The 57,671-nt window shown below is 44.0% G+C and carries 38 protein-coding genes (2 of these 38 cut by a window edge); 18 read left to right on the top strand and 20 right to left on the bottom strand.

The features are described 5' to 3' along the window. Both AC59IL_RS30445 and AC59IL_RS30440 read right to left on the bottom strand, forming a co-directional pair. Window positions 1–4,498: the 5' portion of a Tc toxin subunit A-related protein gene (locus AC59IL_RS30445; RefSeq protein WP_496556020.1), read on the bottom strand. It extends 6,257 nt beyond the left edge of the window; 4,498 of the gene's 10,755 nt are visible here — the first part of the coding sequence; the start codon lies at window positions 4,496–4,498; the stop codon falls past the left edge of the window. A gap of 27 nt (window positions 4,499–4,525) precedes the next feature. Continuing rightward, the gene (locus tag AC59IL_RS30440) at window positions 4,526–12,208 is read right to left on the bottom strand and encodes a SpvB/TcaC N-terminal domain-containing protein (RefSeq protein ID WP_496556019.1); all 7,683 of its coding nucleotides are present in this window, start codon (window positions 12,206–12,208) and stop codon (window positions 4,526–4,528) included. A gap of 591 nt (window positions 12,209–12,799) precedes the next feature. On the opposite strand from AC59IL_RS30440, the gene AC59IL_RS30435 reads away from it, so the two are divergent. Further along, a complete protein-coding gene (locus AC59IL_RS30435; RefSeq protein ID WP_496556018.1) occupies window positions 12,800–12,970 on the top strand; it encodes a hypothetical protein in 171 nt (56 codons plus the stop codon). Window positions 12,971–13,145: 175 nt separating this feature from the next. Beyond that, window positions 13,146–14,084, top strand: coding sequence for a hypothetical protein (locus AC59IL_RS30430; RefSeq protein ID WP_496556017.1), 939 nt, complete (start codon window positions 13,146–13,148; stop codon window positions 14,082–14,084). 98 nt (window positions 14,085–14,182) lie between these two features. Here the strand turns inward: AC59IL_RS30430 and AC59IL_RS30425 are convergent, their stop codons facing one another. From AC59IL_RS30425 to AC59IL_RS30415, 3 genes are all read right to left on the bottom strand, one after another. Then, window positions 14,183–14,635 carry a hypothetical protein gene (locus AC59IL_RS30425; RefSeq protein ID WP_496556016.1) on the bottom strand — a complete coding sequence of 151 codons (453 nt, stop codon included), beginning with the start codon at window positions 14,633–14,635 and terminating at the stop codon, window positions 14,183–14,185. Between the two features lie 467 nt (window positions 14,636–15,102). After that, a complete protein-coding gene (locus AC59IL_RS30420; RefSeq protein WP_496556015.1) occupies window positions 15,103–15,324 on the bottom strand; it encodes a hypothetical protein in 222 nt (73 codons plus the stop codon). A gap of 72 nt (window positions 15,325–15,396) precedes the next feature. Beyond that, window positions 15,397–15,552, bottom strand: coding sequence for a lmo0937 family membrane protein (locus AC59IL_RS30415; protein ID WP_496556014.1), 156 nt, complete (start codon window positions 15,550–15,552; stop codon window positions 15,397–15,399). A 476-nt stretch (window positions 15,553–16,028) separates the two neighbouring features. Here AC59IL_RS30415 and AC59IL_RS30410 point away from each other — a divergent pair, with 476 nt between their 5' ends. Together AC59IL_RS30410 and AC59IL_RS30405 are read left to right on the top strand one after the other, a co-directional pair. After that, window positions 16,029–16,484: a hypothetical protein gene (locus AC59IL_RS30410; RefSeq protein ID WP_496556013.1), complete on the top strand. Its 456-nt coding sequence runs from the start codon at window positions 16,029–16,031 to the stop codon at window positions 16,482–16,484. A 673-nt stretch (window positions 16,485–17,157) separates the two neighbouring features. Continuing rightward, the gene (locus tag AC59IL_RS30405; RefSeq protein WP_496556012.1) at window positions 17,158–17,457 is read left to right on the top strand and encodes a hypothetical protein; all 300 of its coding nucleotides are present in this window, start codon (window positions 17,158–17,160) and stop codon (window positions 17,455–17,457) included. 184 nt (window positions 17,458–17,641) lie between these two features. Here the strand turns inward: AC59IL_RS30405 and AC59IL_RS30400 are convergent, their stop codons facing one another. From AC59IL_RS30400 to AC59IL_RS30385, 4 genes are all read right to left on the bottom strand, one after another. After that, entirely contained in the window at window positions 17,642–18,250 is a 609-nt protein-coding gene (locus tag AC59IL_RS30400) for a flavodoxin (RefSeq protein ID WP_496556011.1), read from the bottom strand. 16 nt (window positions 18,251–18,266) lie between these two features. Further along, window positions 18,267–19,427, bottom strand: coding sequence for an aldo/keto reductase (locus tag AC59IL_RS30395; RefSeq protein WP_496556010.1), 1,161 nt, complete (start codon window positions 19,425–19,427; stop codon window positions 18,267–18,269). Between the two features lie 17 nt (window positions 19,428–19,444). Next, the gene (locus AC59IL_RS30390) at window positions 19,445–19,939 is read right to left on the bottom strand and encodes a nuclear transport factor 2 family protein (RefSeq protein WP_496556009.1); all 495 of its coding nucleotides are present in this window, start codon (window positions 19,937–19,939) and stop codon (window positions 19,445–19,447) included. 88 nt (window positions 19,940–20,027) lie between these two features. After that, complete coding sequence (locus tag AC59IL_RS30385; protein ID WP_496556008.1) at window positions 20,028–20,270, bottom strand: hypothetical protein; 243 nt, start codon at window positions 20,268–20,270, stop codon at window positions 20,028–20,030. A 104-nt stretch (window positions 20,271–20,374) separates the two neighbouring features. Between AC59IL_RS30385 and AC59IL_RS30380 the strand changes: the two genes are divergently transcribed. Continuing rightward, window positions 20,375–21,271 (top strand): helix-turn-helix domain-containing protein, encoded by an 897-nt coding sequence (locus tag AC59IL_RS30380; RefSeq protein ID WP_496556007.1) that lies wholly within the window; start codon window positions 20,375–20,377, stop codon window positions 21,269–21,271. A gap of 284 nt (window positions 21,272–21,555) precedes the next feature. On the opposite strand, the gene AC59IL_RS30375 is transcribed toward AC59IL_RS30380, so the two are convergent. Both AC59IL_RS30375 and AC59IL_RS30370 read right to left on the bottom strand, forming a co-directional pair. Further along, window positions 21,556–23,250 carry a carboxypeptidase regulatory-like domain-containing protein gene (locus AC59IL_RS30375; RefSeq protein ID WP_496556006.1) on the bottom strand — a complete coding sequence of 565 codons (1,695 nt, stop codon included), beginning with the start codon at window positions 23,248–23,250 and terminating at the stop codon, window positions 21,556–21,558. 163 nt (window positions 23,251–23,413) lie between these two features. After that, on the bottom strand, window positions 23,414–24,997 hold the full coding sequence (locus AC59IL_RS30370; RefSeq protein ID WP_496556005.1) for an N-acetylmuramoyl-L-alanine amidase: 1,584 nt from the start codon (window positions 24,995–24,997) through the stop codon (window positions 23,414–23,416). Window positions 24,998–25,877: 880 nt separating this feature from the next. Between AC59IL_RS30370 and AC59IL_RS30365 the strand changes: the two genes are divergently transcribed. Next, on the top strand, window positions 25,878–28,031 hold the full coding sequence (locus tag AC59IL_RS30365; protein ID WP_496556004.1) for a glycoside hydrolase family 44 protein: 2,154 nt from the start codon (window positions 25,878–25,880) through the stop codon (window positions 28,029–28,031). Between the two features lie 525 nt (window positions 28,032–28,556). Beyond that, window positions 28,557–30,107 (top strand): T9SS type A sorting domain-containing protein, encoded by a 1,551-nt coding sequence (locus AC59IL_RS30360; RefSeq protein WP_496556003.1) that lies wholly within the window; start codon window positions 28,557–28,559, stop codon window positions 30,105–30,107. A 179-nt stretch (window positions 30,108–30,286) separates the two neighbouring features. On the opposite strand, the gene AC59IL_RS30355 is transcribed toward AC59IL_RS30360, so the two are convergent. The 7 genes from AC59IL_RS30355 to AC59IL_RS30325 form a co-directional block, all read right to left on the bottom strand. Continuing rightward, window positions 30,287–30,865 carry a carbohydrate binding domain-containing protein gene (locus AC59IL_RS30355; RefSeq protein WP_496556002.1) on the bottom strand — a complete coding sequence of 193 codons (579 nt, stop codon included), beginning with the start codon at window positions 30,863–30,865 and terminating at the stop codon, window positions 30,287–30,289. Between the two features lie 10 nt (window positions 30,866–30,875). Then, window positions 30,876–31,940 (bottom strand): endo-1,4-beta-xylanase, encoded by a 1,065-nt coding sequence (locus AC59IL_RS30350; RefSeq protein WP_496556001.1) that lies wholly within the window; start codon window positions 31,938–31,940, stop codon window positions 30,876–30,878. Between the two features lie 20 nt (window positions 31,941–31,960). After that, window positions 31,961–33,121, bottom strand: coding sequence for an IPT/TIG domain-containing protein (locus tag AC59IL_RS30345; RefSeq protein WP_496556000.1), 1,161 nt, complete (start codon window positions 33,119–33,121; stop codon window positions 31,961–31,963). A 17-nt stretch (window positions 33,122–33,138) separates the two neighbouring features. Continuing rightward, window positions 33,139–34,722 (bottom strand): RagB/SusD family nutrient uptake outer membrane protein, encoded by a 1,584-nt coding sequence (locus AC59IL_RS30340; protein ID WP_496555999.1) that lies wholly within the window; start codon window positions 34,720–34,722, stop codon window positions 33,139–33,141. Window positions 34,723–34,744: 22 nt separating this feature from the next. Continuing rightward, a complete protein-coding gene (locus tag AC59IL_RS30335) occupies window positions 34,745–38,224 on the bottom strand; it encodes a SusC/RagA family TonB-linked outer membrane protein (RefSeq protein ID WP_496555998.1) in 3,480 nt (1,159 codons plus the stop codon). A 171-nt stretch (window positions 38,225–38,395) separates the two neighbouring features. Further along, window positions 38,396–39,604, bottom strand: a complete 1,209-nt coding sequence (locus AC59IL_RS30330) for a FecR family protein (protein WP_496555997.1) — start codon at window positions 39,602–39,604, stop codon at window positions 38,396–38,398. Window positions 39,605–39,690: 86 nt separating this feature from the next. Further along, a complete protein-coding gene (locus AC59IL_RS30325; RefSeq protein WP_496555996.1) occupies window positions 39,691–40,284 on the bottom strand; it encodes an RNA polymerase sigma factor in 594 nt (197 codons plus the stop codon). Between the two features lie 473 nt (window positions 40,285–40,757). Here AC59IL_RS30325 and AC59IL_RS30320 point away from each other — a divergent pair, with 473 nt between their 5' ends. Beyond that, on the top strand, window positions 40,758–41,651 hold the full coding sequence (locus AC59IL_RS30320) for a lysophospholipid acyltransferase family protein (RefSeq protein ID WP_496555995.1): 894 nt from the start codon (window positions 40,758–40,760) through the stop codon (window positions 41,649–41,651). A 21-nt stretch (window positions 41,652–41,672) separates the two neighbouring features. Beyond that, window positions 41,673–42,647 carry a fatty acid desaturase family protein gene (locus AC59IL_RS30315; RefSeq protein ID WP_496555994.1) on the top strand — a complete coding sequence of 325 codons (975 nt, stop codon included), beginning with the start codon at window positions 41,673–41,675 and terminating at the stop codon, window positions 42,645–42,647. 110 nt (window positions 42,648–42,757) lie between these two features. On the opposite strand, the gene AC59IL_RS30310 is transcribed toward AC59IL_RS30315, so the two are convergent. Beyond that, a complete protein-coding gene (locus AC59IL_RS30310; RefSeq protein ID WP_496555993.1) occupies window positions 42,758–43,474 on the bottom strand; it encodes a response regulator transcription factor in 717 nt (238 codons plus the stop codon). 377 nt (window positions 43,475–43,851) lie between these two features. Between AC59IL_RS30310 and AC59IL_RS30305 the strand changes: the two genes are divergently transcribed. The 8 genes from AC59IL_RS30305 (at window position 43,852) to AC59IL_RS30270 (ending at window position 55,395) form a co-directional block, all read left to right on the top strand. Beyond that, entirely contained in the window at window positions 43,852–44,895 is a 1,044-nt protein-coding gene (locus AC59IL_RS30305; protein WP_496555992.1) for a hypothetical protein, read from the top strand. 68 nt (window positions 44,896–44,963) lie between these two features. Further along, a complete protein-coding gene (locus AC59IL_RS30300; RefSeq protein WP_496555991.1) occupies window positions 44,964–45,164 on the top strand; it encodes a fibronectin type III domain-containing protein in 201 nt (66 codons plus the stop codon). Window positions 45,165–45,452: 288 nt separating this feature from the next. Beyond that, the gene (locus tag AC59IL_RS30295; RefSeq protein ID WP_496555990.1) at window positions 45,453–46,214 is read left to right on the top strand and encodes a hypothetical protein; all 762 of its coding nucleotides are present in this window, start codon (window positions 45,453–45,455) and stop codon (window positions 46,212–46,214) included. A gap of 33 nt (window positions 46,215–46,247) precedes the next feature. Then, window positions 46,248–47,198: an MBL fold metallo-hydrolase gene (locus tag AC59IL_RS30290; protein WP_496555989.1), complete on the top strand. Its 951-nt coding sequence runs from the start codon at window positions 46,248–46,250 to the stop codon at window positions 47,196–47,198. A gap of 183 nt (window positions 47,199–47,381) precedes the next feature. Next, window positions 47,382–51,431, top strand: coding sequence for a hybrid sensor histidine kinase/response regulator transcription factor (locus tag AC59IL_RS30285; RefSeq protein ID WP_496555988.1), 4,050 nt, complete (start codon window positions 47,382–47,384; stop codon window positions 51,429–51,431). Window positions 51,432–51,756: 325 nt separating this feature from the next. Next, window positions 51,757–52,338 carry an RteC domain-containing protein gene (locus AC59IL_RS30280; RefSeq protein ID WP_496555987.1) on the top strand — a complete coding sequence of 194 codons (582 nt, stop codon included), beginning with the start codon at window positions 51,757–51,759 and terminating at the stop codon, window positions 52,336–52,338. A 192-nt stretch (window positions 52,339–52,530) separates the two neighbouring features. Next, window positions 52,531–52,848 carry a hypothetical protein gene (locus AC59IL_RS30275; protein ID WP_496555986.1) on the top strand — a complete coding sequence of 106 codons (318 nt, stop codon included), beginning with the start codon at window positions 52,531–52,533 and terminating at the stop codon, window positions 52,846–52,848. Between the two features lie 15 nt (window positions 52,849–52,863). After that, complete coding sequence (locus AC59IL_RS30270; RefSeq protein WP_496555985.1) at window positions 52,864–55,395, top strand: Hsp70 family protein; 2,532 nt, start codon at window positions 52,864–52,866, stop codon at window positions 55,393–55,395. Between the two features lie 287 nt (window positions 55,396–55,682). Here the strand turns inward: AC59IL_RS30270 and AC59IL_RS30265 are convergent, their stop codons facing one another. Continuing rightward, window positions 55,683–56,789 carry a hypothetical protein gene (locus AC59IL_RS30265; RefSeq protein ID WP_496555984.1) on the bottom strand — a complete coding sequence of 369 codons (1,107 nt, stop codon included), beginning with the start codon at window positions 56,787–56,789 and terminating at the stop codon, window positions 55,683–55,685. 136 nt (window positions 56,790–56,925) lie between these two features. On the opposite strand from AC59IL_RS30265, the gene AC59IL_RS30260 reads away from it, so the two are divergent. Continuing rightward, a protein-coding gene (locus AC59IL_RS30260) for a glycoside hydrolase family 28 protein (protein ID WP_496555983.1) crosses the window boundary here: on the top strand, window positions 56,926–57,671 show its 5' portion. Its footprint extends 565 nt past the window's final position; the window shows 746 of its 1,311 coding nt (coding positions 1–746); it begins with the start codon at window positions 56,926–56,928; its stop codon lies beyond the right edge, outside the window.

The raw sequence follows: 57,671 nt of genomic DNA, 5'->3' as shown, positions 1-57,671 counted from the left end.
CGCCGGAGAAGTTGGCTCTTATAAAATCCTGGGGCATTTTATAAATAGCGTCTACGGCTGCCTGGAAGTTTGCATTGACTCCTGGCAACGCTTTCAGTTCAGCATTTTCTGCATCAGACATTACACCAATGCAGGAAAGCCTTCCGCTGGCTTTGGTATAGGTGAATTTGGGTGATAATGAATCCGGGATATCTACAGCCAGGTTGGCATCAGTAATAGTGGTATAAGCAGGACTGCCGGTTGGCAATGTTCTGGTTTGTGTATACAATGCAGTAGCTGCATTACGGAAATTATCCGTAGCGCCGGCCAGTGCTTTCAATGTAGTTAAATCAGCATCCGGCATTATGCCTACGCTTGTTAATTGCCCCGTCAATGGCGTATAGCTATACTTTGCTGCCAGTGCTGCAGGGATAACAACAGGAAGACCCGTATCTGTTATTACACCGAATGTTTGCTGCATTTCTATTATCCCGATCAGTTGATTAACCACATCTGCTTTAAATGAAAGGGATAGATTGGCCGACAAAATATCCGTGGTCAACGGTACAGCCGGCATGGCCGGATAATTTTGTTCGATAGCAGTGAATGCATCGCGTATATCACGGATCGTTTGTTTTGTTTTATCCAGGTTTAACCCGATAGTAGATTCAGGTGGCAACTGGCCGGTGAAAATATATTGCAGGTCCAGTGCTTTAAATCCTGTTTTTTTGATGGCCGTAGCCAGTTGATAAAACCTGAAAGTTGTATCCGGTAAAATATTGATGAAAACAGGATCAACAGGCGGTACGGCCGGCGCCGGAATTGACAGGGTGCTAAAGGGGTTTATTGTAAATAATTGCGTTAATAAGCAGAAGTCGGGCACTTTTAATTTCAACGCTTTGGTAAGGATCGTGTACCGGTAAATGATACTGAGATTGTAAATAGTGAGTTTTTCGGTTGTTAAATCAAAGGCGCGATCAACGCCATTATCAGTAACCCGCACTAAGCCCGCAATGGCCTGCAGGTCATCTTCCGACATTCTGAAGGCTGCAAGCAGGGCAGGAATATGATCTTTCAACAGTTTTGTGGTATCGGTGAGGTAGTTGCCAAAATTATCAGGCTGAAATGCACTGTCTAATCGCTGCACTGCTTTATTGAGGAATAATTTTATATAGAGCGATTTGTCGCCATACCTATCGATGCTTCCCCACAAGGTGGCCAGCTTATTAACCGGCAGCTTTAATTTTTTGTTTAATAAACTAACATAAGAGAGTTTGGTAATCGTAGCAGGTGTTATATCCTGTTCGCCCAAAGCAGCCAGCATCAGGTCTGTTTCGTGTATGGTCCAGCCTAATTTTCTCCATAAGCGTATAAAGCGGTGGATCTTTGACCAGGTAGTATTCGTAATACCGGAAACAGGCGAAGCGGCATATACATTTTTAACCGTTTTTAAATACGTAGTATTCAAGTCGCACAATGAATGCGATTGATATAATGTAATAACCGCATTAAAATGATCAAAGTGCTGCTGCACCCAGCTGGTAAAATCAGCGGGGGCTATTTTTCCCGTGATCACTGCCATAATATCCGCATCGGTGGCCGGATCGAGCGTACCGGCATTGATCTGTTGCAATTTGCTATAGATAGTAGGCGCATCGAGTGTGCTGGTTGAAAAAAGATTTTCCAAAAATTCGAGAATGTTCTGGTAAGGATTGATGAATTGCGTTTTGATCAATTGTACCAGGTCGGTATATTGTACGCCGGTGCGCCGCAGAAATTCATGAATACCATCGGAAATGCCGGTGCCTGCCACTGTTTCCATATTGGCTATTACCACCGGGTCCAATTCAGGATCGGGAGCGGCAGAAAAAGGAAAACCATAGTATTGCTGTAGTTGGCGGGTGGGCGTTGGCACAATGGGGTTCAGATCGTCGGGATCGGGGTCGCCGGCAAAGTTTTTTAACGTTAGTACACGATATTCTTCTTCCGATATGCGCAATGCTTCCGATTCAATGGCTTTTATGGCCCTGGCGGAATTATCTATCTGCAGCCCTTTCATAATTTCATACCGCTCCGTTTGCAAATGATCGCTGTAGATGCGGATCACATCCAATGGCTGATGATAGGGCAGTGAAAAAGGATAAGCTGTGTTCTTTAGTATACGATACGCTTCGGGTTCAAAATTCTGCGAGTTAGCGCGCAGTTCATCGGCAGTTGTTTCACCGGTATCATAGGCTGCATTTTTATCCAGCATACCATGATAGGTGTAATACTCCATTAATTCATTTACCAGGTCAATATACGGAACGAGCGTGTTGGTATTTTCGCAGGTAAGCGGTATATATACCAGGTCGGGTCTGCGTTTAGTGAGCATATCCAACGGCGAGTTACCGTCGATATTGTGAACACCTCTCCACAGAAATCGCAACAGGTCTACATAATAGGCTGCTGCACTATACACACTGCGGCATTCGGTGCATTCGCATATATCGGGGCTGCCGAAAATTTCGGAGTAGTTGGGGTTATGTCTTTTCGAAACCTGGTCCTGCAATATGGCCACGGCCGCATCGCGGTCCTCTTTCGAGTAGGCAAAGGCAGGCGCGGCCAGGTGCGACAGGTCATACATTTTCATAGCTCGTTCTGTTGCCAGCGTACTAATGTGCTGCGCCCGCTGGTAAACCGCTTCTGCTGTGGCTTCACCACCCAGGTCATCACTGTGCAATTGAATAAAACTTTTTTGTGGAATGCTGGCAATGGCATAAGCCGAGTTTAAATTCTTTTCCATGAGCGTACCCATTACTGCAGGCTGCGGGCTTACCTGGAATACCCGTTGCATACGATTCAGCTCTAATTTTACATCTGTATAACGCTCCCGGGCAATTGCTTTAATTTCATCGGCATATTCATGAACCGGTGAAACGCTTATATCGAAACCGGTGTTCTGGCTTAAGAAGGTGAGTATTATTTTTGAAACCGCTTCATCTTTCACCGGCAGTTGTTGCTTCTGCATCATCACGGCTATCTTTTGCGTAGGGAAGCCGGCGCTCAAAAAATTCTGTACATGCGTAACGTACGCTGCCATCTTATCTTCGGCTGTATCACCGGTAACAAAATCCGGCACCCCTGTTTTGGCAATGATTGCCTGCCAGTCGTTGTCTTCCAAAGCAATCAAATCGGTAACGGAAGATATTTTACGTTCTGCCTGTACTTCCCGCATCAATGGCAGAAAACCGCCGCTGATCACATTCAATTGCTGGGAGAATAAAAGCCCCTGGATAAGGGCAGGATTGTCTTTGAATACGGCTACACCCGGCAGGTACTCATTCCAGAATTTTTTGTAATCGATCGTTTCATCAGCAGATAGCTGACTTTTAAAGCTGCGATACGCATCGATGAATGCTGTCTGCTGCTCCTGTTCAGGAAGCGCTACAGCTAATATTTCCTGTAAAGAAGTGCCTGCGTTCTGCGATTTATACCGAAGCGCATAGGTTACAGCCAGGCTATGCACCAATTTAAGGAAAGCGGCTATTACGCTTTCGTTATATGCCTGTATAATGTTCTGTTGAACAGATGTCGCAATAGCTGTTTGCAGGTCGCCTTCTGTTTTACTAAAAAGCGACAACCAGTTCAATGCAATGCCCTGCCGGCCGATACCATATAATAATTCATGCAAAAGACCTTCGGCAGGGGGTATCTGCCTATCAGTATGTGTTTGCCCTTCGGCGCGTAATGATTCAGCATCTGCTGCTATACGGATATGTGCTTCGCTTTCGTCTAATTCGCTGGCAGCAAAAGCTACCTGGTCGTTCGATTGGTATAGCTGCAGCAGGCTTACCCTGCTTTCGTTTAAAAAAGGCAGCAGCGCACCCATCAGGATGTCATATTCCGTTCTTGCATCATTTTGAATGACTACATCCAGCTTTTGCACCTCGCCCTCGCTGGAATAGTCTTCTGAATTTACCAGTCGCGATTGACCCAATATTTCACCCCGATCGTTGATGGCATATACCACCACATCGGCCTTCTTTCTTTCGGCAGCAGCATACTGGAAGTTAAAGAACTCCATATAATAACGACCATCTACACCAGAAACGGCTTCTCCCAGAAACTCAAACCCGCCATTAGCCTTTATCTCGCCCAGTTTTTTTACCGTGCGGTAAATGGCTGCCCCCCGGAGGTCTACATCCAGGGCCGTTAGCTTCTGATTTTTTTGTACTTCGCCTCTGCGGTTGTATACGGTGCCTTTTATGGCAAATGTTTGTGATTTGGCCAGGTTGCCTTTTCTTCTCAATTCTTCTTTTATGCCCTCGTAGGTAGGTTCATCTACTACATATTTATCGTTAAAGTGAATATGCAATTTTGCCTGTAAGGCCCGTACCTGCCTCTCAGTATCCGGGCCGGCTGTGTTTGATTGTACTTCTTTTTCAGCAACGGGGTAACCCAGGGTTGCAAGTGCTTTGTGAAGCTGGCTTACTCTCAGAGATGACTCATTGAGAGCAACGGCTGTAAATGATTTCATGGTATGAGTGATTAGTGATTGATAGAATTATTTTACTGTAACTGTTTTGGTGGTAGTAGTTCCATTTTTTACTTCTATAACAGTTCTTGTCATGGATGTATTGGCGGCAGACTCCTTACCAATAAAATCGCGTTTGAAGAAAATATGGAAGAATTTATCCTCGGAATTAACTAAAGTAATTGCACTGGCCTTCGACTGCTTATATTTAAAGAATAAATCATAATTCTCTTTATAGCCCTGCCATTGATTGATCCCTCCTTCCTGCGATCCACCTCCCGTTTCTACAGATGTGATTATGCCTGTTAGTATCGGCTTTGCCGCTGCCACTTTATTTAATTTCAAAACATCCGGGTTGGCCGTTGCATTATTTATACCGGCAATACTTAATTCATCTGCGATATTAACAACTTCGCCATCTCTCCTGGTGGAGGCATTACTATACATTCCCTCTTCCCCTCCATTGAACGACATATTTTGAATAGCAGCCGTGTAGTATTTACTTTCAACAGCTGTTCTTGCTCCTTCGTGATAAGCCCAGGCAGCCCGCTTTAACAACTGGTAATGGCCAATGCCTAACTGGTGATCTATGGTAAAACCTCCCTTGCCATCGTCTTTTACTATAAATACCTGGTTAAAGTTCTGCCTGGCGGGATCTAATCCTGTAACCTTTGAAGGATCTATTGCATCCCCTTCTTTTGTATAATAGCCATTTTTAAAGTCTTTAAATTTACGGGTAGGTATTTTTTCAGTTAACCCGGCCAGCACGCTGGTGGAAGTGGACTTCAATGCTTCGATATGCAGTTTGGCAATACTGGTGGAGTCGAGGCCCGGTAATACCTCTTTTTTGATCGCCGCTTCATCTTTGGAAGCAGAAAGCTTTGCGATAGCCGCATAGTCTTTACTTTTCTTTGCCTCCTTTAACTGTTCAGCATCTGTTTTGTCGGTACCTTTTTTATCTACCAGCTTTATGGGATTGCCACCAACAAATGCATATACATTCGGCCCATCTCCAATACCGATCGGATCGGCGCATAACCATCTTCCCAGCCATGGCAGATAATATCTTGCACTATGGTATTCCAAACCTGTTTCTTCATCGCGTTCCATACCGGTGTACCGGTATCGCTTAGCTGCTGCTTTTATGGTTGTATCACTGGCCTGGTAGGCAGTAGTACCAAAAGGATGATATTCTTCGTACGAAATAACTTTTGCAGCCGGCGAACCATCCACTTCAAGAGCACAGGAGCCCAAATGATTGTGTAACTGGTAACGCACCAGCCTGGCGCTCACCATTTCTGAAGGACCGGGTGCCGCGTTGGTGTTTTGTGTTACCGTTTCAATCATTACAAAACGATGTCCATTATCCAGCAGACTTAATGATTCCCTTTCGAAGTTGATGCTGTTAGCCTGGTACGTTCTGTAGGTTTCGTAACCTGCTATGTAAATACGCTCATCTTTTTTAGCTGGAATAGCGCCTGCCGCAGCCGTATTCTCCGTTATTTTACGAATGCGCTGTCCCTGTCCGTCGTATTGATAATAAGTAGTTTCCGGTGTGCCACCATCATTACGTTTTTGCCTGATCGATCTTATTACTTCTTCTTTAAAATTCCAGCCTATCTCTTCAAGATGTGGCAGCCCGGTAATAAAACCGTGTTGTGGATGATAGGTATAATTATAAATATCAGCGCCAACCTGTGTTGTGGTTAAGCGATTGGTTGTTTTCTCATAAGTATAATCCCTTGTCCAGGTATTGATGCCACCCGCAACATGTTTCATTTGTTTGATATTGCCCACCTCATCATGCAGGTAGCTTTGCGTATAATTGTGCATTGCCAGCGGATCGCCGGGATTATGCTGTGCAATAAAAGGAGCATCATTGTAGTTATCGCTTGCACCAAAAGCCAGTGCTGCATCGTTCTCTCTGCCGGTAGCTTCTGCAAGGCGGTAAAGCGCATCATATATATAAGTGGATACCCCGGTTATCTTTTGATTATTAAAAAATACTACAGGAATATTTTTATCTTCAATATGAGTGATGTTGCCAATGGCATCGAACGTGTAATTCCAGTCCTGCAGCGGGTCATTATTCTGCCGCCTGCTTTGTAGCCGTATTAAACGAAATGTTTCTTTATCGTAGTAGAATTGGGTGCTTACATCATTACCATAAATGATCTTATTGCGTTGCCCTTTTTCATTATAGTCGATGTCTTTAATGTACACAGTAGTGATGGCAGGGTTGGCATGCGCAACGGTTTCTGCGTTCAACAGCCCTGTTTCGTTATAAGAAGGTGTAAGAACGCTGAGATCGGGTGAGATTTGTTTTGTTAAACGGCCTAATGCATCTGTTTCAGTAATAAAAGTGAATGCGTCTGCCTCAAGATCGTTTATAAGATTAGCATCCGTCCAATCGGGAATGGCTTTATAATCTTTAAACAATTGCCGGGTGGTTGAAACAGGCTGACCTTTAAAATCATAAGCGGGAACTTCAAGCAGTCCGCCTGTATCGAAGTTTTTAATGGCTTTACCTAGAATGTTTATTGCCTGTAAAGCAGCCTCATTGGCTCTGTTGGGTAATAAAAGACTTTCGCCATAAATAATTCTGCTGAAAATATTATCCAGCGGTATAATGCCATCTCCGCCAACGATCTTACTGCTGACAGGGCGGTGTAATGCATCATAGAAATACCGGAACTCATGATTGCGTTCATCCCATGTACGTAAAGGTTTTCCAACCACATCGGCAAGCAACCACCGTTGCCCTGCATCCATGCTTTTTTGATAAACAAGGTTGCCAAGCATATCATATTTATATTGCACCAGGGTATTGCCCAGGTTGGCGTTCTCCGGCAGTTCGCGGGCATCCCGCATCAGGCGAAGGTTACCTTCTATATCAATGGTTGCTTTTGTACGATAAAATTCATCGGCCGGGGTAACGATGTTTTTATTATGTTCAACAGATAAAACAGTTCTGCCCGATGAATTGAAGTGCAGAACATTCGGCGTATTAGCATGTTTGGCGGCATTGTCGGCAGCTATTTTTTCCCTGGCGGGATCTTTGCCTTCTGCCAACAACGCTGCATCGATAAGCCGGTTGGTGCGGTTGGTGTACCACGATGATTCAAAAATGGTATCGTTGGCATCATATACAGCTTGCTTCCAGGCAGTAAATTCAATTTTTGAGAAAGTGCCATCCGGCAAATCGGTTTTTATTACCCGGCCTGGCGCATCATAATACAAAACAGGGGTAACGCCTGTTTCAACCAGTTCTTTCACATCTTCATATTGATGCGTGACGGAGAAATAGGGCTCGTATTGTTTTACTGTTTTGCCTTTGTTGTTCAGCACTTCTCTTCCATTACCTATCCAGCGCAGTTGCGGGGTAGCCAGTGATGCCGTATCGATACCGGTAATCGTATACGTATTATCGGCATGAACGGTTACCCTCTTTGCCAAACCGGGTTTGGCCTGTATTTTTTTCATTACTACTTTGCCTAACCCGTTCGAATATTCAAAACCGAGCTGCAGGGGCGAGTTGTTGTTTTTGGCATAATGTTCTTCGCGCAGTATGGTGGCCATAACAGCGGGCTTACCGGTATTTTTATACACATCCAGGTCGTACACGAACCTGGCCGTAGCATGTTGTAAAAGCTGGTTGCCCTTATTCGTCAGTGCCACTGCATCGGTAACACCTGCTGCCGTAAGCGGGGTGGAAAAGAAATCGTTTATCAGGGCAGTTTCTGTCGCATCGGTAAATTCAGTTATACCTGTTAGTTCATCTGCTTCATTGCCTTTGCCAAAAACAGCGAATGCTTTTATGATGCCCAACTCATCAAAAAGCGCTTCGGAAATATTGTTATTGATATCCCGTACCCGTTGCGGCGAAAGAGTACGGAAATTAAAGCGGTCAACATGGGCTGTATTTTGTAACGGATCTTTGGTTTCTTCAATAAAAAGAAAATAGTTGCTGTAATATTTTACCTGGGTTACAGCATTGTGCGGGTCGGTATACGACACGGGAACATAAAACCTGTTTTGTGCATCGGTAGCCGTTTCTGCTGCCTGTATAAATTGCGTGGTGCCCGAACGTATCCACCAGTTCGCATCTCCTTCGCTGTTGGTAAATTTTCCTTCCGTCATTACAACGGCATCTACCCGCGCCCCATATATATCATTAAGCAATGCCGGCGTATAGGCCAGTTGATAGCTTTCAAATGCCAGCGCTAATGATTCCAGGTGATGCAAGGGCAATGCACCAGCGAGATCGTTGCGGTAATAAATAGTACGGATATGTTCTATTTTCCTTCGTTGCGCTTTCCCCGGAGCCGGTGGTGTATCCAGTTCAAAATATTCCACTTCCGATGAATTGGCATCCGTTAATATATCTGTAAAATCAACAGGACTGTAATAAGTAGCTGCTTTGGGTACGGCTTTTAATTCAAAGGTGATTGCTTCAGAAGCTACCGGTAAACGATGGATATGAGGGAATGCCGCCGCCTCTGTAAAATGATTCGTGAATCGGGTTTGCGTATACGAAATAACTGTTTTGCCCTGTTGCTGCTGCGTTGCTGCCGGAAGCGATGGGTCGGCTATTACCCTGGGATATGCAACCGTAGCCGATTCTATTACATTGCCAAATTGATCCAGTTTAATATTCAGGTTATGCGCTATGCGCGGATCGGTGGTGTCTCTTTCGTAATTATAGGTAACGGCTTCACTTTCTTTTACTATAAAAACGGCATGCTTATTCCTTCCTTTTGGTTGCAGTAATTCAATAATGCAGTTATGGGCAGAAACAGAATACGGTGTTAATTGTTTTTTCAGGTCATCAGGTGTTGGGTTAATCAACGGGGCATCCTGCGCAAAAACTTCGGTACGTAGCGGTATGGATTTACAGGCACGTAACGCTTCGCGCCATTCTATATCAGTGATGCTATTTATATCGATATTGGTAATATTGGCGGCCGGCATAATAATGGCATCCGGTAACTCCCATTCGTGGTGAACGACCGAATAGCCCTGCCGCTTCATTTCTTCGTACCAGTATTCAGTGGCAAACTGGCCCAGTATTTTTTCGCGTTGTAGCATGGCTCCGGTATGAAACCATGTTTTTGAAAGAATGGGTTGCTGGTGCAGGTTGGCATCGGTAATATTGGTAGCATCGGCTTTTACCCAATGATCGAAGTGCTCGGTATCGGTTTGCTGTACCAGGCCAAAACCGCGAAACTCTCTTTCCGCATGATCATAATAGCCATGATGATAGGTATAGGAACTGGCAAATCGCCAACCCGAGATGGTATCTATCGTTTCGATACCCGAAACGCAATGCACGGGGAAATGTAATTTGGTAACCCAGGGTTTGCCGGCCTTTTTATCTTCAATATAAAAAGCAGTGGAAGCCGTGTATTGCAGTTGCACTTCTTTGCCTACATTATTTTTATAAGCATCCAGCAGATAGGGTTTCCTGCTATTCATGAGATCAATGTACCGGAGTGGCGCACCCATATCTTTCAACAACCCGCCCGACCAAACAATGCAGGCCACACCATTGCCTAACAAATCGGTGACTGTAATTTGTGCATGACTATGTACATCCGGAAAAGCATCTATTTCAAATGCATCGGGGCTAAAGGCATTCCCGTTTACATTCATCCAGCAACTGAATTTATTTTTGCCCAGGTAAATAATATCCGTGGTTCCCGAACCATCTATATCGGCCAGTCGCAAAAAAGCGGGATGATACAAATCGGGATGATCGAATACCGGTGCATTGTCCATGGCGATTTTAGCGCCGAAACGTCCATATCCTAAGTTGGGCCAGTAACATATTTCTCCGTTGCGGATGCGAACCAGATCGGTCATACCGTCGCCCGACATATCTGCCAAAAAGATCGTTTGTCCTCCATCTGAAAACACCAGTTGCGGCCCTGTTTCTTCATCAAAAGGGTTTATTGTTTTGTTAACCGGCGAAAAGCCATTTCTTCCCTCTGAGTGATACCATTTAAAAACATTATCTTCTGTAATTAAAATGTCGGATTTGCCATCGCCATCGAGGTCGATCATTTTTACAGCCGGATCGCTGAAATCGATATTGGGGAGTTTTTTAAAATCCCTGAACCGCTGCCATTCATTATCATCATCCAGTTCAAAATATCCTTTCGGGTTGTTATGATAGCTTACAAGTTGTTTGCCTCCATCTGCATCCAGGTCGGCCAGGTGCAATTGATTATTTAAGCCATGAAAAGAAGGCCTGGGGCTCACCAGCTTTGCCTGCTCAAAATTTCCATCGCCCATGTTGTGTTTATAATACCAGCCATCTGCCTGTTCGGTTAATATGCCCGACAATCCTTCATTAAACAGGTCGGTAAATTGATACTGTTGTTCATCGAGGCCGGCAGGCGCATGTACCAGGTTATCCGGTGTAATACTTTTAACGTCTTTATTCCAAGCAGGTTGCTGATAGGTAAATTCCAGGGCAGGTAGTTTTTTGCTGGTATAGGTTCCATCTTCTTTTTTAATATAACCAACCGTTGTAACGGATTGTAAAAATGTAAAACCCTGCTCCGTCATCGTATCATATTCCAGGTTCAGGGATTTTACCAGGGCAGTGCCACCAGGTAATTCGTTAAAGAAATGGAAGAGCAGCACTCTTTTGCACAAGCGGGTGGTGCGGATTTCGAAACCCGGTTTATAATCAGAGAATGCATCGGCGCGAACATCCCACTCTTTTATTTTTGTATAGGGTGCGTTGGTATTATACTCGCCATAGTCGAATACTGTTTGAAACATATAATCGGTTATAGCAGGAAAAGCATCCCCGAATTTTTTGTACGCCGTTTTATTGCCGTATACAACTTTTTCCAGGTACAGGTTGGTGTATGAAATGGCGCCATTGATCAACCGGTTTTTGTTGTGCGATAAGGAAATGTCAAAACCTGTTTGATCTTCTTTTTTATAAGTGTAGGCGCAGCAATTCCCTTTATCGTCAAATTCAAATTCCGGTAACCATTCGAATATCCTGGTACCGCTGCTATCGGTAGGATCGGTAATTACTGCAGCATTGGTCCAACCGAAAAGCGTGGTATAATTGTCTTTTGAAATCAGCCGCCATTTAATGATGCCGGTTGTCTTTTCTGTCCAGCGTTCAAAACGGGTAAATAAACCTTCAATTCGTGGTTTGTAAAACCTGATGATGCAGGTGGCGTCTGGTGAATCGATTTCATAAATGATATAGTTGCCATCGGCATCTACTTTAAATTCGGTTGTTCCATCGGGGTGTTTGATTTTTTCAAATTCAGGCACCATGTCTTCCGCATCGGAAAAAAGATAGGTATCAGAATCGATGGCATCGATGTATTGAGGCAGTTCTTTATCGGTCTTTCTGCGGATGGAAGGCAATGCCACATTCCAGCCTAAGCCAAAAATGCTATTGCCTGCGCCTGAGTTATACGATAACGTTAACGCCGGTGAGGCGCCTCTGGCAGGTGAAAATGGGAGTGGAATAGAAAAAGAGGCAGTGCCGTTGACGGCATTCACAGCAAATTTTTCATCAATGCCTTTTATAGCGCCTCCTCCTTTAGGTAATGCAATGGATGGAATGGTAATAGCGTTGGATTTGGTTTTGCCGCCATCAGTTGTAAAGACGCCTGAAGAAGAGTTAGCCAATTGTCTTTGTGAAGGAGATTGCATTTCATTGTTGTTCGTATCCGGCATAGTGAAAATGTAAGGGTTAATAATGCTACAAGTTCCAGAGTTTGTAAGCTGTTCAATTTGTATCTATCTGTTTTACATGAGGTGGTTAAAACTTTTTCAAAGCTTACACCCCCGTTCAATAGAAGGTTCAAGCCTTAGCTTTGGAAAGTTCCGGTCCGTTGGTATTTTCTCATTGGATTAAGATTGAGGCCGGGGGATCGTGTGTGGGCATCTTAAGTCATACAAAAAGGCACAATACGCTTTACACATGCCCACACCAGTCTTGAGTCAGAGCGAGGTGGTTCAATATCTGATCAATTAAAATTCAAACAGCGCCTTAACTTAAATAAGGTATCAGGCGGGAATTAAAAGTATTTTGTTTTGGTGAGGTGAACAATACCACAAAGTGGTTAATCTGCATATTGCGCAGATGAAAAGAAGAGTAGTTGCAGATAGTACTAAAAAACCGGCATGCAAACAGGCATTTGTTAGCCGATGTTCCCATAATGAGCTGAGCACTCACTAGCTTCCTGATCTAAAGAATAAACTTAATGGAACGAGAAGGCAACATGGGGCAGTACAGTAAGGTCGCGCAACACCCACATTTAGAAAATGCGCTTTAAGTATTCTGTATCGTGGGCGCATCCATGGAGTTGGCGGCGTTCAACTACCGATGTACTATACCTATGCTACGGTTTTGCAACGGCGCATGTACGGTACATGTATAGTAGTGAGCAGCCTGTAGAAAAGCCCATGCATAACCAGCTGAAACCAGTAGAATAAATATTAGCTGTCGAAAGGCTAAGCGTCAGTTCCTGTACCTGCAACGCATTAAGTTTGTTCAGTGGCTGTCGTATACTGGTTGCACACTTTCTATCGCAATACGACTGAATATTGAAAAAAGTCAAAATCATAGTGCCGGCATCTGACGTTTTAATATAGTTGGTACCTTTATTACATGGCCGAAGCTTTTGCTCCATTTATTGTTAAAGGAACCATGCACAACCTTACCTTCTATGTTATGGAAGGCAGGAACTTCGTGCGTAAAAAAAGCAGTCTGACCCGCAGGAAAGTGCTGTATGCGCCTTGTTTTAAAAACACCCGCCACTATGCCGTGCTGATGGGCCAGGCATCGAAAATCGGGTCATTGGTGTACAATGCCTTACCTGTTTATTGGCGGCAATCGTGGATGTACCGGTCTTTTACCGGGGAGGCGTTTACCCTATTGAAAAAAGGTAAAAAGCAACAGGAAATACACGAGGAATTGTTGCAACGCTATGTAACTATAGTGGTCAGCAAACAACAGGAAGCGTCCATTAACTGCTCCAATCAATCTGAAGATACTATCAATGCCCTGTTGCCAGTTAAGCCTAAGCGGGCGTATCGAAAACAAAACAGCGAATACTGGAAGCATAAAACCATTAAGAGCAACCGGCGAAAAGCCCGCAGGCGACAGACTTTGTATTATGCCGGCCTCATGGGCAGGGCATCAAAAATAGCTTCGAAATTATACGCCCGGTTACCACGCCAATACAAGCGCCGTTGTGACTATCAATATTTGACCGGGTTGGCCCTGAAGTTATTGAAGAATCAAATAAGCGAGGAAGCTATTTTAGCAGAATTGCTGCCAACGCTACCTGCTGATCGATGTGAAGAAGCTACTGTCATTGGTGGACAACGAACAATTACAAAGAAGGCCGCTACGCTACGTCATCCCCATGGGCAATACTATTTCATTCCCACGGCCCATAAACGCATGTATGCACCGTCAATAATGGCCTTTAGAATAACTTCCTTACCGCGCGCGGAACAACCAGTGTCGTTTCATTTAATGATACATAAACTCTTCGGGCAAAAGAATTTTCAAAGATTACCTCATCATTTTTGTGGGCTGTAGGTTACAATCCCCCGGGATTTTCACTTGATCCATTTTGAATGCCCCAGATGCACTCTACCATGACTACCCGATGCGCTACAAAAGATAACATTTCAGCATCATTCTTTCTTTTTTAGATAAGCCGGTATTACAATTGGTTTGTTTACATTTTTTGCCTCAGTAATAAGTGCAAATATTTGCATCAGGAAAAATAGTGAAAGGATAACTACTCCTATACATTTTATAATGAGCCAGATAATAGAAGATTTCTCTTTCTCTGCATCCCTGATCTCAGCTTCAATATTTAAACTATTCTTATCAGGATCATTTTTCAAATAGTGTACAGTAAATATTTTTGTTAAAACAGCAGGGTCCTGTGTCAGGTTGGAATGCAAGACGTACTCGTTTTTATATGTTTTATCATTTACAATGAACTTATAATTAAACGTAATTTTAGTTTTGTAATTTATTCTCTGCGTCTTATATTCAACTTCATTGTTAATAGTTTTTGATTCTCCCTTTGCATAAATATCTTTCAATTCCGAAAGCCTGGAACCTATTCCTGATATCACTATATGTTACAAACACTATTATTGCCGTTAGTACAAAAAAGGTGATCAATGAACCAACTCGCCTGACTAAGGATATCCCTCTTATTGCAGCGTCTGTTTTTGTTTGAATCATAGCGTTATATTTGTCTAATTATGATAATAAACGTTCAGCCGGACCTTAAATTTTCTGACTCATACTATTTTCTTCAAAGGAGTGTTGCCCTGGCCCGTTCCCTCGATCGGGATCACGCCTGCACCCGAAGAAAAGCCGGGTAAATATCCCATACCTTATACCCGACAAACGCATTGAAAGAATCCTCCGCCAAAGTAAAGAAACAGCCCCAAACGATATTTAAAGTGTTATTCCCATTATAAATTGTACATCATAACGCCTGACCAATACAGCATCAGATACACTAAATATGTCGTTTCGATATTTCGACAGGATCGGAGTTAAGATTATGCTCGATTATGACCAGCTTATAGACCTATTGAACAAGCCCTGCATATCTGTTCTCGGATGGCAGATAGCCCTTTTTCTGCAGGATGCTGCCAAGCCGATCATAGAACGCCGGTTCATCGGGAGTGACGCTGGCGAGACCATCCACATAACGATTATAGAGGCTGAACAGAGCCGGTATGAGAACCGTAACATGCAACTCCCGGTCGGTGGCACCCTGTTTCCGGGCAGCCTCGACCATTTCCGGCATCGGGAAGGGGATTTGCGGCATTTACTCGTACAAAGGCTTCCTTATTTATAATCTTCATTTTTTAGTTAACATCTAAAGGGCTGTTTTCTCCTGCATAATACTTAGTAGTGTGGCAACAATTGCAACAACAAGCAGCAAGTGAAAGGCGCCCCCGGCATGAAATCCAAGAAACCCGACGAGCCATCCAATAACGAAGATGAAAGCAACGATATAGAGTAAATTCCCCATAAAATTATTTTTATTATTTAATTAAAGAATCGTCAGTAGATAGGTCAGACGATCCTGATTATATTCTCAATTGTTATGACGATGATCATCTTTTCGTTGGTCTGTGATTATTCTTTCTGTTGATTATGATCTCATCTCTAATCTTAAGTTTGGAAAAAACCACCGTTAATAAAAACCTATCGTATAAAGGTGAACCTGTTTTGGATGATAATTGTTACATAATTAAAGAATAAGATTACATCATTCACACATGTAAGCTTACTATGTTAAATCAAATAGCTTTTAAGTATCTTTGCTTAAATTTTCCCAGAATGTAAGTAAGATTGACAATACAGGGAATCTTAATTAGCCCTCTTCTTTTTCTATTCTCCGCAAAGTTCTAATCCAATCGGTTAAGTTATAAAATGTCATGGTTTGTGCTTTGAGTGATAACTATCATCTCAAAAATTTTAATTGAACATTAAAAAAAGTGCATTATGCAAAAAGTATTGTTATTAACCTCGATTGGTTTGTTGTTTTTTTGTATGCCTGTATCTGCGCAAAAGGTCAATACAGATTCTCTTTCCTTAGTATCGAAGATTAGCGCGGATCAATTGAAGCTGGGCAAACTACAAAATCAGCTTGACCAAAAAACAAAAAACAAACAAGACGCTGCAGAGCAGGCACAGAAATCGGCGAATGAAAATTCAGCCGCAGCAGATAAATTAAGCGATAATCCAGCGAATAAGAAATTAGCCAGAAAAGCCAATAATAAAGCCGGTGATGCCAAAAGCGATTCCAGGAATGCCAGGAGAGAATCAAACAGACTGGATAATTTGAATAAAGATATCCGGGATCTAAAAAACAGGATAGCTGATAATCAAGCCAAATTGAATAAGTACATACAAAATGGAAGAGCTAATCGCGCAACGACCGACACGAGTCGGCAATAGTATGGCTTTACGTGTAATATTATTGTATACCGCAAGCATTATACAATCCTGTTATAATGTTATATAATTCACACTACAAAACTCAAACGAGCGATTACTACAAATTAAATCACCTGATAAAACGACGATTATTTTGGTATTCGATCAAAGTATGCAATACTTTAAGTTTTTCAATAATTTTATTTTTAAAGTTATTGTGAAACCTGATTTTCTTAACTTCATTCAGAGCGCTTTCATAAGTAATTACCGCTTCTTCATAATGCCCGCTATTTTCATTCCTTAACGCCTTAACAAATAATTCAACGGAAATATTCCTTTTCCGTAAAAACAAAGAACGAATTATAAGAAAAATGATTGATAGCGTTATTAATGAGAAAAAGTAGTAATAAACTGTCATATCCATAATTTGTTAAGCGCCGGTATAAAGGTGAGCACTTTTCTATTGATACTTGTTACATATGTGCAGCAAAGAATTATATGATTCACACATGTATACATTACTGTAAGCTACACTTAAAAAATCGGATGCCTGTAAATGTGTGAATGATATAACTTATTTATCAAATTATATAATTGCTACCCGGGATAATAGACGCAGTTTTGTATCGTGTTGTATACGGAATAGAAAAATTGATCAAATGCAATAATCGTTGCAACATCTCAAACATCAATTATGAAAAAGTTTATAGGTATTTCAATTGTGGCGTTGCTGGCTATATTTTCTTCAGCCAATGCACAGAGTACTGCCAAAAAAGTAGCAACCGATGTTAAAACCGGTGCTGTGAAAACGGGCAATAAAACAGCCGAATTGGCTTCAAAAGGTAAAAATGCTATTACCGACAAAATTTATACGGATAAGGAAGGCCCGAATGGTGAAACCATTTATATTGATAAGCATTCAAAATACTATTGGATCGATAAAAAAGGACATAAGGTGCCTATTAGCAAGAAAAAATTACGAAGCAAAGAATAGTTTGATATTCGGGTAAACTAATTGAGACAACGGGAAGCCGTCTTCAATTAAATTGGGGGCGGTTTTTTCCAACCGGCAGCAAACAGTAAAACCATTGGAATACCCCAAAAAGCCTTATTTATTATACTCTCCCTCCGTTGATTTTAGTAAACATTTGTTGCATGTTATACTCTTTACCAAATTTTTATGGAGCTTCCTGAATTAGTTTGATTTTTTGTAGCCATTTCTTCACTTTCGTTTCTGCCTCTTTTCTTTTTTCGCCTTTAATAGCAAGATATACGCCGTCTCTTTCCACTCCGCCTTTTATTTCAAAGCCCTGCAGAATCTTACAATCAGAACATAATTCTTTTACTGTTTGGAAACCACTCCCTACACCATAACCTGCATTCGTATTAAAAGGAATTACCGTTTTTCCACTGAGGTTATATTGATGTAAAAAGCTCTTCATTGGTGGCGGCATCTTCATATCCCAGGTTGGGAAGCCAATAAATACAATGTCATACTTTCCAATGCTATCTATTTTTGTCTTTAATGGCGGCAGATAGCCTGTTTCATTTTCCTTCACTACCTGTTGTACAATAGCCTGGTAATTGTCGGGATATGGCTTTTCTAATTCAAGAGCTACCAACGTTCCACCTACATTCTTGAGAATAATTTCCGCTATTGCCTTTGTGTTGTTTGTCCGGGACAAATACACAATCAAAATATTTTTAGACGACATAGATTGGGCATTGGTACAACCTGAAGTAAAACAAAAACCAATAACTATAGCGAGAACAAATGTGCTTTTCATTTTAGTAATTCATTCGTTATTTCTTTGGTGGCGCTTCTACACCGGAGAAAGCTTCAATAAATTGTGGCAAACGGGCTCCTTCGATTTTGATACCGGCCAATTCCATATTGAATTGTTTTAATTCATCAGCAGTAAAGCGTACATCATTAGCACCAATATTTTCCAGCATGTGCGCCATTTGTGTTGTGCCAGGGATGGGCACAATCCACGGTTGTTGAGCCATAAGCCATGCCAGCGATATTTGAGCGGGAGTTGCTTTTTTCTGTACAGCCCACCTTTTTACCAAATCCACAAGTGCCAAATTCTTAGGTAGATTCTCTGGCGAAAACCGAGACTCCATGCCGCGAATGTCGCCGGGAGCGAAGCGTGTATTTGCGTCAATGGCTCCGGTCAGAATACCCACACCAAGCGGGCTCCATGGAACGAAGCCGATACCAAGTTCCCGACAGAGTGGAATGATTACATTTTCCGGTCCACGCCATAAAAGGGAATATTCGTTCTGAATAGCCGTAACTGGATGAATGGCATGTGCCCGTCTTACGGTTTGTGGTCCGGGTTCTGAAAGTCCATAGTGCAACACTTTCCCTTGGATAATAAGATCTTTGATTGCTCCAACAACATCTTCAATAGGTACATTCGGGTCAACACGGTGTTGGTACAACAGGTCAATGCGATCTGTCCGAAGGCGCTTCAGCATATTTTCCACAACGAGTTTGATGTGTTCGGGACGGCTGTTGAGACCCGGCAGGTTCCTTCCGGTTTCCTGGTCGATGTTCCAGCCAAACTTCGTTTCAATAACAACTTTATTTCGAATAGGCACAAGCGCTTCACCGAGGATTCGCTCACTTTCAAAGGGCCCGTAGGCTTCTGCCGTATCGAATAAGGTAACACCATGGTCATAAGCTGTCCGGATGATGTTATGCATTTCAGATCGGGTAGGTATCGTTGTTTGATAGGTACGGCTCATATTCTGCACGCCAAGTCCAATGCCGGAGACTTCGAGTGTACCAAGCTTACGGCGTCCGGGAGAAGTATCTTTAGATGCATTTTGAGTATTTTGCTTTTGTAAATTGCTCTTATCCTTTTCCTGCTTTGTGTCTTGCGCATTTATAACAGAAGTTAATACTGAGCCCCCGGCTAATGCCAATCCTGTTTTAAAAAGCTTACGACGATTCATATGGTTACCTATTAGCGTTAATTATTATTAGTGTTATTCATTTTAACTGGCCTAAGCAGATGTGAGAAAGTGAGTGAACCCATCTTCCATTTGCCGTGTTCTTTAATGTATACTTCTGTCACCATAAAAGGGTTGGTAACTTCGTTTCCACCAACTACTGCCTGCAAGTCGATGTCATTTAAGAGTATGGCAGTGTTACCAAAAATGTTCACTGAAGCTGCGTAGACTTCGGCTTTCTTATACCAAATCCCACCAGTTTTAATAACGTTTAACTCCTGATCTTTTCCCCAGCTTCCGCCCATGTGAACGAACACAGATGTTTCATAGAATAAATCGCCCAGGGAATCTACACTCTTGTTAGCCATCCAGCGCCACTTGTCTTTCGACAGTTGAAGAATTTCCTGCTCCTCTTTTGTAATGCTCGTTGTTGTTGAACCTGGTAGTTTAGCCTGAGCATGTGATAGCTGCACACAAGCGATGCATAAAAATATTCCGATCATTACTTTTTTCATGATTTTACATCTTTAAGGTTTTATGAGATTAAACATTCAGTTGCCAAAAAGTACAACAAGTCAGTTGCACAGGTTATTCTTCGTTGGCTTACGCAAAGAGGTGTTGTTGCTCTCTTCCAACGGCCTCTTCGTTCCCGTAAGAAGCAGCGGTATCAATTAAGCGATAACCTGTCGCAATCGCATCTAATACACCTCGTTCACATTCTGCCAGGTCTGTTACCTGAAAAACGCCGAACCCAAGGATGGGCATCTCAATTCCGTTATTCAGCTTTACTTTTTCCATTGTTTTTCGTTTTGTAGTGCAAAGGTCTTTACCTTTTTTAGCTTGCATGGTATATGGATTACGGATTTATCTACCAATATTGCTGATTTGGGATTGGCAATCGATTAAGAGATGAATAAAAAGGTAACTTTGATTTGATAAAACGAAGTGATATGGATAACCTGCGACGGTTCGAAACAATCAATGATTACAACGCATTCAATAATAATGAAACACTTCACCCGCTGGTGAGTGTAGTTGACCTCTCTAAAGCAAGTCCCCGGCAGGGTTCACGAATGTATTTTGGCTTTTACACCATCTTTTTGAAAGATGTGAAATGCGGTGACCTGGTGTACGGCCGGCATACGTATGACTACCAGGAAGGAACATTAGTCTTTCTTGCACCTGGTCAGGTAGCAGGCATGAATAGCAATGGCGAAACATATCAACCGAAAGGTTATGCATTGATCTTTCATCCTGACTTAATTCATGGCACTTCGCTTGGGCAGCACATCCAGGACTATACTTTCTTCGGCTATCAGTCAAATGAAGCACTTCACCTGTCTGAACGTGAGAGGAGGATCGTACTGGATTGTTTTTCAAAGATTGAATACGAATTGGAACATGCCATTGATAAGCACAGTAAAAAGCTTATTGTAGATAACATTGAGCTGTTTCTAAACTATTGCGTCCGTTTTTATGACCGCCAGTTTATTACCCGTGATAATGTGCACAAAGGAATTTTAGAAAGGTTTGAAAGTTTGTTGAACGAGTATTATCAAACCGACAAACCACAGTCGATTGGGTTGCCTTCCGTGGCTTATTGTGCCAGTGAATTAAATTTATCAGCAAGCTATTTTGGTGACCTGATAAAAAAAGAAACAGGAAAAACAGCGCAGGAATACATACAGACTAAAGTGATTGATTTGGCGAAAGAAAAAATATTTGACCAAAGTAAATCAGTCAGCCAAATTGCCTATGAATTGGGATTTAAGTATCCCCAGCATTTTACCCGGTTATTCAAACAACGGGTCGGGTGTTCGCCTAATGAATATCGGTTACACAATTGATATATAAACTCTTCGGGCAAAAGAATTTTCAATGATTACCTCATCATTTTTGTGGGCTGTAGGTTACAATCCCCCGGGATTTTGACTTGATCCGCATCCTGGCCTGAATAATTTACCATCTGGCAAAAAAACGGAATCGTCAGATTTAAGAATTACGATGTCGGTTTTAAAGTTTCTCATAACTTTTGAATTGGCATATCTCCATATAGGAAAGCTCCGAAAATTCGGAGCTTTCCTTTTTTTTCGTCCTCATTGGGACTACTTTACTCTATTATAAGCTTAGCCTATTTAACAATAATCAGCTTTTTGCTTTTCGATTTGCCGGTTGCGCTGAGACGAATGGTTATATTGTAAATCCCGGCTTTTAAACCACTCGCAGGCATGGTAAGGCGGTTGAGGCCTTGCTGCAATACCACTGAACGTTGCTGCACCACATTGCCATAGTTGCTGGTTATCACAATGCTGGCTGGTTGCGATACATCATCCAGCGTATATTCAATAATAACCGAGCTTCCGCTGGCAGGGTTGGGGGTTACTTTCAATGCCTTATCGGCATCGGGCATACGATCATTCCCATCGGTACTTTCTTCTTTTTCGTCAAATTCAGTTGTGGTTGCAACCGAAGCAGGCGTTTGAATAGATACACCGCCGGGGTTGTAGTAGTGATTCAATATCCATGTATAGGTTTTATCTCTGGCCCAAAAGCTGGAACCCCACTGGCACATACCACGGCCATGACCATTGGTTGTTCTGCCGGCGCAACGCTCGTCTTTGATGCATGGCCAGGTAGAGCGTGTTCCGCTATAACCGTTACCGCAACCGGCGTTGTTATTTTCGGCTGAATATTCTGCACGGTAAATAACGCCGCTTTTTATCAAAACCACTTTGGCCGTAGCATTGGCTGCACTGGTGCAGCTGGATGATCCATCACTGTCCCACACCTGGTTACAGGTAGTGGCAGCAATATCAAAGTTGCTTTTAACCGGGTGCTTTACATAATATGCTCCATAGGTACGGTATGCTACCGCGCCCGCCCGCAGGGATGCAGCTCCCCAACTTGCTATCCATTCATCATTCAAACCTGTTTGAACATATTTCTCAAGGCTCATTACCTGTACAGAACTGCAGCTGGTGCAATTGCAATGGGTGCCCACCCGGATGCTTGTGGGTACAGTAACCGCCATGATGCCTTCAACTCTTGCCTGTGGTACTGCTGTTTCGTTATACCTCAGTTGATCGTCTGTTTCTTTTCTGTCGAACAAGCCATGCTCCCGGGTTTCTGTTTCTTCTGTTACTTGTTGCGCACGGGCATTGTTTGCAGGCGACATAGCTACTTTCAGGGTATACGTATCCGGGATCAGATAAAAGTTCTGAATACTATGCGGTGCATATCCGGCTTTGGTAAAGCGGATCGTTGCTTTTTCAGGAATGGTACCTTCAGCAATAGTTGCTGCAGCAGATAACTGAATACTAAAAAAACCTTTCTTATCGGTAATGGCCGTTTTACCCCCAGCGCTCACTTGTACACCAGCCAATGGTGTGTTGACCTCTGCATCTCTTACATAGCCGCTGATGATGCTTTGATTTGTGTTGGCGCGAAGTAGTTGTTCCGAAATCAGGGGCGCATTGTTACCCGCCGGGTCAAGGTTAATATTCGCTTCAATGTTCGTTTCTTCACCTGAGGCGAAGTATGTTTCTATAGGATCATATCCGCTTGCGGTAATGGCAAACGTATACTTCCCATTTACTGCTGTAAATATCAGTTTGCCGTTTGCAGCAGTAGTTAATGTACTGGTTTTTCCATTGGGGGCTGTTACCCGTACATTGGCGCCGGGTACTGCAAAGCCGGTACTTTCATTTCTAACTATAAATGTAATATTGGTGCTGCTGCCTGCGTCCGAAGCTGTTGGTTGCTGTGCCTGTGAACTGCCAAACAGCAACAACAGTAATGCAAACAATAGTAACCGCGTTCTGCTCATAGCGTAGAATTTTAATTTTTAACAAGGAAGCAAAGACAAATCAGGGAAGGCTAAGAGATCAAAAATGAACCGTCTCTTTATCTTCTTTTTTCTTATCACTCTCAGCCTGCCTGATCCATCTTCATTAAAAGAACTTTTTTTCTTATTCACCATCTATCATTCACTACTTAACAACAATCAGCTGTCGGCTTTCCGTTTTGCCGGTTGTGCTGAGGCGAATGGTCACATTGTACAAGCCGGCTTTTAAGCTGCTGACAGGTATGGTGAGGCGGTTGATACCTTGTTGCAGAACCACCGAACGTTGCTGCGTTACATTGCCATAGTTGTTGGCGATTACAATGCTGGCTGGCTGCGATGCATCATGCAGCGTGTATTCAATAGTAACTGAGCTTCCGGTTACCGGGTTAGGAATTACCTTCAGGTCGCCATCGGCTTTGGATGAACCAGAAGGATCTGAATTGGCAATAACATTATCATCTGCGTCTTCTGTAATAGCCGCAGCAATTGAAGGCGGACTGATCAGGTTGGCATATTTTGTCCAGTTCCAGTATTTACCGGGATCAGTATGCGTATTTCCGCTGTAATGCTGGTGACCTTTGATGCGCACGGTTACGGGCTGAGGATTGGTACCCGAAGTTGCGGGTCCTCGAAAGCATTTTTTGCCGTCAATATTCCTGCCTCTGCATATATCACGTACCAGGGCAGCCGAGCTTTTGTACATGGCAGTGGTATACCAGGTGTTGCCTTGTGCTACATAACCTTCGTGCTCAATACCGATGGTGTAGCCATTATGGTTTAATACATGCCATGCTTTGTCTTTTTCCCGCACCATTTGGGTAACCTGTCCATCAGATGAACGGATCACATAATGAGCCGATACTTTGGCGCTGGGATTATTAAACCACGAGATGGTGCCCGCATAACTTCCCTCAGTAGTATGTACAACCACATTGGTTATGGCAGCTCCCCCACGGCCTACGGTAAAGTTGCTGGTGCTGGCCTGGTCCCACTTAGCAGATGGATAATCGGGGCCTTGCACCGCTGCTTCATCGCTGATGGCGCTGCTTTCGGCAGTTGCGTCATCGGCAGATATACGACCCTGATCAACATTTACCTGCACACCGGGCGTGCGTAATAAACGCAGCGTTTTTGCAGGATAAATTTTCCCGAACTGCACACTGCGTGCCGACTGTTTTATCCCGGGCGATGAAAAACCTTGCTGCAGGTGATTGTAGACATCAAAAGTATACAGCGAATGTGCATATCTGTTAATAGCGCTGCCGTCGTCGGGAATTTCAGACAGCTTATCCAGCGCTACCGAAAAATTTTCCGGAGTGCCGTTGGCTGTCAGGTCTTTTATGCCCGCTTCCCTGCTGAGGAATTTTGCTACTGCCAAAATTTGCAGATGCACATCTTTTTTAAATCGTTCGGGCGAAATACCGCTCAACGAACAAACTGCAGTAAGGTTGTTTTTAAAATAACCTTTGCCATCTTCAATTAAACCAAAAAGGCCAAAGCGTTGCGGCATGCCTACCTCATCACCATCACCATCTGTTTGAGGGCTCAGGTTGTTCATGTGCGAAGCCGAATAAGCAGCGGCTTCCAGCACACCTTTAGGAATGTTGGGATACAGGCGATAGGCCTCGGCAAAATAGCTGCCGAAATCCTGTTCAGGCTGTTGGGCGCTTAATTGCAGGCCCAGTACAAGCGAAAATAAACCAAAAAGTAATCGTCGGGTAATCATCATGATACTGTTTTAAATGGTTAGCAATGGGTGTTTTCCAGAAAAAAAGATCCCTCTTGCCTACAGTATGCGCATTACTGTAGACACATAAGTATACCTATCAGAGAAATCCGGAGTTCATCTGACGTTGGTAAAAAATTAAATAAGGGCTATTCCAAAGCGTTGGCTTTAGATCGATAAAGGGCTGGGGGCTAAGCGAAGTGCTGCTTCAGGCAATATTATCGCACTGCAGGTACATAGCTACTCATGCCATGTTGTAAGCTTCGATGTATTATTGATGAAAGGGGAATAAGCAATCATGTTGGTAAGATTGCTTTTAAATTGATGCCAAAGGGCTTCATCAACTAAGTTGGTATCAGAATGTCCAATTGCTAATAGTGGTAAAGTGAATAATGTACAGTTATTTTTCATGTGATAAGGTTTTAAAAGCAGATATGTTGTACATAATTAGGTAATTTTTTTGAAAGCTCAATAATGATCATGAAACTTATGTGGGTATTTTATAACTGCTTGCAGGATTCGGTAACGGAGTTATACACATGTAGAAAAGTAATCGCTTCTATACTAACATTTCGTGCATCAGAATAGTCTACATGTGAAAGCGGTTGTGCATGATAGTACCTGGCAGTCAAAATCAATTTCTAAATATTTTATATCAATTTCGGTCAAGAGGTACAGCCGCAAAAAAACGCATTGGGCAGATTTTGCTTTTGCCCCGTCTTCTATGTCGATATCCCTGAATCGCTTCTTTTGTAATACATATCTGCTTTATACAATTGTGCCTAGCGCCCCTGGTTGTTATTTTGGCACTTTACTTGTTACTATTCACATCCTAAACGCTATCCGTACGGTTTACTATTTGTAATCCTCCCATACCAAAACTATGAAACAATATATCTCAGCAAGTTTGTTGCTTTGCCTGTGTATAACGCTCAACGCTCAAAATGTGCAGGTTAGCGTGACTATATTTAATAACAGGAAAGCGGTTTCCCCGTATATTTATGGCCGAAATAATTCTCTTTCCGACGATCCCGGAGGCCCTGTTTCAGCAAATAACTGGCAATTGTATAAAGATGCAGGTGTTAATTTCTTCCGCGAAAATGGAGGCAATAATCTCACTAAACATAATTGGAGGCTTAATATCAGCAGTCATCCAGACTGGTATAATAATGTGTATGCCTCGAATTGGGATTATGCCGCACAAAGCCTTCAACAGAATATTCCTTCTGCCCAGGGTATGTGGGGCTTTCAACTGATTGGCCAGGCGGCCATGACAACTGCCAACAATTTCAATGATTGGGCCTATAATAATTCACAATGGTGGTCGGGCGTAAATCAAAATCTTGCAGGAGGCGGTGTTATGAATACCGCCGGCGGCAGCCAGGCCCTGGTGAATGGAGATCCCAGCCTGTACCTGGAGAACTGGACACCCGATTCTACCACTGGTATCCTGAACCATTGGTTTGGAAGTGGGAGTCTGGGCCTGGATTCTACCAGGATCAGGTACTGGAATATGGACAATGAAGTGGAAATATGGTCAGGTACTCACGACGATGTGATGCCCACACAACCCAGCGCAGAAACATTCATGCAGCAATATTTTGCCGTTGCAAAAAAAGCAAGGGCGCTTTTTCCTGGCATTAAGTTAACAGGGCCGGTGAGTCCGAATGAATGGCAATGGTTTAATTGGGGCTCTTCTCCGGTTACCGGCTCCGACGGCAAACAGTATCCCTGGCTGCAGTATTTTATTAAACGGGTGGCTGAAGAAGAACAAAGCTCGGGAATCAGATTGTTAGATGTGATCGATCTCCATTTCTATCCTTCCAGTTCTTCGGCTTCGAATGTTGTTCAATATCACCGTGTGTTTTTTGATAGCACTTATATTTTCCCGGAGGCCAACGGGGTAAAAAATGTTAATGGAGTATGGGATAACTCAATACAGATAGAAAATGTTTTTGGCAGATGCCAGAAGTGGCTGAACCAATACATGGGACCCGGCAATGGAGTCACTTTCGCTGTATCTGAAACGGCCACGCAACTTCAAAACAATCCGAATGCCGTGGCAGTTTGGTATGCTTCAATGTTGGGCGAGTTCATGAACCATGGAGTAGAATACTTTTCTCCCTGGAACTGGGATGTAGGCATGTGGGAAACCCTGCACCTGTTTAGCCGGTATAACAAAAGTAATAATGTACAAGCTACTTCCAGCGATGAACAGAATGTATCTGCCTACACAACCGTTAATAACAATAATGATTCAGTAACAATAGCGCTGGTTAACAGATCACTTAGCCAGTCAAAGACTGTTGTGGTAAATTTTCCCGATTACATTCTTGCCAATCAGCCAGTAACTACTTTAACGCTAAGCAACCTACCGGTGGGTACAGAAACCTTTGTATCCCATAGCAGCAATGCCCTGCAATCTGCAGGCATTTCGCCGCAAAACAATACTTTGCAGGTTACACTGGCGCCCATGTCGATCACTTCTCTGTTAATCACCGGCACTACAACGCCGCTTCCTCAAAGCCTGCTCTCCTTCACAGCATCGAAGAGCGATAATAAAGTGATGCTGAATTTTACAACCACCAACGAATTGAAAGTTGCTTCTTTTGAAGTGGGAAGAAGCCAGGATGGCTCGTCCTTTACTACAATTGGTAAGGTAACTGGTGAAGGCGCCAATGGCCAATATGCATACATTGATGTACAACCGCTGCCATCCATAAATTATTACAGACTTAAAATGATTAACCAGAACGGCGGTTATTCCTATAGCAAAATGCTATCCATCCGCTACGATAAAAATGCTTCTATTTCCATCTTCCCGAACCCCGTTAAAGATGTGGTAACTGTTCAGTTGCATATGCCAACAGGAGCAGTATCGCTTCAAATAATTGACGGAATGGGACGCATGGTGAAAACGATGACATTGCAATCATCGGGTAGCACTTTATCAACTGCAATAGATGTCAGTGGGCTTGCCGGGGGGCAGTATTATATTCATGCAGGCAGCGAAATTCTAAGCTTTATAAAACAATAATAAACAGGTAACCTTCTTCGCTTCAATACTTAAGTCTACTTCGCCCCACCATGGGTACAAAGGTTTAATCCTGACAAAAAATTAAAAAGGCTGTTCGAAAAGAGCAGCCTTTTTTGTTATTGGTATTACCCCGCACATCCGGCATATTCAATATTCCGGATATGTGTTTTTGAACCAGTATGGAAATGATGTTAGCTGTTGAACTCATAATTGTTATTTGATATGATTGTTATTTGAATTGATTACCAAACCTCTTTATAAATTTTAAATTCAGCATATGATCTATGCCGTTATAATAAGTAGAATTTATAAATGTTTTTACTTAATATTGTAATGTCCAACCTAAAAACACCAAAAGATATCACTTAGGGTTAGATGCCCTCAAAAATCTACAGAGGCAGTTCAATCGAAATGCTGTGATGTGGTGGTCACATATATAATATTCGTTGTTTTAAATATTGAATATAAGCGGTTATAAAATATTTTTTTATAACCGATTTACTCCATAACAAAAATCCCAACCCGATGAAAACAATTCTGAAAAAATTGTATCCACAGCAGTATGAGCTGCCATGTTCCATACACTCATTGCAATACGAATCATCCACCAGGACCATTGAAAGCACATTAAGTCATCAGCGTAAAAGCTATTCCTTACGGAAGACATCTACTTGCTTTTTACCGGTAATGGCAGGCGCAATGGTTATCATGTGCGGCAATGTATTTGCCCAGGTGGTGCCTACGCTTGAATTTGCAAGCGGGGCGGGCCCAACTGGCTCGGGACCGTCCATCTCACCCCAGGTTATTACATTTCAAAACAACACCAATAACCCAACGGGTACTACGTTTGTCGCATACACGCCAACAACAACCATTACATTTTCCCTGAGTAACCAGCAATATACCATTCCGGTTGCGGAGAGCGCTACGGCTACCGCCATGATGTTTGGTGCAGGCAATACCAATGCAACTGCCGCTGTAACACCGTACACTTACTATAATCTGATGAATGCCTATTCAGCGTCGGTCAACGGCGATTACACGTCTGCTTCAACAGTTACCGCCGGCACCGGTATCGCTATTACTAAAAACTATGGTCTTCAGTTGTTCACCTCTGCTATGGGATTATACCATGCGAGTCTGTCTACCTCCGGCAGGTATTATATTGCCGACCTCACCATTAAGTTTAGTAATTATGTCTCCAATCCTGTTCTGCAAATCACTGGGCTGGGCGCCTCTTTCAATGGATTGGGATTTACTACGGAATTAGAACTGCAAACGCCATCGGTAACGCTTTCCAGGCTCTCGGGGTCTACCGAATTAACCGTTTCTTCCGGAACGAAAATATTAAATAACGCAACCAATCCGGGTGGCACCACCGGGTCGGGTGCAGCCAGTGGTTCGGTATTGGTTGCCGGCACCAATATCACCTCCCTTTCCTTTAAAATTTTCGTTCGCGGTGACGGCGGCTACAGTTCCTGGTCAGCCGGCAATCACATAGGAGATGGCTGGCTACTGGGCGTTTCAACAATTACCGATTTAGTAGTGCTGCCGCTTAATATAACCAACTTTACGGCTACTTCCCGGGATTCTTATGCCCAATTGCAATGGGATGCGGAAACGGAAGAGAATAGCCGCTTTTTTAATATAGAATCCAGCCGGGATGGATTGGTATGGAAAAATATCAGCATGGTGGCCGCAGATAATAGCAATACTTACAAAACGTATCGCTTTACGGATGTGAATGCTGCGGCAGGGAATAATTATTACCGGATAAAAGGGGGCGATGTGCAGGGAGATACTGTTTGTTCACCGGTAAAGCTGGTGTCTTTGGGCGCGAATGCCCCCATCAGCATTTTTCCAAATCCCGTAAAAGACAGGTTGTATATAACAAACAATGGCGAAACAATACAATCGGTGATCGTATCCAATACAAATGGGAAAGAAATGCATCACTACAACAGCCCGGCCACCGGAAATAGTCTTGATATGAGCTCTTTGCCTATCGGTATATATTTTGTTACCATCCGCTGCGCATCAGGCCATGCTCAAACCATGAAGGTTATTAAAGAATAATCAAAACTGGTTCAGTAAGCCGGTTAAGGAGCGGCGGTTGTTTTAACCCATATGATTTCCTTAATGAATCTGCCACCTGATTCGAACTTCGCATCATTAGGGAGCCGAAAAAACAAAACCCGCAGCTTTCGCTGCGGGGCTTCTTTTCGTAGGAACAACTCAGAGGAAGGATATCTCCTTTAAAAACGGGATTCGGTTTGCCGGTTCAGTGCCATAACATGCTTCTGGTAGTCCTCCTCTGTAATCGCTTTTACGCTTACCTCGTCTACGAAAAGGGTTCCTGTGGCATACCCCAGTGCAAACAGGAGCTTAATCTTCGATACACCGGGAGGGACCGGCATGGCCTTTTCCGTATATTTCCAGTATTCGTCGCCGGTAATGGTTATAAGCGTTGTCGAACCGTTTACTTTTGCCTCATTTCTATCCAAAAATTCTATATTAAACAGGCCTCCCGTCCAGGCCTGCATACTCTGCACCACGTTATCGGCTTTTATCCAGGCGCTTATTAAAATATACTGCGTGTTTTTAGGCAGGGTTATTATCTGGTGCATACCGGTCCATTTACTGGTATCCATGGAAGTGATAACGGCGCAGGCCTTCCCTGCTTTTACTACATAGGGCGTTGTTTTGGCGCTGTATTCCGTCCAGCCGTACAGCTCATCTTCAAAACCGCCATTGGTGATAAGGTTTTTTTGCGCCTTTGCTGTTATGTGTGTAAGCAGCAAGGCAAACAACAGGTAAATTAAATTATTATTCATACCGGTATGTTTATTTCAATCCATTTACAATTCCCTGCCAGGCTGCTTTTCGTTTATAGGAAGCATCAAACGGCAGGGGCCAGTCGGGGCGGTGATAATAAGGCGGTATCCATGAATCGGCGTCACTGACGTCCCAGGTGGTAATACCAAATTGCTGGGCAGCCGGCAATGCATTGTACGCCTTTACCACGGCCTGGTATTTCTGCGACTGTACCGATGCTAACGCGGCCGTATACGTCATATTCTGATCATTGTTGGGGTTCACTGAAATATCCAGCTCAGAGATGTGTACTTTAAGGCCGGTATTGGCCACCGCGGTTATGGCAGCGGAAATACTGTTATCAGACACGTTTGTATTGGTGTGCATCTGCATGCCGAAGCCGTCAACCGGAATGCCCCGGTTTTTCATATTCGTGACCAGCGTAATAATGGCCGCCCGTTTTACCGCCGAATATTCATGGCCGTAATCGTTGTAAAACAATAGTGCGTTAGGATCTGCCTGCCGCGCATATTGAAAGCTGCGGGCAATGTAATCAGGGCCCAGGTGCTGCAACCATAAATTGTTGCGGAGAGTACCGTCCTCGTCAATCGCTTCGTTCACTACATCCCAGGAGGCAACTTTGCCTTTGAAATGAGCGACTTCGGTTTGTATATGCGTTTTCAGCATGTTTTCCCAGGCGCTGGAATCGCCCTTGAAATTGGTCACCCAACCAGGCACTGCCTGGTACCAAACCAGGGCATGCCCATGCACTCGCATGCCATGCTGCTGCGCGAAGCTCACCAGGTAGTCGGCAGCACCGAACGTAAAATTGCCCTGCGTTGGCTGAATGGCGTCCATCTTCATCACGTTTTCGGGCGTCACGCTATTAAACTCTTTTGCAACCAGGGCGATATAAACCGCATTGCTTTTTAACAGGTCTATATTGATGGAGGCGCCGAATGGGAAACCGGCATGAGTATAAAGCCCGGTAGTGTCTGTTGTTGTGCCGCCGGGATCCGGAGTACCGGCCTTTTCCTTTTTGGAACAGGCCAGCAGGAAACTACAGCAGACAGCTACTTTAATATACTTTTTCATATAGGGAGGATTTTCTTTTTTTAATAAATGCCAAGATCATCGAGGAAAATGGTTTCCGGCGCATTAGCGCTCAATTCCTGGAAGCCGAGGTAGCTGAGTGATGTTGGGGTACCCGGCGCCGATGCATCCTGGAACAGTTTCAAGGGAATAACATAGGTAGACCATACTTTTTCATGCAGGATGATGCTTACCTGGCGATGGTCGAAATCGTTCAATGCCACTTTAATTACTTTTCCTTCCGTACCGGTAGATCCTCCATAAATGGAAAACTTAACATAAGTAGCGCCGGTTAAATCGATGCCGGGCCCGCTGCCAACGGCATAACCCGCATAATTACCGGTATAGTCAAGCCGTATGGAATATGGGCCGCGTTTAACCACTTCCGTACTTTGGGTATTAGCATTCCAGCCAATAAACCCAAAGGTGTAGCCGTTCGAAGGAACCGCATCCTCGTAGAGCAGGCTTTTGAACCCGAAGGGGATGGCCATCGGCGGCACCACACCGTTGTAAGAAGCGTAAGGCCCCGATGAAGTGCCCCCCGGGGTAGTTACAGATGTTACGCCCCGCGCATTGGCCGGCACGATCACTTTAATGGCGGTAGACGTCGTGGACACAATTTTTGCTGAAGTAGTTCCGAATTTCACAACGGAGGCGTTGTCGAGCACGGTACCGGTGATGGTCACCGTATCGCCGGGATTACCGGCAAACTGGCTGAGGCCGGTAATGGCGGGAACAGGTTGCAGCACGGTAAAATCGAGCGTTGCCGTACCGTATTTCGTAGTCACGACCAGCTTATTATTGCCGTTCTGCCAGGGCGTCTCGGCGGGAATTTTGACGATGATCGACGTATTGGTAACCAGCGTCGGATTGAAATAAACGGGATACTCGTTAAAGGATACGCTGGTGGTGGTTTGCAGGTTAGTGCCTATGATGGCAAACAGGCCACCCAGCGCGCCCGAGGTTACAGTAGAATCGAACGCTACCGGTATCACGTCTTGTGAGGTGTAGGATGTGCCCAGGTCTTGCCGGTGCGTTACTACCACGGTATCGTATCTGGTAACTGTACGGACACGGGTGAGTGAAGGAGCCCCGTCGCTGTTTTTCCTGCAGGACAAGGTGCCTGTGATTAGCAAAATGAACAATACCGCAGAGCCCATCAACAATTTATATCTTGAATACATATGCGCAATGTTTAAGGTTAAAAATGATACGGCACAGGCGCCTCTAATAATTTGGGGTTAAGAGTGGATTCCGTGGTCGGATAGGGCAGCACAAAATTGGCATCGCTGATGTTGTATTTCTGCGACCACACCACTACCGGGGTGGTGGTACTGTAAATGCCTCTCTCCTGGTTGTCGATTATAGCGATGGCTTTGGGATGTGATTTTACATTAAATCCATCGAGACGCCCGAGGTCGAACCAGTAATCGCATTCCATGGCCAATTCTATTCTCCGCTCGTGCATAATACTGCTCTGCGTAACGGAGGTAAGCGGGCTTAATCCTGCACGCTGCCTCACTTTATTGACCGGGCCAACTGCAGCCGCGTCAGTAGTGGAGGCATTACCGGCCAGCACCGCCTCGGCTTCAATGAGCAGCACCTCGGCATACCGCATGAGGTAAGTATTGATGCCGGTCGAGAAAGCGGCGCCCAAACCGCCGTTGTCGGCGGGTGTGCCCACCACGTATTTTTTTAGCAATGCGGAACTGCCCTGCGACATTGCGCTTGCCGGTACGGTATATCCGCCGTGGGCCTGGTCTATTTCGGGATAAACGTCACCTGGGTACATGAGCGTTGGTTTGCGCCGGAGATCGCCGGCCTCATAGGAGCTGGTAAGATCTATGGAAGCAGCAACCGAACCATAGCCATCACCGGTGCCTGTTATCTGCGACGTCCAGGCAAAAAAGGCCTGCTGCGAGTTGCCGTGACCGTAAGAGCTTCCCCCTTGCCATTGCAGAGCGGCTACTGATTCTTCATTATTATTATTAACAGTCTTAAACAGGTCGGCGTAGGTTTTGCCGGGGATGTCGATGCCGTACAGTTTAAACTCACCGCTACTGATCACCTTTTCCGCTTCGGCGCGTGCATTGGTATAGTCCCGCATGTATAAATATACTTTTGCGAGAAAAGCGGAGGCAGAACCGCTGGATACATGCCCCTGCGCTTTGCTGCCATTCCTGATCATCGCGGTACAATTGGCTTCCGCAAACTTCAAATCGTTCAAAATAAATTTATAGATATCCGTTACCGGGTTGGTATTAACCTGGTAATTGTTGATATAGTCGAGCGAGTTTGTAATAATCGGCACATTTCCCCAGGTGCGTACCAGGTAAAAATAAGCAACGGCCCGCATGAAATGCGCTTCTCCCAGCGCGTTATTGACAACTGCGGCAGGTATCGTTGTGGCCACATGCGATGGCAGGTTGTTGATAACCGCATTAGACTGGGCCACCACGGAATACAGGGCATTCCATGCCGCTGCCAGCTGTATGTTGTCGCCAGTTACAGAAAAATTACTGAAATTGACCACATCGGGCGAATAGGTGCGGGCATTGCCGCCAAGCATTTCTGCGATACTCCAGGATGCTTTGTTGTTCCAGTCGAACCAGGGTGAATTGTACAGAGCATTGGTACTGGCCTGAACCTGGTCGGTAGTCTGGTAAAAATTATCGAGGGTCAGTGTATCGGCAGGCGTGCGGTTGAAGAAATCCTTTTTGCAACCGGCAGCCGAAATACCAATTAACAGCAGGCTTATTTTAATATAATGGTTATATTTTTTCATGTTGCGTTACGTGATTAGGTGATTAAAACTGTACGTTCATTCCAAATGTGACGGTGCGGGCCAGCGGGTACCTGCCGTTGTCGATATTCGTCAGGATAGCGCTTTGGTTGCTGGAACCTACTTCCGGATCATAGCCGTTGTAACTGGTAAACGTATACAGGTTTTGAACACTGGTATAGATTTTCATCCCACCTAATTTCGCTTTGTGGAGCCAGCGGGAAGGTATATTCCAGGCCAGGTTGATGTTTTGAACCCGGAGGTAAGATCCGTTGTGAATAAACCGGTCGGAGACAAAGATGTTAGGATTGTCTGTACCGATTTTCGGGGCGGGAATATCCGAGTTGGCATTGTCAGGCGTCCAGTAACCGGCAACAGAAGCGTATTGATTCTGGTAAGGTCCGGCAAGGCCACCCAGCGAACGATCGAGGAGGTTCAGTATTTTGGCGCCGTAGGAACCATATAGGAAAATGCTCAAATCAAAATCACCGAAGGAAAAGTTATTGGTAATGCCATAAGTGAATTTGGGATTAGGGTTGCCGAGCGCAGTGCGGTCGTTGGCATCGATTACCCCGTTATTATCCAGATCCTGGTACTGCACATCGCCCAGCCAGGTGCCTGCACTGGAATTACCAATGGGGCGACTGAACTGCTGTGGCGCCTTGCTCAACTCGCCGTCTGTTTTAAATATGCCTTTCACCTTGTAGCCGTAAAACTCCCCGATGGGACCGCCAACCACGGTGCGGGTAGCCGCCACATCGAGAAAGCCATTGGTGACCTTCCCGATCAGTTCATCGAGCCCCGTGGTTAGTTCTTTTACCGTATTGTTATAATGCGAGACTATGATAGCGGTATTCCATTTCACCTTCCCGCTAACGATATTATGCGTGTTAAGGGTGATGTCGATGCCCTGGTTTTCGACCCTTCCGAGGTTGACATAAGGCGGGTTAATACCGCCGAGGTAAGTAAAACTGCCTACCAGGTAGGCCGGCAGCGGCAGCTGGAATAAGAAATTCCGCGATGTTTTTTTGTATACATCTACACTGGCTTCAATCCGTTTGTCAAACAAGCTGAAGTCGATACCGGCATTGTATTGAATGGAGGTTTGCCATTTCAGATTCGGATTGGCAATCTGGTTCAGTAAAAAGCCGGTACCCAATCCCGTTACCGAAGCATTCAGCGGTGAGCCATAGAGGTAATTGGGGATTTCCTGGTTGCCTACCTGACCGTAGCCCAACCTGAATTTAATATTATCCGCTACCGTTTTTATGTTCTTCATAAATGCTTCATCCGACAGTTTCCACGATGCGGCGAAAGCGGGAAAATAACCGATCTGGTGTTCGGGTGCGAATTTGGATGATTTGTCCTGGCGAAGGGTTGCCGTAAAGCTGTAACGGTTGCTGTAATTGTAAATGACACGGGCGTAAAAGGATTCCTGGCTTTGGCTGCCTTTATATTCATCATTGGTGGCGGTAGATGCCTGCCCCAGATTCAGCGACTGTACGGTGTTGCTGTAAAAGCCCTGGCGATAACCTTGCGTGCCACGCCAGTTTACCTCCTGCACTTCATGGCCGGCAAGGGCGGTTACATTGTGCTTTCCGGCAAATGTATGCTGGTAGGTAAGGTATTCCTTCCATATCTGGTAAGTACTTTGTTGGGAGCGTTCGTTGAGTGAGGCCGTGGGATTAATGAACCGGCCCCAGGAATAAGTTGGGTTGAAAAGATTGTTATCTGAATAACCAAAATCGCCGCCGAATTCTGACCGAAGGGTTAAATCCCTGGTGAACCGGATATCGTTATACAGGTTGGCGTTCAGATTCGTTCGGGTCAGGTGGTTGGTCATTTGATGTGCCTGCGCTACGGGATTGATGACGCCGCTGACGGAAAGCGGGTCGCTGGCGGGCGGACCGGAATACGAACCATCAACGTTGTAGACCGTAAGATCGGGCGCCTGCAGGAGGGCATTGTAAACGATACCATTGTTATCGCCCTGCACCACATCTTCCGAAGTACGGTTACCCGCCATGGTGAGCCCCAGCTTAAACCATTCCTTTACCTGTGCATCGAGATTGGAGCGGAACGAATACCGTTTGAAGGCAGAGCCGACAACGATCCCGTCCTGTTGCAGCATGCCGCCGGACACATAATAGTTCAGTCCTTCCCTGCCGCCCGAAACAGACAACTGGTGACTTTGCTGCAAAGCATTTCTGAACACCTGGCGCTGCCAGTCGGTACCGGCCCCGAGTAAACTTGAATCCGCAAAATCAGGTCTGCGGCCGATGCTGTAAATATCGCTTATCACGTTTTCCAGTTTGGCATATTGCTTCAGGTCCATCATGTGAATATATTTCGACACCTGTTGGAGCCCGGCATAGCCATTGTAATTTATTTTGGCATTGCCGTTTTTACCGTGTTTGGTGGTGATAATGATAACCCCGTTAGACGCCCTGTTGCCATAGATGGCGGTGGCGGAAGCATCTTTCAGCACATCGATTGATTCGATGTCATTGGGATTAATCATAGCCAGGGGACTTACCGAGCTTTGCGTGTAGGTATATCCGGCAGCGGTTTGCAGGGGCGACCGTCCGCTGGTACTTGAATTATTGGCATCGCCGGATATGGGTACGCCGTCGATGACATACAGAGGTTCGTTGGTGCCGCTTAAGGAAGTAACGCCCCGGATGCGCACCGAGGTATTGCTGCCCGGAGCTCCGGAGTTTTGCGTAATGGTCAGTCCCGACGCCTTACCCTGCAGCAACTGGTCTACGCTGGGCTGCGGAATATTGGCAATATCCGTCCCTTTGACCGACGATACGGCGCCGTTAATATCGCGGCGTTTCTGCGTGCCATAACCTATCACCACAACATCACCCAATTCCTCAGCGACCAGTTTGAGGGTGACGTTGATGGTCGTTTTACCGGCAACGGCTATTTCCTGTTTTTGCATGCCGACAAACGTAAATACCAGGGACCCGCCGGCGGGCACGTGGATGATGTACCGGCCATTGATATCAGTATTTACGCTGACTGAAGAATTTTTAATCATTACTGAAGCGCCGGGGAGCCCGTGGCCCTTATCATCCTGAACGGTGCCGGTGATGGTGATAGTGGTATCGGTGGAGATACCCGCTTCCTCCGGCCTGTCCGGAACATATTTTTTAATGACAATGGTTTGCTGGAAAACACGGTAGGTTACCGGCTGGTTTTTAAAACATTCATCAAGCACGGTTTCAACCGGAACATGATCAAGGTGAATGGTAAATTTTACCGATGGCGGAAAGTCGGCCTTCTCGTAAAAAAAATAATAATTACTCTGCTTTTCAATATTGCGCAAAACGGCCTGGATGGAGGCGTTTTTTTCATGAATGGTAATGCTTTGGGCAAAACCTTCAGCGCTAACCCGGGAAAGTGAAGCAATCATTAGAAAGACAATCAATTTCATGGCAATCAAAACTTTGGATAGTTTGGGCAATGGCACAGATAATACGGAAGCGGTTAATTTCATAACTTTGAAATGTCTGGGTTAAACTTAAAATTGCTATAGTCAATGGTAATGAACAGTACCCCGATATGTGCCGGGAACGTGCTGCAAACACTTCCCGGTTTTTTGTGGGCATGCATTTTGGAGTTTAGTTTGTTTACATAGGCTTGGTGCTTTTGTGGTGGCGAATGATGTTTAATTTATGATGGTAATGTCCTGGCCGGCCATGCTGACATTGATTCCCTTATAGCGGAGTATGTTCAGGAATTCCGACAGCTTTACAGCGCGTGAAATTTTACCATTAAATTCATTTTGAGGTATTTTGCCCTGGTAATGTACCCGGATATTGTACCAGCGGGCAGCCTGGCGCATGACTTCTTCTATACCCGCATCCCTGAAATTAAACAGGTTATCTTTCCAGGCGGTTTCTTCACCGGTATCAGCATCGTGGTTTACGGCAAGTTGTTCACTGCCGTTGAGTACGGCCATTTCACCGGGCTTCAGGAGCACTGCGGCGTTGTTATTGGCTACCCGGAGGGAACCTTCCAACAAGGTTGTTTTTAAAATGCGTTCATCACTATAGGCCATTACATTAAAGTGCGTACCCAAAACCGTGATCTGCTGTCTTTTTGATTGTACGATAAACGGCTTACCTGTATTTTTCGCAACTTCAAAATAGGCTTCCCCCTCGAGTTCCACCTGGCGGGCGCTGCCGCTGAATGAAACGGGAAAACGCAGGGTAGACAGTGCATTCATCCAGACTCTAGTACCGTCCTGCAACAGCACCTGGTATTGGCCGCCGATGGGCGTTGAAAGGGTATTGATAGCGGAAGCGGCAAAACCTGCGATACTGTCTTCCACTTTATAAAGTAACTGTCCGTCTTTTGCCTTGCTGATTTGCATGTTTCCCTGGCGGGCAATTGCACCGCTCTTTAATGTATCCAGCACGATAATCGAACCATTGGCCAACCGGAGTATCGCCTTATTATTATGAAACAGGGTATCTTTTTGAAGTACAACCGGCGGTATGGAAGCGGTGCCGGCGCGATCTGGTGTGTGCCTGAATACAAAATAGGCTGCTCCGGCAAAAAGAACGACGATCGCGGCGGCGGCTACACGTTTCAGGGTAAACAATTTTGCCGGCATACGCTCTTCGAAACGGTCATCTCTGCTGTTATGAATGTCTTCCAATATGGAATTTAGAATGGAGTCGCTGTTGGCCGTTGTATAATGAGGCTTTTCTTCCCGGAGTTGCAGCCAGGCTTGCTGAATCAGGGCATTCAGCTCCTCATCATCGCTTTCACGATGTAGCAGTTGAAATAATTCATCCGTTTCTTCAGGGCTTAAGGTCTTTTCATAATATCCCTGGAACAAACGGCTGAGTCTTTCGCTGTTTCTTTTCATATAACTGTTTGAAATTAATATCGTTAAATTGTTGCAACTACAGCCACTCCGCTATAGGACAGAAAAAAGGGGAAAAAAGGGGGTATTCATTTTAGGAAAAATAAAAAAAACAGCAGCAATTTTAGTTCCGCCATTTTCTTTTTCATGAAAGAGGTAATGGATGCGACGGCTATTTGAATGTATTTTTTAACCGTTTCGCGAGAGATATTCAATTTGCCGCTTATTTCTGTATAGGTTAACTGTTCGTATCGGCTCAGCAGGTATACTTTTCGCTGCTGTTCCGGCAGTAGGTCGATGGCCTCGTCCAGCAGCGTGTACTGCGTAACCGTTGGCTCTTCTTCGTTGTTCAGAGGCTGGAGGGAATGCTCCTTCTCCCACTCCTGCCGCCGCATGCGTTCTTTTATCGTAGCTTTTAAAACATTCACGGCATGGTTCCGGGACAACACAAACAAGTAGGGCTTGAATTTATGAATGCCCGCCAGTACTTCCCGGTTCATCCATAGCTTGAGAAATACATCCTGCGCCACTTCTTCCGCCTGTGCCATCGAACCGGTTAAACGGAATATATGGGAAATAAGCCACTGGTGATAGCACATAAACAATTGCCGAAAAGCCTGCTCGCTGCCGCAGGCAACCTGTAGCAGCAATTCTTTTTCGGCAACGCTATCGGGTATTGACATAAGGGATTACAAATTAATCGTAAATTTAAAAAACTGTCGATAATACACTTCTTTTCTCCGGCCAAAACGCTGCCTGAAAACCTCCAAAAGAGGAGAAAAGTAGAAGTTAGACAATTTTGACCTTCCCGTAATTCTAAAATCATTCTTTGCATCATTTTGCCCCCCATTTTGAACGATTTATACGTGTTTCGCAGTAAACGATTGTAGCTTTCCTACAGAATGTCAGAACGAAGGTCCTTTCGAAAACGAGGTGCTTTATGTAATACTGATCTTCATCTGTGCATTTTGAATGTTGGGATTTGTTTCATGAATCCAGGTCTGATGAAGTGAAATGGATAGCGTGGGGATTTGCTGCTACCCCGAAATATTACAAGACAAAAAGTAAATCCCAGGTTGAAAAGTCTGATTTTTTTATTTTAAAGGACTCCCGGGTTATATTGTTTTTAGCTATTAAAAAGTATCTTAGCCGCCGCATGCAAGGCCTGATCTATTACAGCTCATTACCGTTCATCTATTTACTTTCCCTCCTACCCTTTCCAATTTTATACAGGGTCAGTGATGGATTCTATTTTATTCTCTATTACGTTATCGGCTATCGAAAAAAAGTAGCCATGCAAAACCTTCGCAATTCTTTTCCCGAAAAATCGGAAACCGAAATAAAAAGATTGTGCAAGGATTATTATCATTACCTCTGCGATCTCTTCCTCGAAAGTTTTAAAACACTTACGATCGGTCGTTCTGCTATGTTAAAACATTGCACGTTAAGCCCGGCTGCAAAAGATATTTTCGACCGCTTTCACCGCGAAGGAAAAAGTATCATGCTCGTAATGGGACATTACGGCAATTGGGAATGGGCAGGTAATACATTCAGTCTCACTTGTAACCAAAAACTATTTGTGGTATATCATCCGTTCGCCAACAAGTATTTCAACGGATTGATGTATCGTATGCGTACGCGTTTTGGCACCGGGCTTATTGCGATGAAAGATACCTACAAAGACATGGTGAAGCATAAAGCAATGATCAGTGTTACTGCATTCATCGCCGACCAAACGCCGCAGCCGGATAATGCATTCTGGACAACCTTTCTCAACCAGGACACACCTGTTTTTCAGGGAACGGAAAAAATTGCCAAAAAAATGAATTATCCAATTGTATATATAACAATAAAGCGACTGAAAAGAGGTTATTACAATATTCTGGCGGAAGTATTGTCGGAAGATTCTAAAAATACCGCTGATGGAATGATCTCTCAGTTACACACCGCCAGACTGGAAAAAGACATACGGGAACAACCTGAAATATGGCTCTGGACACATAGACGATGGAAGCACAAACGCCCGGCAGAAAATAAAATAATTGTTTAAAAATCCTTTTAGTTTCAAGTCATGCAAAAAAAACCGGGCAGGGAGTTGATCCTTGCTACCAAACCGTTTGCCAAAGAAATAGTATGGAAAAGCTGGTATTACAGCCTGTGCACGATTGCGATCCTGATGGCGCTTTTTTCAGGTATTTACTTTTTGGATAATATCTTTTTACGGATTGCCTGCAGTGTTGCTGCCGGGCTCACCATGGTTCGTATGTTCGTGATTTACCACGATCACCAGCATCATAGCATTTTGCACCGGTCATGGCCCGCAACTATTCTTTTCAATTTGTACGGCATTTTTATACTTGCGCCAACCAGCATATGGAAGCGTTCGCATGATTATCATCACAATCATAACTGCAAATTATTCAGCGCCAGCATCGGGTCATATCCGATTATGACCAAACAACGATTTCTGCAATCTTCCAAAGCAGAGCAGCGAAGCTACCTGGCCATCCGGCATCCGCTAACCATTTTGTTCGGATATTACACCATGTTCATTTACGGTATGTGTGTGCGCTCCTTTATCAGTGCGCCCAAACGTCATTGGGATTCACTGATCGCACTTATCGTTCATATCAGCATTAGTGTATTGATCTTTGTTTACATGGGCTGGTTCACCTGGCTGCTGGCTGCCGTAGTGCCATTTATGCTGGCCTTTATGATTGGGTCGTATTTATTTTATGCGCAGCATAATTTTCCGGGAGTAACTTTTCGCGAAAAAAACGAGTGGTGCTATGAGGAAGCGGCGATATCATCGTCGAGCTACATGGTCATGAATCCCTTTTGGAAATGGGTCACAGCGAACATCGGCTATCATCATATTCATCATATCAATTCACGCATCCCGTTTTACCGCCTTCCCGAGGTAATGGCCAGCATTCCGCAATTACAGGAGGCAAAAACAACCACATTAAATCCTGCCGATATTGTAGCATGTTTCCGGTTGAAAGTATGGGATTCGAAAACTAATTCTATGGTGGGGGTTAAGTAGTTCTCCGCAGTACAAGGTTAAATTCCAAAAGACATTTAACAAATCCCAGACTGAAAGGTTTGGGATTTTGTTTTTAGGTAGTACCTGCAGTACTCATACAAAAAAGCGTGTTAAACAATACCCATAACCGTTGCCCGGTTTAACAGCTCGGTGGTATTGGTGCAGTTCATTTTTTTCATGATATTGCTCCGGTGCTTCTTAACAGTTTCAAAACTAACAAATAAGATATCCGAAATTTCTTTTGTAGTGTTGCCTTTACTAACTAATTCAAGTACTTCAATTTCCCGTTTTGAAAGTGAAATGTTTTCCCCGGAAGAACCCATTGTTTCGCTATACAGCAAAGTTGAATTATCTCTTTCTATCAAATGTGCGGAGTAATGGATCAATAAATCTTTCTTAATGGAAGTAACATCGGTGATCATGGTGCATGATAGTAAAGGAAACCCCTCGGCCGTTGCATTTAACAAATAGCTTTGCAATAGTATCCATTGAATATCAGATGCAGGATTGATCTCTATACACGCCGAAAATCTGAGAGAAGTAACCTGGTCCTTATAATACTGGGTAGTAGTAAGCATTTTAGGCGTGATAACGGAAATCATTGCTTCGATGCTGGAAGGTTTCATCATCCCGATAAATAAATCCGGCCCGACTTCAGGACTTTCCTGATTAAAACCAGGGCAATACAATTTCACAGCTTCGCTAATGTAGGTATACCTGTTTTCAATAAAGTTATAAACAGCAATTGCCTGATGTGTTTTTTGGGCATACAATCGAAATGAAGGATCATTAAACAGCGTGTTTAATTTTTCATACTCACTTGCCAAAACATCTTCATTACATTGGTATGATCGAATCACCGCTAAAAATTCTTCAGTTTTCCTTTTTATTTCCATTCTGCATTTACAAAAATTACCCTTTTGGGTTATTTATCTTTTTACAAGTAGGTAGTTACTTTGCCTTTTAGTATAGCAAGGCAATCGACTATTCAAAAGTATAAAAAATCACTAACCAAATAGCATGTAATTAAATAATCCTACCCCCGCCTGTTAATTGATAAATAACAGCATCCTCAAATAAAGAAAACAACCAAAATGCTTTTCCCAGGTTTCCTGATCCAGGTCGGCTTCATCAATAGTCACCTGCTGACCTGATAAACATCACCCGATTCATTTAAAAAGTAAACAAAAAATACCCAACAAACATGAAAACCCCAAGTGCAACATTTAAAGCAACAATGCTATCTGCAGTCGTATTCATAGCGGCTTCGTGTCACAAAAGCAGTGACCCTGCACCAGAAACCGGTCCTTATGTATATGTAGCCGGGGCAGAGAAAAATAGCGCTGGTTTACTTATACCCAAATACTGGAGAAACGGCAAGTCTGTAGAATTATCCGGTGGCGCTAACGGATCGATCGCAAACGCTATATATGTATCGGGCAGCGATGTATATGTAGCAGGAAACGACTACAACAGTTCCGGGAAATCTGTGATCAAATACTGGAAGAACGGAACCGCTGTTTTGTTATCTGATGGCACTTACGATGCACAAGCCAATTCACTCTTCATTTCGGGCAATGATGTATATGTGGCAGGAAATGAAAAAAATGCTGCAGGTCATGAGGTTGCCAAATACTGGAAAAACGGCACGGCGGTGGCATTGACCGACGGTACCGACCAATATGCTTCCGCCAGTTCCATTTATGTATCCGGAGGCAATGTGTATGTAGCAGGATACAAAGGAAATGGCAAAGGTACCGCCCTGTGCTGGAAAAACGGAGTCGCCACCAACCTTACCGATGGAACTGGTTATGATTATGCCGTTTCTGTTTTTGTATCGGGCAATGATGTGTATGTAGCAGGAAACAAGGGCAGCATAGCTACGGTGTGGAAAAACGGTACCTCTTCTTCCCTGGCAGGAGGTTCTATCCCGGCTCAGGCCGAATCAATGTATGTTTCAGGTAGCGATGTATTTGTTAGCGGCATAAAAGATGAAGGTGCAAGTAATACATTATGGGCAGGTAAATATTGGAAAAATGGTACAGAGGTTTCGCTGCCGAAGAGCCAGAATCAAACTACGTGCAGGGGTATATTTGTATTAAACAGCGATGTATATGTGAGTGGGCAAGAGTGGAGCACCACGTCTTCCGGATTTGGCCTGGCAAAATACTGGAAAAACGGTACGGCTGTTAACCTTACCGATGGAACCAAATATGCTATTGCAACCGCCATTTTCGTAACCGAATAAAAAATATAAACACGGGCTACCGGTTTCATTTCTGCGGGATCAATCAGGCAACTACCCGCGTTCAAAAGGTGAATAGCGCCAGAACTTACATGCACCAGTACACGGCTGAACCGCCAACCGATGAAACAGCTTGGATAAGCGAAGGATCTGCCGAACGGCAGTTCACGTTTACCGGACTGAAATCGGGTGCTCAATACTGGTTCCGTGTTATAGCCATTGGTTTAAAAGGAAATGCATATTCACCTGTAGTTTCCCGATTCATTCAGTAACCGTTCTGTCGTAGCCCTGCTTAGGCGGGGCGCGTTCGAAGAACAATCAAAACAGGTCTCCCGGCATGCCGGGAGACTTTTTTTTACTTTAATTGCAAAATTTAAATTCCCAAAAGCAATCCTTAGTTTTGGGTTGATTTTCCCGGTCACTACAAATTTTATACCCCGATGAAACCCTTTTCCTGTATCATCCTGATTATTTTGGTTTTTGGCTGCAAAAGCCCAACAAATAAAAGTGAGAACAAAATAAGTTCGGATTCAACATTACAGGTTATACCAAACACTGCATTGATTAAAAAAGATAGTACTGCATTCATCTTTAACCCCGATACTACCGGGATGTCAGATGAGATTTACGCCGTTTATGAGTTATCACAAAAAACAACGGCCTTTGTCATAGGTTTTTATGAAGAAGGTCAACAAAAAACATTTATCGATTCAATTTTCGATCAGATTCAATCCACAGATACAATCTATGATTATTCGTACAGCGGCCAGCCTAAAAATGCTTCTTATTATGATACATCAGGAGTTTACGACTTAATAAGAAACGAAAAATTTGAAAAAAAGGTAAGACCTTATTTTGATACTGAATATTATATTTATGGAACGCATGGAGTAGCAAAAACAACAATCACCAACATTGTTTTGGGAATCGATCCATGCATAACAAATATTTTCACTTTCTGTATCGACAAATCAAAAATTAAGAATATCGGCCATCCCCTAATTTGCTCGCGAAAATTGTTGAATTTAAAAGTCGACAGCAACTATAAAAACATTGAAAAAAATATTGAGCTGTTGTATGCAAGCGAAAAACCCGATTATGATGACAGTGTTAAAACCTGCGTTTTCGGAAATATAGACAGCCTGTATTTTACATACAGCGATGATTTTCTTTGGAAAAGAATCAGAACTTTTTGGGGAAAAAATAAAAGTCTAAGCAAATGTTATTTCCCTGCCAGAACAATTTTCCTTTCAGATAAAAATGGTACTATAAGCCGTTACTGGGCAGATGGTTTGGATTTATTCGGGATAGAGTGTGATTAAAAAATAAAGTAAACTTATCTGTAGCTTTATGCCATGAAACCTGTTTTATCAATCCTTACGTTCGCATGCATCCTGTTTTGTCAAACCGTATTTTCACAAACTTCATTCAAAATCATTCCGCTTGGCGTAAAAGGTGGTATAGATGAAAGTAATCTCTCTGCTTACATGGTAGCGCCGCAGAGCAGCGATGAGTATGTATGTCTCGATGCAGGTACGCTGCACTATGGCATCGAAAAAGCCATTCAGGCAAAACTGCTGCACGGCACAGCGGCCGATGTACTGAAGAAGAATATAAAAGGTTATCTCATTTCACATGCCCACCTCGACCACCTGGCAGGCATGATCATCAATTCGCCCGACGATAGCACCAAAAACATTTATGGCCTCGATTATTGTTTGGATGTTCTGAAGGATAAATATTTCACCTGGAAAAGCTGGGCCAACTTCGCCAACGATGGCGATAAGCCAGCGCTTGGCAAATACCATTATTCAGTGCTTACACCTGGTATCGAAACACCGCTGCAAAATACCAGTATGCAGGTAACCGCTTTTTCGCTCAGCCATTCAAACCCTTATCAGAGCACCGCTTTCCTGGTGCGGCATGATGAGGCTTATTTGCTCTACCTCGGCGATACCGGAGCAGATTCTGTAGAACATTCCGATAAAATGCACGGGTTATGGCAACAGGTATCTCCCCTATTGACTGCAAAAAAATTAAAAGCCCTTTTTATTGAAGTGTCTTTCGCCAATGAACAACCTGATAAACAATTGTTCGGGCATCTTACGCCGCACTGGCTGATGCAGGAGTTGCAGAACCTGGCTTCGCTTTCCGGTACAGAGGCACTAAAAGATTTCCCGGTGGTGATCACCCACATCAAACCCGGCGGCAATCGTGAGCAAATGATCCGCACGCAACTAAAGGCCTACAACCCGCTGCACGTTCAACTGATCTTTCCTGAACAAGGCAAACTGCTTACTTTTTGAATAACCCGTTACTGGATGGCCTGGATTTGTTTGGGATTGAATGTGATTGAGAACACGTTGAAACAAAATCATTGCAGAAATAAGTCCACGCAACCAAAGGTTAAATAACTTAAATTAGTAACATCTTTTACCTGTAATGCCTTGCTGATGTTGCTGCCATTGAAATACAGGATATACTGCCTTTTGGCCTCTCTCATAGTGTTTCACTCCCTGCAGGCTAATGAAAAGCCGGTGATCACCTATCTGGGCATTGAGCATGGACTTTCTAACAATCAGGTTACCTGCATTTACCAGGACCACCGGGGCTTTATGTGGTTTGGCACCTATGATGGATTGAACCTGTACGACGGTTACAGTTTTAAAGTGTACAGGAACCGGTTGAAAGATTCCGGTTCATTGATCCATAACTTCATTAATGTTATTACAGAAGACTCCACAGGAAATTTATGGGTGGGAACAAGACGGGGCATTTGCATATATAATAGCAGCACTGCAAGATTCTCTAAACTTTATTACATTCCGCATGGCGAAAAGGAAATTAAACCAGCCGATTTCGCGGCATGGGCCATCAGGGCAGATGCCCTTGGTAACATGTTTATAGGCACTGCCGATGAAGGGCTTTTATTGTACAACCGTAAAACACAAAAAACAGTTCAACTGCCATTTAATCATGACGCAGTTTCTGATACCCATTACTATGTATCTGCCCTGGAATTTGATAACAGCCACCGCCTGTGGTTATTTGTTCGGGGAGTTGGTTTGTGTGTGTTCGATGCCCGAACGAATGAAATAAAAATAGTAAATACCGGTGTTAAAAACGGACTCAGCCTGCGGGCCGATCAAATAGGTAATCTTTGGATCGGCACAGATGAAGGCGTTTATAAATACGAAATAACCAATAACAAACTATTATCAGTTTTAACCACGCACTTCAGGGTGCCGTATCTTTGCCTCGACAACGAAAATCATTTATGGGTAGCTTCTGATGGCGCCGGCGTATTCATCATCAATCTGCCCGCAATGGACATTACCCGGCTGGTAAGGCCTGATAATAAGGACCTGCTTACCAGTAATGCGATATTCTCTGTTTACCAGGATAGAGATGGCCGCCTGTGGATAGGCACTTTGCGTGGCGGCATCAATGTTATAGAACCCGGAAAAAACAGGTTCGGCACCATACGTCGTGACCCCTTCATTGCCAATAGCCTTATCAATGATTTCATTCTGTCTTTTTGCGAAGATCGCCAACAGAATATCTGGATTGGAACCGACGGAGGAGGCATTAGTTTTTGGAACCGGGGAAAAAATACTTATACTAATTTTCAGCACCAGGAAAAAATAGCGAATTCGCTAAGCTGCGATTTTGTTTGTTCCATTCTCAACGATTATCAAAACAATGTGTGGGTTGCTACCTGGGGCGGCGGCATTAACCGCTATAATAAAGCTACCCGTTCTTTCGAACGGTATGCATGCATTGATCCCAATACCAATATCGAGGATAAATACGGGTGGTTTTTATACGAAGATGCCCAAAAAAGACTTTGGGCAAGTACCTGTAATAATGGCCGGTTATATTGGTACAACAGAGATATCGACCGGTTTGAACTGTTTGATAAACAGGTTACAGATTATCTCACGTTGGCCGAAGATAGCCAGGGCAATTTTTGGGGTGGCAATTTTAATAAACTGGTTAAAATTGACAGAACAGAAAAAAAACACAACGAGGTATATCATATTGGTAATCCGGTGCGGTCAATTCATGAAGACAAACTGGGCCGGTTCTGGATTGGTACCGAAGGAGGCGGGCTGCTGTTGTTTGACAGGAGCACCGGCCAATTCATCCGTTTTACGGAAGCTGAAGGTTTATGCAGCAATTCTATTTTAACGATGGTTGAAGACAGGCAGGGTAAATTATGGATCAGCACATTCGATGGTATTTCGAAATTTGATCCGCAAACCAGGGACTTCACTAATTTCTCTCAATCAGACGGGTTGCAAAGCAATCAATTCAACTACAATGCGGGCAAGAAGCTGCAGTCGGGCGAATTTATATTTGGGGGTATTAAAGGATTTAATCTTTTCTATCCCGACAGCATTTATACCACCACTCATCCTGTGCAGGTATGGTTAACAGGTGTAAAAGTCACTAATACACCAATAGAAGAAAATGCTTCTTTTATTACCGAACGCACCGAAGACCGTATTGAAGCCATCACGCTGCCTTTTAACAAAGCGGTGCTTTCTATCGACTTTGTTGCACTTAACTATTCAGCCCCCGACAAAATTAATTATGCCTATTACCTGCAGGGGTGGGATAAAACATGGAACTATGTAGGAAAATCAAGAACAGCCAATTATACCAGACTGAATGAAGGTTTGTATACATTCAGGGTAAAAGCTACGGATGCCGAAGGGCATTGGCTTCATCAGGAACAAAAGTTGATCATCAGGGTATTGCCTCCCTGGTACCGAACGTGGTGGGCCTGGCTTTTATATGGTGTAGTATTTGTATCCGGGGTGTACATCTACATACAATACAAAGCGCAGCAAACAAAACAAAAGTATCAAATGGCTTTGGCAAAAATAGAAACGGAAAAAGAAAAGGAACTGAATGAAAAGAAGCTGTCTTTTTTCACCCATGTATCCCACGAATTCAGGGCACCCCTTACCCTCATCATTAACCCTGTTAAAGAATTGCTTCATGAACCGGGAAAGGTGCCAAACCCCGAACAACTGAATATTGTATATCGAAATGCCCGGCGCCTGCTGAGTTTGGTTGACCAATTGCTTTTGTTCAGGAAAACAGATTCGGAAATGGGTGAATTGAAAAAGACCCCGGTTAATTTGTATGAGTTGTGCCATGAAGTATATAGCTGTTTTCTGCAGCAGGCAAAAGCCCATAATATACAGTATGAATTATCCGGCGCCGATGCTTCATTTGAAATATTGGCCGACCGGGAAAAAATAGAGATCGTTTTATTTAACCTGATTTCAAACGCAATAAAATTCACCCCTAATGGCGGAAAAGTAATGCTGGAGATTTTGGAAAAGGGAAAAAATATAGAAGTCAGTGTTACTGATACCGGCTGTGGTATAGAGGAAAATACCGGCAACAGGGTATTCGAAAAGTTTTACCAAACCCCCAAAAGCAAAGAAACTGCTCATTCGGGTTTTGGTATTGGTTTGTACCTGGTGAAACAATTTATAGAAGCGCATAAAGGCACCATCCGGTATGAAAGTAAAAAAGGAGAAGGCACCAGGTTCACCATCAGCCTGCCGGTGTACCATGCCCTGCAGGGAGAAACAGCTGAACATCCGCTTGCAGCGGCGCCTGCTTTGCTCGAAGAGCTGCTTGGCAACAATGAAGTAGAAAATGCCTTACCGGAAAGTAATAGAATTGATAAAACGATATCGGCGCCAGACGACCTCGTTTCCGTTAAAAAAACCATATTAATAGTAGATGATAACGCCGAAATGCGGCAATATCTCCGTCACCTGTTGACTGGCATGTACCTCGTATATGAGGCTGAAAGCGGGGAAGCAGGTTTACAAATGGCGCTCAGATATATGCCGGATATCATCATCAGCGATGTGGTGATGAGCGGCATTACGGGCGTAGAATTTTGCAGCAGGTTAAAGGCCAATATAGAACTGGGCCATATACCGGTAATTCTTTTAACAGCCACTACTGCCGACGATATCAAACTAAAAGGTATTGAATGCGGTGCAGAAGATTATATCACAAAGCCTTTTGACGCTGCGTTTTTAATGGCCAGGGTGGCTAATATTCTCAAAAGCAGAAACACTCTGCAGCAGTATTTTCTGGATACAGTTACCCTTAGAAAGAACACAGCGAAGGTTTCTGCAGAATATCGCCAGTTCCTGGAGCGGTGTATGAACATTATCGATAAAGAAATTGACAATGATAGTTTTACCATAAAGGAATTCACCCAAAAAATGGGTATGAGCCATTCCGGCCTGTACAAAAAGATCAGGCTCGTTTCCGGCCTCTCTGCCAGTGCTTTTGTTCGTCATATCCGGTTAAGACGGGCAGCGTTATTATTACTCAGCACCAACACCAATATCAATGAGGCATGCTTCGCGGTAGGTATTAACGACCCCAAGTACTTCAGGATACAGTTTCATAAACTATTCGGCATGAACCCCTCGGAGTATATAAGAAAGTATAAAGTTTCCTTCAACAAAGAATATAATGTGGTGAACCCATCCTAACGCCGAAATTGCTGTTTTATCCCCTTATTAATCGATTTTTCACCCGCAGACTGAAGGTTTGCCCCGGCCTCTTTATTTATTCAAAGTACCATTTTACCCCTCTTCTTAAACGATTTACACCCCATGTTTCGCAGTAAACCGGCTGTACCTTGTGCACAGAATGAAGTCTGATATCCGAGGTCTTAAATCCGATCGAAAAACCACGTGCTTTATGAATGCTGGTCTTCACCTGTGAAATTTAAATGGCTGGGTTTGTGTCTACTTACCCTTTCTTTTCCGATACTTATAGAAAAATCATTTTTGAATTTTGTAAACATGCGAGCATATGAAAAATTCATCCTTATTACAACAATGCCGGTTGATATATAAACAAATTCAGCAGGAAATTCAAAGTCGTGAATCTCAATTACCTGATGAAATGAAATGGATAGAGTGGGGATTTGGGGTAACGATGCAGGCATGGTTAAATATCGACAAGATGACAGATGGTTACCAGTTCATGAATCAACAGGAAGAAGTTTGCTTTTATAAAACCCTGAAACCACGCTTCACCGGGTTGATTGATTATTTCAGCTTACTCTACAAATCAGTTTTATTTCAACCGGATGATTATACAAAATGGGAAGAATACTGGAGAAGTGAATTGAACAATTGCAGTGAAATAATGTCCAGATTCAAAACAGCCTGCCTGCACTATGAGCAGCAACACCCCGATACCGATATTTATTTCCTGCAGCAAAACAATCAGCAACCGCTGCTTTTCGGAATCAATGTAAGTCAAATTGATTTTAATAATACTTCTTATAGTTGTTTGCTCGGCCGGTTGATTGCTTTGAAAAAATATAAGAAGTTTATGCAGGAAAAAATCTGTAAAAACAATCTTGAAAGAAGCAAGTTCGCGGCATAACTACTCCCACGCATATTTTCACGCCTGATAATCTGCCCATTTTCGGGCATTAAAACAACTTCTGCTATACATGGAGCTTCTAAGTGTTCCTCATATAGGAGACCACCTCATATTTCCCTCAGGTTGCCGGTGGAAGAAAAGTTTTGAGTTTTGGAACCGGGCTTCTATATTGTAACCAAATACTACCCTATCATGCCCCAGCACCTATGGATAAAAATGGCTAACCTTGTCTTCGAACTCGAAAAGAAGTTATCTACTACACAGCCCTCCACGGGCATCCTTCGAAATATTGATCGCATGAAGACCGTTCTCGAAGAGGCCGGGCTATTGCTGCTCAATCCCCTGGGAGAGCCTTATAATGAAGCCCGTACAGACCTGGAAGCCAGTATCACCGGTTCGGCAACCGGTAAGCTCCACGTACTGGATGTCATCAAGCCCATCGTATACACCCAACAGGAAGCGGGCCGATCCTTATTGCAGAAGGGCGTGGTCATTGTCGGTAATAAATAAAATAACTTAATAAATATGTCGTCGACCATCAATTTTGCCATCGATCTGGGCACTACGAATTCCCTGATCGCGAAGGCGAATAACGGAACTGTGGATATTTTCAAGAACCCTTCGGGCATGAAGGTAACCCTGCCCAGCGTGGTAGCCTTCAGGAAGGATCGTATCCTGATCGGGGATAAAGCGCGGGAATATGTTGAAAAAGATCCATCCAATGTATTTGCTTCTTTTAAGAGAAAGATGGGTACAGGGGAAAGCTTTTTTATCCCCAACAACGGATCCTTTAAAACGCCCATCGAATTAAGCACGATCGTTTTGCAGGAACTGAAAAATTTCATTTTTACTGGTGAATCTCCGGCCAGCGTGGTCATTACGATTCCGGCCAGTTTTGATACCATACAAAGCAATGCCACGAAGGAGGCGGGATATGCCGCCGGATTCCGCGAGGTATTGTTGCTACAGGAACCAATTGCCGCCAGTCTCGCGTTCGCCAATAAGGAAGGCAAATCCGGTATGGAGGGGCAATGGCTGGTATATGACCTGGGCGGCGGCACTTTTGACGTAGCCCTGGTCGTTATACAGGATGATGAGATGAAGGTCATTGACCATGAAGGCGATAATTTCTTCGGCGGTGTTGATTTCGACAACGGCATCATTACGCAATTGTTCATCCCCTACCTCGAAAGTCATTTCGGTGTTCAGGATCTTTCGTCCAAAATGCTGAGCGCGAATGGAAAGTATAATAAGTTATATTACCAACTCATTTATAAGGCCGAGGAAGCGAAAATAGCCTTAAGCAGCCATGCCAGCGTAGATATCGAATTTGATTTTACAGATGAAGCCGACGAGGCGCATGAAGTTTATTTTTCGATCAGCCGTGACCAGTTCGATGGCATCATCCGGGAACGGATTGTATCTTCCATTTCGTTCATCAGGAATCTGTTGACCAGAAATAACCTGCAGCCTTCGGATATTACTGAAGTGGTGCTGGTTGGCGGCAGCACTTATATTCCATTGGTGCGAGGCCTGCTGGCACAGGAACTGGGCATTAAGGTGAATACATCTATCGACCCCACTACGGCTGTAGTGGAAGGAGCTGCCTGGTATGCAGGCGGACGGCCCGCCAAAGCGGAACCCTTGCCTGCGGCACAGCAACCGGATGCTGCGAGCCCCGGCGGGAAGACCGCGCAGAACGCCACCCCTAACTCAATCGAAGTGAAAACCGCTTACCAGGCGAATAGCCGGGACGCCGAAGAATATTTAGCCGCCACCATCAAAAATGCGCCTGCCGGAAGCAACTATCGCATCACGCGTTCCGACGGCGGATTCGACAGCGGCCTCAAACCCGTGGCGGAAAAGATCAGTGAAATGTTGCTGCTGCTGCCGAACAGCCTGAACATTTTCAACATGAAGCTGTTCGACAAGCAGGGCTTCCCTTTGCAGGTATCCATTCCCGGGATCATGATCGTACAGGGGAAGTTCTCCATTTACGGGCAGCCCCTGCCGCACGATATTTGCCTCGAAGTGGATGATCCCGACAATAATACCACACACCTTGAAGTGATCTTCGAACGGAACGCGATCCTTCCTATAAAGAAATCGATCACGAAAACATTGAGCAGAACCATCGTTAAAGGAAGTGAAGACCAGTTGTTGATCAATGTGCTCGAAGGTAGCCGCTATGCATCGCCGCAATCGAACCTTCCGATAGGAATTGTCAGTATCTCCGGCAGGAATCTAAAGGCTGACCTGGTAAAAGGTTCCGATGTTGATCTCACTTTCGAGATCAGCGAAAGCAGAGATATTACGGTGACGGCCTATATCAGCATGATCGACGAGGAGTTCAAACAGGCATTCAGTCCTTCCTCCCGCACGGTCAACATAACCCGGCTTCAGCAGGAAACAGATTACCTGCACCGGTTAGGCAAGCGGCAACTCGATAAGCTATTGAAAAATGAAAAGTATGAAGAAAGTGCTGCTTTGCAGCAGGCCCTTAATGAATTGGAAGTTATTCAGGGAAAATTGAGGAACCTGGCCCCGGATGATGTTACGGATGCAAAATATCAGTTTGATGATCAGAAGAGACGGCTGGCGCAGGTCATCGATGCAACGGAGAAGGGAGACCGCATTCTGGAACTGAAAGAGGAATACTATATAAAAAAGGAGGCTTACCGGCATCTGCTTGAGCAATCGGGTGACAAGGAACTGCTGCAACGTTTCGAAAGCATGCAAACTGAGGAAAACGTTTGGATCAACAACTGCAGTACGCAATACCTGCGGTTGAAGATCAGTGAAATGGACAGGCTGGCCTGGAACATCAAAAAGAAGGATATCTCATATGTTACCGGTATTTACATGTATTATTCCCTGAAGCCTGATGAAGCATATAGCAACCAAAGCGAAATAAAGTTATTGAAGAAGCGCGGAGACGAGGCGTTGGCCAGAAAGAACCCAGACGAGATATTAAGCATTGTTTATCGCATGTACGAGCTCCTCATCGACAAAAACGAGGGAGAAGAGGCTATCAAGGGTACAGGGCTGAAGGGTTAAGCAGTTTGTAGTTTGAGGTTTGTAGTTCTTTCAGTGAATCTTGCCGTGCAATTTTGATCTTGTTAAACAGTTAAGGTGTTTGATCTTAATAATGAACTCCAAAGCGCGGCAGCAACCACAAGCCTCAAACCCCGTCCGACCGGGTCATCCGGGCGGGCACAAACCAGAAACACAATTTAGCGCGGCAACAACTACAAACCATAAACTCAAACCCCGTCCGACCGGGTCATCCGGGCGGGCATAAACAAACACGCTGCCCGCAGCAAGGATGCCCACGGTAATTGACGCTATTTATGTTTGGAACGACGAGGCACTTTATACGTGACCGTTACCGTGTCCATGCGGTGGGCAGGTACTACATTCTGGTTATCGCGATATTTGTTGATCAGAGAGTCAAGTAATTTTTTCTGTGACATATTCTGTGGAAAAACGACCGGCGTATTATGATAATTATAGTTAGATCCGGAGGAACCGGAGTTACAGGTGGCTATTTTGATCACGATGAACAAGATAAAAAATATGAGTTTGAAAACTGAGGCTGGGGAAGATTCTTTCTCTCCTCCCCCTGTGCCGGCCCCGGTTCCTTCAGGAATGCCGATGGAATCCATTTCTTCCAGCTTTTTGCGGATCTGATTTTTGACTTCCGGAGAAACGGCCAGCAATTCGGCATTTTCAAGCCAGGTCCTGGCGTAAGACCGGTATTGGACATGAGTATTAAAAGCGTCAATACAGGCATTTAACATGCAATGGGCATATTTATCTCTGATGCTGGCAAACCGGTTCTGCGGAAGCAACTGGATCATCCTGATATAACCGAACTCCATCAGGTCCCTGACCTGGGAAAGTGTAACATCGCCGGGAGCTTTTCTCTTTTTATCCTGTGCATGATAGCGCTCGAGGATGGAGATGTCGTTCATGATAATGCGGGTGACGGCGTTCCAGGATTTTTCGAGGTCCGCGAGGGTCATCAGCAACTTGTTGTTGAGTAAGGAAGTCAGTCCATCCTCGTCAGGCTCCTGTAAGCAGCCTTCCATGAAAGTAGTGAAAGCGTTACAGAAATAAGGACTGATCCATTGAATAAACTGTTCATCTTTATACAGGGGATTGTTTTGGAACATTTCTTTCCGTCCAATGCGTGCATGTTCCAGAAAACCCAGCAAAACCCTGTCCTCCCCTACCGCACTATGATAGGCCAAAGCCTCATCTTTCAACAGATCGTCAAAATATTTGATGATATCATTCTTTGTAAAAGGCTTACCGTGCAATTCGATCGTGGTGCTGCCACTGAGTTCCAGTTCTGCAAAGAGTTTTTTTCTTCCTAATTGAATGGCTTTTTTATCGAGTGGGCCAGATAAGGTTTCTCCGGAGAACGTGGCTGGTGATAAATATTGCATCAGGGTCGATTAAGGGTTCAGACGGCGAAAAATAAGGAATATTCCCAACAGATACAAATAGCCGGCTTCCCTTTTTCAAACAGGTTTATATTGCTTTTGAAAAGTAATGTTTAAGTTTAGATATTAATTGCATCCAATGAAAATGCGTCTTCACTTTTTGATTGTAGCCAGTGGTTATTTATTGTCCTTTCAACAACTAAAAGCCCAATCTGGTTTTGCCACCCCAATACTACCTTCTATTCCAAATAAAGTTTTTAGTATTAAGGATTATGGAGCTGCAGGCGATAACCTTACAGACAACACTACAGCTATTCAAAACACCATGAATGCTGCAAATAGTGCCGGAGGCGGAAAGGTGATTGTTCCGGCCGGTGTTTTTTTATGTGGTCCATTACAGTTTTTCAGCAATCTGAATCTGCAATTGGATTCGGGAGCGACCATCAAATTATTACCAATTGACAAATATCCCGGAGGTACAACAACCGGCACCGATTTTATCAGTGGCTCAAAACTTCACGATGTTGCCATTACCGGAAAAGGAACCATTGAAGGACAGGGTACACCGTGGTGGCCGTTTGCAAAAGATAAAAATGCAAAACGGCCACGTATGATTGCACTGAAAGAATGTGATAAGGTGCTGATTGAAGATGTAACCTTACAAAATTCTCCGATGTTCCATATAGCCATCAGCGGCAAATCATCTAATGTAACTGTCAGTGGCGTAACCGTTCGCGCACCGGCTTCAGATGATCCGGTAAACCCGAGCCATAATACAGATGCCTGTAATGTTTCAGGAAAAGATATCCTGATTAAGAACTGTGATATCAGCACGGGTGACGATAATTTTACCTGTGGCGGCGGCACTTCAAATGTGCATATTAC

The sequence above is a fragment of the Niastella sp. sgz303648 genome, from assembly GCF_059587045.1.
Note: the sequence above shows the minus strand (reverse complement) of the source record. Positions and strands in the feature narration are given on the sequence as shown.

Coding starts and splice junctions, on each gene's coding strand:
- AC59IL_RS30440 (WP_496556019.1), bottom strand. CDS start 12,208: ATGCCGGATACGAACAACAATGAAATGCAATCTCCTTCACAAAGACAA.
- AC59IL_RS30435 (WP_496556018.1), top strand. CDS start 12,800: ATGCGCTTTAAGTATTCTGTATCGTGGGCGCATCCATGGAGTTGGCGG.
- AC59IL_RS30430 (WP_496556017.1), top strand. CDS start 13,146: ATGGCCGAAGCTTTTGCTCCATTTATTGTTAAAGGAACCATGCACAAC.
- AC59IL_RS30420 (WP_496556015.1), bottom strand. CDS start 15,324: ATGCCGGAAATGGTCGAGGCTGCCCGGAAACAGGGTGCCACCGACCGG.
- AC59IL_RS30415 (WP_496556014.1), bottom strand. CDS start 15,552: ATGGGGAATTTACTCTATATCGTTGCTTTCATCTTCGTTATTGGATGG.
- AC59IL_RS30410 (WP_496556013.1), top strand. CDS start 16,029: ATGCAAAAAGTATTGTTATTAACCTCGATTGGTTTGTTGTTTTTTTGT.
- AC59IL_RS30405 (WP_496556012.1), top strand. CDS start 17,158: ATGAAAAAGTTTATAGGTATTTCAATTGTGGCGTTGCTGGCTATATTT.
- AC59IL_RS30400 (WP_496556011.1), bottom strand. CDS start 18,250: ATGAAAAGCACATTTGTTCTCGCTATAGTTATTGGTTTTTGTTTTACT.
- AC59IL_RS30395 (WP_496556010.1), bottom strand. CDS start 19,427: ATGAATCGTCGTAAGCTTTTTAAAACAGGATTGGCATTAGCCGGGGGC.
- AC59IL_RS30390 (WP_496556009.1), bottom strand. CDS start 19,939: ATGAAAAAAGTAATGATCGGAATATTTTTATGCATCGCTTGTGTGCAG.
- AC59IL_RS30385 (WP_496556008.1), bottom strand. CDS start 20,270: ATGCAAGCTAAAAAAGGTAAAGACCTTTGCACTACAAAACGAAAAACA.
- AC59IL_RS30380 (WP_496556007.1), top strand. CDS start 20,375: ATGGATAACCTGCGACGGTTCGAAACAATCAATGATTACAACGCATTC.
- AC59IL_RS30375 (WP_496556006.1), bottom strand. CDS start 23,250: ATGAGCAGAACGCGGTTACTATTGTTTGCATTACTGTTGTTGCTGTTT.
- AC59IL_RS30370 (WP_496556005.1), bottom strand. CDS start 24,997: ATGATGATTACCCGACGATTACTTTTTGGTTTATTTTCGCTTGTACTG.
- AC59IL_RS30365 (WP_496556004.1), top strand. CDS start 25,878: ATGAAACAATATATCTCAGCAAGTTTGTTGCTTTGCCTGTGTATAACG.
- AC59IL_RS30360 (WP_496556003.1), top strand. CDS start 28,557: ATGAAAACAATTCTGAAAAAATTGTATCCACAGCAGTATGAGCTGCCA.
- AC59IL_RS30355 (WP_496556002.1), bottom strand. CDS start 30,865: ATGAATAATAATTTAATTTACCTGTTGTTTGCCTTGCTGCTTACACAC.
- AC59IL_RS30350 (WP_496556001.1), bottom strand. CDS start 31,940: ATGAAAAAGTATATTAAAGTAGCTGTCTGCTGTAGTTTCCTGCTGGCC.
- AC59IL_RS30345 (WP_496556000.1), bottom strand. CDS start 33,121: ATGTATTCAAGATATAAATTGTTGATGGGCTCTGCGGTATTGTTCATT.
- AC59IL_RS30340 (WP_496555999.1), bottom strand. CDS start 34,722: ATGAAAAAATATAACCATTATATTAAAATAAGCCTGCTGTTAATTGGT.
- AC59IL_RS30335 (WP_496555998.1), bottom strand. CDS start 38,224: ATGAAATTAACCGCTTCCGTATTATCTGTGCCATTGCCCAAACTATCC.
- AC59IL_RS30330 (WP_496555997.1), bottom strand. CDS start 39,604: ATGAAAAGAAACAGCGAAAGACTCAGCCGTTTGTTCCAGGGATATTAT.
- AC59IL_RS30325 (WP_496555996.1), bottom strand. CDS start 40,284: ATGTCAATACCCGATAGCGTTGCCGAAAAAGAATTGCTGCTACAGGTT.
- AC59IL_RS30320 (WP_496555995.1), top strand. CDS start 40,758: ATGCAAGGCCTGATCTATTACAGCTCATTACCGTTCATCTATTTACTT.
- AC59IL_RS30315 (WP_496555994.1), top strand. CDS start 41,673: ATGCAAAAAAAACCGGGCAGGGAGTTGATCCTTGCTACCAAACCGTTT.
- AC59IL_RS30305 (WP_496555992.1), top strand. CDS start 43,852: ATGAAAACCCCAAGTGCAACATTTAAAGCAACAATGCTATCTGCAGTC.
- AC59IL_RS30290 (WP_496555989.1), top strand. CDS start 46,248: ATGAAACCTGTTTTATCAATCCTTACGTTCGCATGCATCCTGTTTTGT.
- AC59IL_RS30280 (WP_496555987.1), top strand. CDS start 51,757: ATGAAAAATTCATCCTTATTACAACAATGCCGGTTGATATATAAACAA.
- AC59IL_RS30275 (WP_496555986.1), top strand. CDS start 52,531: ATGCCCCAGCACCTATGGATAAAAATGGCTAACCTTGTCTTCGAACTC.
- AC59IL_RS30270 (WP_496555985.1), top strand. CDS start 52,864: ATGTCGTCGACCATCAATTTTGCCATCGATCTGGGCACTACGAATTCC.
- AC59IL_RS30265 (WP_496555984.1), bottom strand. CDS start 56,789: ATGCAATATTTATCACCAGCCACGTTCTCCGGAGAAACCTTATCTGGC.